Below are 57,671 nucleotides of genomic sequence, written 5' to 3' on the forward strand. Positions count from 1 at the left end.
GGGGCGTGGGCGCTGGGGGGGGCCGCCCCATCCAACATCTGCGCGTGCGCTTTGGGGGTATCCCCCCCCCCTACCCCCCCCCCCCCGCGCCCGGGGGGGGGGGGGGGCCCCCCCCCGCCCCCCCCGCGGCCCTTCCTGACATGCCGGAGGAGACGTCAGGCCTGCACGCTGAATGGCGGAGGCGGACGGGAATCGAACCCGCCAGGCCGAGGACCTCGGCCTCAACGATTTTGAAGACCGCGGGGGCCACCAGGCGCCCATACACCTCCGGGGGAGAACATACCCGCGAGCGGGTATGTGCACCGGGACGGCGTGCCGGACGGCGGCGTGCCGATCTACCAGGGGAGACGCGGCATGGCGGAGAGCACTGTGGAGCGGGGCGCCTCTCCTCCCGGGCGGGACTCGGTGCGGCTCACCCGGTACGCGCACGGGGGTGGCTGCGCCTGCAAGATCCCGCCCGGTGAGCTGGAGGCCGTCGTCGCGGGACTGCTGCGGGAGGCGGACGGACCGCGCCAGGATCTCAACGGTGAGCTGATCATCGGGTTGGACGACGGCGACGACGCCGCCGTGGTCCGCGTCGAGGGCGGCCGGGCGATCGTGGCCACCGCGGACTTCTTCACCCCCGTGGTGGACGACCCCTACGACTGGGGGCGGATCGCGGCCGCCAACGCCCTGTCGGACGTGTACGCGGTGGGCGGGGAGCCGCTGGTGGCGGTGAACCTGCTCGGCTGGCCCCGGGACACGCTGCCGATGGAACTCGCCGGGGAGGTGCTGCGCGGCGGCCTGGAGGTGGCGCGGGCGGCAGGCTGCCATGTGGCGGGCGGCCACAGTGTCGACGATCCCGAGCCGAAGTACGGGATGGCCGTCACCGGGCTCGCCGATCCTGAGCGGCTGCTGCGCATCGACGGCGGCCGGGCGGGCCTGCCGATCTCCCTGACCAAGCCGCTCGGCGTCGGCGTGCTCAACACCCGGCACAAGGCGACCGGCGAGGTCTTCCCGCAGGCGGTGGCCGCGATGACCACCCTGAACAGGGACGCCTCCCGGGCGGCGCTGACCGCGGGCGCCGGGTGCGCCACGGACGTGACCGGGTTCGGCCTGCTCGGCCACCTCTACAAGCTGGCCAGGGCGAGCGGCGTCACGGCGGTGGTCGACGTGGCGGCCGTGCCGTACCTGAGCGGGGCCCGCGAAGCCGTACGGGACGGCTACGTCAGCGGCGGCACCCGGCGCAACCTGGCGTGGGTGGCGCCGCACCTGGATCCTGGCCGCTTCGACGAGGAGGAGTTGCTGCTGCTCGCCGACGCCCAGACCTCAGGCGGCCTGCTCGTGGCGGGGGAGATCCCCGGTGCACCGGTCATCGGTGAGCTCGTCCCCCGGGAGGGGCCGACCGTGAGACTGCGCTGACCTGCCCCGACCCGGATGACCTCTATGCGACGAACCGGTGGCTCGGCTCGCCGCGCAGCCGCCCCTCCGGCAGCTTCCGGCCGCACAACACCAGGATGAGATCCTGCGCGGCCCCGTACATCGGCGTGCCGTCCCCGATGGACCAGTCGAGGTCGTCGGCGCGTAGTTCGATTCCCCGGATGTCGACACCGAAGAACCTGAGGCTCTTCGACGCCTCGAAGCCCTGCAGGACGATGCGCAGTCGATCCTCGGGGACGAGCCGGTCAAGCCCCAGGGGAACGGTGAAGTCCAGGCCGTGGATCACCTCGTGGGTCAGCGCGCCCTCGAATCCACCGCCCGGCGGCTTCCACGCGTAGTCCGCGTTCTCCCTGAGCAGCGTGGCCAGCTCGCCGGACGACAGGGAGGCCGCCTCACGCCGGGCGCTCCGGTCGGCCATCCTGTTGAAGTTTCCCCGTGCCCTGAGCATCCCGATCATGAAGCGTGCGGTCGAGTAGTAAAACGGCATCGTCATGTGGGCCACGACCTCCCGTACCCGCCAACCGGCGCACAGGGTCGGCTCGTCCCACCTTCGCTCCGGCAGGCCGGTGAGCACGTCGGCCAGGTCGCGGCGTTCGGCGGCGATCGCCTTCCTGACCTCGCTTTCGGTGGCCTTCCTCATCGCCGCTCCCCCGATCGCGTGCCCCAGGTGTCGTCGCGCGACATCGCCACGCCTAGTGATATATCCATCGGTGTCCTCTTTTCCAGGTTCCCGGAAAGGTGTTCGCGCTACCGACGAACGAGCCCGGCTCCGACGGACACTCCCAACGCTACGAACCGGCCACCTCGGCGAGTCGGCGGCCGAGGTAGCGACGTTCGGCGTCGGTCACCGCCAGCTCAAGCGCCTCGCGGTAGGCGGTCTCGGCCTCGGCGGCGCGCCCCAGGCGGCGGAGCAGGTCGGCCCGGGTCGCGGGCAGCAGGTGATATCCGGCCAGCGCCCCCGACTCCCTCAACGCCTCCACCAACTCCAGTCCCGCGGCCGGTCCCGCGGCCATCCCCACCGCCACCGCCCGGTTCAGCTCCACCACCGCGGACGGCGTGAACCGCGCGAGCTGCCCGTACAGCGCGGCGATCTGGGCCCAGTCGGTGCCGGCCGCGTCGGTCGCGGTGGCATGGCAGGCGGCGATGGCGGCCTGCACCTGGTACGGGCCCGGTCTGCCGCGCCGCAGGGCGCGGTCGAGCAGCGCCTCGCCCTCGGCGATCGCGGCGGTGTCCCACAGGCCGCGGTCCTGCTCCTCCAGGGTCACCAGGTCACCGGCCGCGTCGAGCCGGGTGGCGCCGCGGGCGTCGTGCAGCAGCATCAGCGCCAGCAGCCCCGCCGCCTCGGGTTCGTCGGGCATCAACCGCGTCAGGACGCGGGCGAGCCGGATCGCCTCGGCGCTGAGGTCGGGCCGCAGCAGGTCGGCACCCGCCGTGGCCGAGTATCCCTCGCCGAACAGCAGGTACAGCACACCCAGCACGGCGGGCACGCGCTCCGGCAGCAGGTGCGCGGGCGGCACCCGGTACGGGATACCGGCGTTCCGGATCTTCAGCTTGGCCCGGAGCAGACGCTTGGACATCGTCTGCTCGCCGACCAGGAACGCCCTCGCGATCTCCGCGGTGGTCAGCCCCGCCAGGGTACGCAGGGTGAGCGCGACCCTGGCCTCCATGGCCAGCGCCGGGTGGCAGCAGGTGAAGATCAGCCGTAGCCGGTCGTCCGGCACGCCGTCGTCCTCCCACGCGGGTTCCGGCTCGGGTTCGTACGACATGACGGCCACCTCTCGCAGTTTGGCGGCGCCGACCGCCTCGCGGCGCAGCCGGTCGACGGCACGGTTGCGCGCGACCGTGGTGAGCCAGGCGCCCGGCCTGCGCGGGACCCCGTCCCCGGCCCAGCGCCGCAGGGCGAGCGCGAAGGCGTCCTGGGCGCACTCCTCCGCGAGGTCCCAGTCGCCGGTGATCCGGATCAGGGTCGCCAGGACCTGCCCCCACTCGTCGCGGAACGCCTGGGCGACCGCGGCCTCGACCTCCGTCGTCACGCCGGCCCCGGTCACGACGGCAGGAGCGGCCGGATCTCGATCGAGCCGTAGCCGGAGGCCGGGTGCTTCGAGGCGATCTCGATGGCCTCGTCGAGATCGGCGCACTCGATCAGGCAGAATCCGCCCATCTGCTCCCTGGTCTCGGCGAACGGGCCGTCGGAGAGCAGGACCGCGTCGTCGCGCACCCGGACGGTCGTGGCGTCGGCCGGTGGCCGCAGCCCCGCGCCGCCCCGCAGCACCCCGCGGCGTTCCATCTCCTCCGACCATCCGCCGCAGCCGTCCTGGGCGTGGGCCTCCGCGGACTCGTCGCCGCAGATCAACAGCATGTACTTCACATCTCCTCCTTCTCGTGACCTCTCATGGTGCCGCTCCCCCGATAACGACGAACGGGAAGACCGGTAAAAGACGCCATCGGTCAGGAGTTCTCGTCCGCCCGTCTCCTCAGGCGCTCCCGCTGGGGCACCACCGTGTACTTCGGGTCGGCGGCCGAGGCCTTGCCCACGGCCAGGACGCCGAAGCGGGTGCAGAGGGCGCCCGCGGTGAGGGCGAGGCCGGACAGCGCGCCGAGGGCACGGCCGCGCCCGGCGACCGTGGCGAGCAGGGCGCCGCCCACCGTGAGGGCTCGGGCCGTCCGCATCAGGCGGCCCGGCCTGCCCAGCCGGTAGGGCTCGCCGACCAGGCCGAGCCGGTGCTCCATCACCGCGCCCGCGACCGTCTCGACGGCGGCCCCCAGCATCGCGGTGACGCGGGCCGGGCCCGCCTCGCGGCGCGAGGTGGCCAGCATGCCCACGGCGCCCGCACCGGCCAGCGCGCTCCCCGCGAACAGGAACGGCAGCTCGCGGTGGGCCTCGTGCCAGGCGGGCACGGCGGTGTCGGCGACGAGCACGGCGGTGTACGTCGACATCAGCGGCCCGGTCACCACGGCCGCCCAGGCGGCCGCGTCACCGACCGCGGGCAGGGCACGGGTGATCTTCACCGGGAGCGCCGGGATCCGCAGGACGAACCTGAGGGGAACCCGCCCCGGGACAGGTCTCGCAGGAACCCGCAGGGCCGGCCAGGCGGGAAACCACGGGATGGACCGGGCGGGGATCTCCCTGACGGAGCGGGCGGTGACGAGCGCGGAGGCGGCCGAGACGGCCGTCAGGGCGCTGTGCGCGGCCAGGAGCCAGGAGCCGACGCTCATCGGCGAGGTGGGCTTGAACACGCGCAGCATGTTGAGGAACCGTTCCGGCCTGCCGAGCTCGGCGACGAGGAAACCGGCACCGGCCACGGCACCGGCGGCCGCGGTGACCCTGGCGGTGAGCGCGAGCCGGTCACGCCCGGTGAGCGTCGCCACGGCGGAGATCACCGACGCGGCACCGGAGGTCCCGCCCAGATAGAGGTAGAGCGGCATGTGGGGCTCGTGCCAGATCGGGGCCTTGATGATCGGCTGCCCGTAGTAGGAGCGGAACTCCGCCCCCGGCACCATCGTCTCCTCGCCGCGCCTCACCGCGACCACCTCCGCCCGGAAAAGGACACCGCCACCACTGCGACCATGGAGAGCGCCGCCCCGGCCGCCCAGCGCCACATGGCGGGCAGGTCCCTGGTCGTGACCACCGGGTCGGGTGGCAGGCCGTACACCTCGGGCTCGTCGAGCAGCAGGAAGAAGGCCCCGTCCCCGCCCACGCCGTCGTCGGGATCAGCCCCGTACAGGCGGGCCCGCGACCTGCCCTCGCCGTGCAGCGACTCCACCCGCTCCTCGGCGCGGGCCCGCAGCTCCTCCAGCGGCCCGAACTGGATGGAGTCGGTGGGACAGGCCTTGGCGCAGGCCGGTTCCAGCCCGCCGAGCTGGCGGTCGTGGCACATGGTGCACTTGAACGCCCGGCCGTCGCGCTCCCTGCGGTCGATCACTCCGTACGGGCAGGCCGGCACGCAGTAGCCGCAGCCGTTGCAGACGTCGGCCTGCACCACCACCGTGCCGAACTCGGTGCGGAACAGCGCCCCTGTCGGGCAGACGTCCAGGCAGGCGGCGCGCGTGCAGTGCTTGCACACGTCCGACGACATCAGCCATCCCTCGATGCCCTCCCTGCCGTTCCCGCCCGGCTGCTCGATGAAGGCCACGTGGCGCCAGGTGTCGGCACCGAGGCCGCCCGTGTTGTCGTACGAGGTGGCACGGAAGACGAACCCGTCGTCGGGCACGTCGTTCCACTCCTTGCAGGCGACCTCGCACGCCTTGCACCCGATGCAGATGCTCGTGTCGGTGAAGAACCCCATCCGCTCAGCCATCGCGGTACTCCTCGATCAGGTCGAGCAGTGCCCTGCCCGTGGGGCGCCTGCCCGGCCGCAGGTCGCAGGTCATGGCCTTGCCCTCCTGGATGTAGACGTTCGGGTCGAGCACGAGCGGCATCAGGTCGTTCACCACGTCGCCGGTGACCAGGCCGCCGCCGCCCCAGCCCCAGTGGTAGGGCAGGCCGATCTGGTGGATCGTCGCGTCCCGCAGGCGCAGCGGGCGCACGCGCGAGGTCACCAGGACACGGGCCTCGATCGCGGTGCGGGACGTCACGATCGTCGCCCAGCCCCCGTTGACGAGCCCGAGTTCCGCGGCGAGCTCCGTCGACACCTCGCAGAACAGTTCCGGCTGCAGTTCGGCGAGGTAGGCCAGCGGCCTGCTCATCCCTCCGGCGGTGTGGTGCTCGGTGAGCCGGTAGGTCGTGAGCACGTACGGGAAGCGCGGCGACCCCGGCGGGTTGTAGGGGCTCTCCGGGCGCGGATAGGTCCGGCGCGCCGGGTTCGCCCGCTGCCCGTACAGCGTGTTGCGCACCGGCGACTCGTGCGGCTCGTAGTGAGCCGGCAGCGGCCCGTCCGCCAGTCCCGCCGGGGCGAACAGCCAGCCCTTGCCGTCGGGCTGCATGATGAACGGGTCGGTCCCGGCCAGCGCGTCCTCGGCCAGAGCCCCCTCGGGCGGCACGTACCCGGGCGGCTTGTGCCTCTCGAAGTCCGGCACGTCGAGCCCGGTCCACTCCCCCTTCTCCTCGTCCCACCACACGTACGCCTTGCGCTCGCTCCACGGGCGGCCCTCGGGGTCGGCGGAGGCCCGGTTGTAGAGGATGCGCCGGTTGGCGGGCCAGGCCCAGCCCCATTCCGGCGCGACCCTGTTCTGCTCGCCGGCCGGCCTGCGACGGGCCGCCTGGTTCACCTCGTCGGCGTGCACCCCGCAGTAGATCCAGCACCCGCACCGGGTGGAACCGTCGGACTTGAGCTCGGTGTAGGCCGACAGTGCCCGCCCGTCGGGGCCGGTGCCGTTGATCTCACGCAGCACCGCCCGCGCCGACGGTTCCGCGTGCTCACCCTCCTCCGGGTAGTCCCAGGTCAGCTCGCGTACCGGCCGGTCGATCTCGTCGTCGGTCATCCGCTGTCTGATCCGCTTGCCGAGGTGGTAGTAGAACGACAGGTCGCTGCGGCAGTCGCCCCGCGGTTCGACCGCCTTCTCCCGCCACTGCAGCAGCCGCTGGGTGTTGGTGAAGGTGCCGTCCTTCTCCACGTGGCTCGCGGCGGGCAGGAAGAACACCTCGGTGGCGATGTCCTCGGTGCGCGTCTCCCCGGTCTCCAGCTCGGGGCCGTCCTTCCAGAAGGTGGCCGTCTCCACCAGCGTCAGGTCGCGCACCACCAGCCAGTCGAGGTTGGCCAGGCCCAGGCGCTGTGCCCGGCCGCCCGAGGAGCCGACCGCCGGGTTCTCCCCCACCACGAAGTAGCCCTTGACGGTGCCGTCGATCTGTCCCATCACGGTGGTGAAATGGTCGTGGTCGCCGGTGACGCGGGGCAGGTTGTCGAAGCGGAAGTCGTTCTCCTCGGTGGCGGCGTCGCCCCACCACGCCTTGAGCAGGCTCACCATGTAACAGCGTTTCCTGCCCCAGAAGCCGGTCTCGGCCCCGGCCTTGGCGAGGTAGTCGTCGAGCCCCTCGTGCCGGTGGGCGTGGGGCATCGGCAGGTAGCCCGGCAACAGGTTGAACAGGGTGGGGATGTCGGTGGAGCCCTGGATGCCCGCGTGGCCGCGCAGCGCCAGGATGCCGCCGCCGGGGCGGCCGATGTTGCCCAGCAGCAGTTGCAGGATCGAGGCCGTGCGGATGTACTGCGCGCCCACGGTGTGCTGGGTCCAACCGACCGCGTACGCCCAGGCGGTGGTGCGTTCCCTGCCGGAGTTCGCGGTGATCGCCTCGGCCAGTTCGGCGAAGTCCTCCGGGGAGATGCCGCACAGTTGCGACACCGCCTCCGGGGTGTAGCGGGCGAAGTGCCGCCGCAGGATCTGGTAGACGCAGCGGGGGTGGCGCAGCGTCGGATCCGTGAGCGGCCTCGACGGCGCGGCGGCGCCACCGGAGCCGTACTGCTCGGGACCCGCCGCCTCGGCGTGCCGGGGGCCGCCCTCCATCCGCTCACCGTCGACGTCGGACGTCTCCTCCTCCTCGCCGCGCTCGTAGGCCCAGCTCGACGGGTCGTACGCGTGTCTTTCCCGGTCGAATCCGGAGAACAGCCCGTCCAGGTCCTCGGTGTCCTCGAAGTCCTCGGAGATGATCGCCGAGGCGTTGGTGTAGGCCACCACGTACTCGCGGAAGTCCAGCTCGTTGGAGAGCACATGGTTGATCAGCGCGCCGAGCAGCACGATGTCGCTGCCCGCGCGGATCGGCAGGTGGCGGTCGGCGATCGCGCTGGTGCGGGTGAAGCGCGGGTCGATGTGGAACACCTTCGCCCCGCGCGCCTTCGCCTCCACCACCCACTGGAATCCCACCGGATGGCATTCGGCCATGTTGGAGCCCTGGATGACGATGCAGTCGGACTCGGCCAGATCCTGCTGGAAGTCCGTGGCACCGCCACGCCCGAAGCTGGCCCCCAGACCGGGGACGGTGGAGGAGTGTCAAATACGGGCCTGGTTCTCCACCTGTATCGCGCCGAGGGCGGTGTAGAGCTTCTTCATCAGGTAGTTCTCTTCGTTGTCCAGCGTCGCCCCGCCCAGGCTCGCGATGCCCATGGTGCGCCGGACCGTCTTGCCCTCGTACTCCTGCTGCCAGGTCTGGCGGCGGGTCCGCACCACCCGATCGGCGATCATGTCCATCGCCGTCTCCAGGTCGAGTGGCTCCCAGTCCGTGCCGTGCGGCCGCCGGTAGAGGACGCGCGTCTGCCGGCCGGGGTGGGTGACGAGCTGCTTGCTCGCCGCCCCCTTGGGGCAGAGGCGCCCGCGTGAGATGGGCGAGTCGGGGTCGCCCTCGATCTGGGTGACCCGGCCGTCCTTGACGTAGACCAGCTGGCCGCAGCCGACCGCGCAGAACGGGCAGACCGAGCGCGCGACGCCGTCGGCCTCCTCGGTGCGGGGCCGCAGGGCGTCGGTGCGCGCGGAACGCGCGGCGTCGCCCCTGCCGTCCTCTCCCATGAGCTGCCGGATCACCGGCCAGCGGGAGATCCACCTCCCCCATGTCATCTTCGGGGCTTACCCCGGCTGACCTGCCCTGAATCACCGTCCGGATTCGCAGAGCGCCATCTCGCGGTCCGGCGCGGAGAGCGCCCGGTAGCTCCCCGAGTGGAAGACCAGCGGGTCGCCCTCCCCTCTCCGGAAGTGCTCGACCTCCCCGACGAAGATCAAATGGTCGCCCCCGTCGTACGTGGTCACCGCGCGACAGGCGAAGTGGGCGACGGTCCCGGCGAGGACCGGCACCCCGCCCGGCGCGAGGTGGGTCTCCACCCCGGTGAACTTGTCGGGCAGCGGCGTGGCGAACCGCCGTGACAGGTGCTCCTGGCCGACGGCCAGGACGTTGACCGCGAACCGCTCCGCCTCGGCGAAGGCCGGCGCGCTGGGGGCCCGCCGGGACAGGCACCACAGGACGAGCGGCGGGTCGAGCGAGACCGAGGTGAAGGAGTTGACGGTCACGCCCAGCCGGTCACCCCGTGGGGTGGCGGCGGTGACCACCGCCACCCCGGTGGCGAACTGCCCGAGGGCGTCGCGCAGGGATCTCATGACGCCGCCTCACTCCCCGGCCCGCGCCAGGTACTCGGCCGCGCCGGCCGGGTCCAGGAACCAGTCCGCGTAGTCGGACGGGTCGTCGAAGCCGTTGACGAAACGGGAGGCCACCTCGGGCAGCCCGCCGGCGGCTCCCAGGATCTCCAGTACGTGCGGCGGCGGGGGCGCGAGCAGCGCGTTCGTCCAGGTGGTGGCGTGCCGGGCGTCTTGCCAGTAGCGCTCGAAGACCCGCTCCATCCAGGCCGTGTCGTACGGCCGCTCGCCGCGCTCCAGGATGTCGGACAGGTAGGAGGCCGCGCACTTGGCGGCGTTGTTGGACCCCTGCCCGGTGATCGGGTCGTTGAGCACGACCACGTCCGCCACGCCCAGGACCGGGGCGCCCGACGGGAGCGTCGCCACCGGCCTGCGCACGACCGGCGTGAAGCGGCCGGACAGGACACCGCCGGTGTCGGTGAGTTCGACGTCCGCGGCGCGCTCGGCCTCCCACGGCAGGAAGGTCTCCAGGATCCGCCTGCTCATGGCCAGGTGCTCGGCCGGGGTGGCGACCTCCGCCCAGCGGTCCATCGGCCCGCCGGGAACGCCCTCGAACACCATGATCTCGCAGGGGCCGGTGACGGTGAGGGCGGGGAACACGAAGTACTCGCCGACCCCGGGGATCATGTTGAAGCACACCGCGGAGTGGTCGGGCCGCGGCGTGAGGCCGTTGACGTAGGTGAGGGCGAGGGCCCGCTGCGGGGCGTGGTACGGCGAGCGCGACGCGTCCCGCTCGAAGAGCGAGGCGATCGCCCCCTTGCCCGCGGCGACCATGACCAGGTCGTACTGGGCGGCGTAGCCCTCCAGGTCCTCCACGGTGGCGTCATGGATGACGATCTTCCCGCCGAGCCGCTCCACCTCGGCCATCCAGGCGGGCATCTTCAGCCGCTGGTCGACCGAGCGGGCGGGGGCGTCGAGCCGGGCGGCCCAGCGGATCGCCGGGTCCCCGTCGGGGCCGGCCACCGCGAACTGGATCCCGTCGATCGGCGGGCAGCCGTCCGCCCACAGGTCCAGGCCGAGGTCACGCTCGTGGCCGAGGGCGGTGCCGAACATGGCCTGGCTGGACATCACCCGGCCGTCGCGGATGTCCTCAGGGGTCCGGTTGGAGACGACGGTGACGTCGTAGCCGTTCCGCAGCAGGCCGAGGGCGAGGTGGAGGCCCGCCTGACCGGCGCCGACGATGAGGATTCTGCGCATGGCGACGTGTCCTTTCGAGGAGGTTTCGAGAGCTTCGGGGAAACATTGAGTGGGCCTCCCCGAAGCGGGGAACGATCGAGCGGCGCCTGGTGAAAAGGTACGACGGCCGCCACCGCCCGTGCCATCCGCTCAGCGCGGGTTCCATCCATCTGGCGCGGGATCCTCCCCGGGCCCCCCTTCCCGGAGTCGTCACGGAAGTCGCAAGCCTCACCGACGAAGTCATCACGGGGCGCCGCGAGGTCACCCCGGGAATCGGCGCGAGGCCGCCGAGTCTCACGAGACGCGTGACGGGATCGCCACGGAGCCGACGACGGATGCCCGGCGGCGGGAGGCGCGCGGTCGGGCCGAGTGCCGTCAGTCGCCGCGCAGCGTCTGTGACGGTGTCCGGCCGTAGCGCGCGCGGTAGAGGGCGGCGAAGCGCCCCTGGTGCGGGAAGCCCCAGTGGGCCGCCACCTTCGTCACGGTGCACCTGGCAGGATCGCCGGCCGCCAGTTCGTCGTGCACCCTGCCCAGGCGCACATCCCTGAGGTAGGTCATCGGGGTCAGGCCGAGATGACGGCGAAAGCCCTCCTGAAGCGAGCGGCCGCTGACCGCCACGGCGCTCGCGACCTCGTCTGTCGTGAGCGGCAGGTGGGCGTGGTCGTCGATGTACCGCATCGCCCGGCGCACCACCTTGGGCAGTGCGGGGGGCCGGGGGGCGTTCAGCCGCTCCAGGTAGTTGGACGGCTGCCCGGTGAGCAGGGAGGAGAGCATGGCGTTCTCCAGGTGGGCGATCGCGAGCGGCTGCGCGGCGAGCCCGTCGCCGTACTCGGCCTCCCTGACGATCAGGTCGGCCATCGCCTTCCAGGCCCTCGCCCAGCCGGCGGTCATGTCCACGCCCAGGTCGAAGACGATCGGTCGGTCGAGCCGCTCCCCGAGCATCCGCTCCATGGCGTCCTCGACGACCGGCCGGTCGAATTTGACGATCAGCTGGGGGCAGCCGGCCGCCCAGCGCATGTCGAGGTGTTCCGACGGCGACGGCAGGGAGGCCAGACCCGGCGTCGACACGATCTCCTGGCCGCCGCACCGGATCAGGCTGCGCCCGGCCAGCGGGATCTGCACCAGGAAGAAGGATTCGAGCTCCCCGGGCTCGATGCGGACGTCCGCCCCATAGTCCAGGTAGTTCACCCGCACGGTGCCCAGCTGGACCGAGTTGAGCCGCGCGGCCAGCCGGGAGGTGCCACCGGTGAGCTCCAGCCGGTGGGGGCAGAACACTCCGGCCACCAGCTCGCGGGCCTCGTCGAGGTCCGCGGTGTCGAAGACCGGCCGGTTACCGAGCGGGACCGGCCCTCCAACCTCGCCCATCGACACCTCAACCCTCTGCGATCGCCTGTAACCCTCTGTGCTCGTACATCCCCGCACGTGCCGTCGCGTGCGTACGGCGACGCGAGGTCGCGCACGGCCGGCCCTCACATGATCTACGGGCCGGAACCGGCCGACCATGGAGAAATACGCAAAAGATCGAGGGAGCGTGTCCAATAGTGGACATGTCTCGCGGGCGAGGCCGACGGCGTCCTCACGGGCACGTGGAATCCGCGTGAGTCACCACGGAGGGGACCTTCGCCGGAGGTCGCGCGCTACCCGGTTTTCGGGTGGCGGCACGTGGTCCGGCTTTGCCGTGGCTTTCATCCGCCGGTCCTACCGTGTGCTGGTGACGTCTTTTCACCGGTACCTCGCGGAGGAGGTCGCGGTCGACCACGCGGCGGGGCTTGTCCCCCGGCACGAGGCGCTGCACCGCCTCACCCTCCTCGGGCTGGAGGCACCCGCCGCCGTCGCCCTGCTCGCGACCTGGGAAAGCGGCGGAGGGAACGCGGCCGCGCCGGCCGCCACGGAATCCGGTACGGCGACGGCGTCCACCGGGCCACCGAGCGGCGAACCGCCCCCGGGGTCCTCGCCCCTGCCGACCGAGGAGATCATCTTTCCCGGCACCGAGAGCGGCGTCACCCTCCGGGGCACCTGGGCGGCGCCCGCGGACCCGCGAGGCGCGGTACTGGTCGTCCACGAGAACCGCGGGCTCACCGACCACATCCGGTCGGTCGCCGGGCGCCTGGCAGCCGACGGCTACTGCGCGCTCGCCATCGACCTGCTCTCCCGCGAGGGCGGGACCGCCTCCTTCGAGGACCCGGCTCAGGCCACCGCGGCGCTGGGCGCCCTCTCCCCCGAGCGCCTCACCTCGGACATGAAGGCCGCCCTGGGCGAGCTGGAGCGCGGCGCCCCCGGTAAGAGGCTCGGCGTCATCGGTTTCTGCTTCGGCGGCGCCATGACCTGGCTGCTGCTCGCCTCGGACGAGCCGCGCCTTTCGGCGGCCGTCCCGTTCTACGGCCCGCTTCCCGACGACGCCGACCTCTCAGGGGCGAGGGCCGCCGTCCTCGCGATCTACGCCGAGCTGGACGACCGGGTCAACGCCACCCGCGAGGAGGCCAGAACCGCCCTGGAGAGGGCGTGCCTGGAACACGAGATCATGACGTTTCCCGGCGTCGGCCACGCCTTCTTCAACGACACCGGCCCGCGCTACGACGCCGGTGCCGCCGCCGAGGCGTATCGGCGCGTCCTGGACTGGTTCGGCCGCCACCTGGGCTGAGCTTCCCGTCCGGCGGCCCAAGGGCCCGCGCCGCGGCGGTCGGCGGACGCCCTCTCCCGGAGGCCTCCCGCCGCCCGGCCCGCACGTCCCGCCCATCCACGCGTCCCCGCCCGCCCGCCCGCCCGCCCGCCCGCCCGGTACGGTGACGCGCCCGGCTCAGGTCGAGGCCCACCCGGCTCAGATCGGGGCCCGCTCGGTGAGGATCCCCTCGGGCAGGCCCGTCACGACGACCTCGCCCTCCCGGTCGACGGCCGCGCTCACCTCCGCTCCGGCGACCCGCAGGCCTCCGGCGAAGACCGCGCCCAGGGGGGCACCGGCGAGCGGGCGCAACAGCATCCGGCCCTCGGGCACGTCGGGGTAGAGGCCGAGTGCCGAGTGCACGACGGTCACCGCGGCGGCGGCGGACCACGCCTGCGGGCGGCAGGCCGCGGGGTAGGGAACCGGACGCCCCAATGCCGACCGGTCGTCGCCGCCGAACAGCTCGGGCAACCGGTAGCCGAACGTCTCGCCCGCGGTGAGCAGCCCTTCGGCGAGGGTCGCCGCGTGCGTGGCGAACCCGGCGCGGGCCAGTCCGGCGACCACGATCGCCGTGTCGTGCGCCCAGATCGACCCGCAGTGGTAGGACAGCGGGCTGAAGCCGCCCGCGTCCGCCGACATCGTCCTCAGGCCGAAGCCGCCGGCCATCTCCGGGGAGACGAGGAGGTCGGCGATCTCCGCCTCCTCCGCCCCGGTGAGCAGGCCGGTGCCGAGCAGGTGCCCGATGTTGCTGGTGAGCGCGTCGACGGGGCGCTTGTCCCGGTCCAGGGCGAGGGCGGGGAACCTGCCCTGCGGTCCCTCCACCCAGAACCTGGCCCGAAAGCGCTCGGCCAGCGCCGCGGCGTGCTCGCGCCAGCGGGCCGCGCCGGGGCGGCCGAACGCCTCCAGCAGGTCGGCTCCCTGCCTGGCCGCCTGGTGGGCGTAGCCCTGCACCTCGACCAGAGCGATCGGCGGCTGCGCCTGGCGGCCGTCGTGGAAGCGCAGCGCGTCGCCGGAGTCCTTCCAGCCCTGGTTCGCCAGGCCCCGGCCGCTGGTGTCGACGTACTCGATGAAACCGTCCCCGTCGGGGTCGGCGTGGTGGCCGAGCCAGCCGAGGGCGGCCTCCAGGTGGGGCAGCAGCGCGGCGATCTCCGTGGCGGGAGCGCCCCAGCGCCAGGCGTCGTGCAGCAGGGCGATCCACAGCGGGGTGGCGTCGATCGTGCCGTAGTAGGCGGCGGGCAGGTGCAGGTCGTTGCCCTCGACCGTGAAGTCGTGCCGGCGCAGCTCGTGCATGATCTTCCCGGGGGCCTCGCCGGATCCCGGGTCCACCCTGGTTCCCTGCCTGCGGGCCAGCACCCGCAGGGTGCCCATCGCCAGTTCCGTGCCGAGCGGCAGCAGCATGCGGGCGGCCCAGATGCTGTCGCGGCCGAAGAGGGTGAGGAACCAGGGCACCCCGGCGCCGAGGAAGACATCGCCGGGGGCCGCGGTCTCGGCCAGTCGCAGCGAGCGCAGGTCGTCCATGGACCGCTCGAAGAGCCTGCTCAGCCGGTGGTCGGCGGCGACGACCCGGGGAGCTCCCTCGCCCGCCCACTCGGCGGGGCGATCGGGCGCGGTCACCACGGCCTGGGGGTCGCGCACCTCGACCCTCCACGACAGGGTGACCCTGGCGCGGGGCGCCAACTCGACCGGCCAGCGCAGGAAAGCCGTGCACGCGGACCCGGCGGACCCGGCGGACTCGGCCCGCGCGCCGGTACCGGTCGCCACGACGCGGACGCCGCCGGAGTTCCAGGAGATCTCATCGGGCGCGGTGCGCTCGGCCGCGGCCTCCGCGGTGTCGCCGCCGGACTTGACCACCTCGATGGGGGCGAAGTCGCAGCCCAGCTCCAGGCTCACGACGGCGGTGACGGGAACGGTCGCGCTGGAGACGATCTCGACGCGTTCTGCCATGCCGCCCGGTGTGACCTGCCGGAACCGCTCGATCCGGACAGTGGGATCGGGGACGGGGTCGCCCAGCCATCGGGCCAGCGTGACGAACCCGGTGGCGCCGGGCCCTCTCGGGGCGTGGCCCACGGCCTCGGGCTCCCGGCCGTCGATCGTCAGGACGGCCCGCGACAGGGCGCGGGAGTCCGCATGGAACACGCCCTGGACACCGGCCGGGCGGATCTGCCCGTCGCCGCCGCTCAGCGCGACGGTCGGCGCCAGCACGGTGCTGACGAGATCGTGCAGCAGGGGCTGGAGGCGGTAGACGTCGGCGGAGCCGCCCACCGCGACCGCCTGTGGGGTGGGGGACGAGGCGTCGTCGAGCACGACTGACTCCCTGAGATCGTGTCGAGCCGGTGACGTCTTGACAGAAGACGGCCGGGGGGTGCACATTGCGAAACACTCTCTTTATTTGAACGATCCAACCATTACGCTCCGTTTGCTTGAACGATCCAATCATGCCTCATACCCCTTTGAACGTTCAAATCTCCAGAAGGGTGCAAATGGTCACAAAGGTGACGATCACCGACGTCGCGCGCCGTGCGGGGGTGTCGCGTCAGACGGTGTCGAACGTGCTCAACAGCCCCGAACTCGTCCGCGAGGAGACCCGCGACCGGGTGCGCGAGGCGATCGAGGCGCTCGGCTACCGGGCCAGCCAGGCCGCCCGGCAGATGCGAACCGGTCGATCACGGCTGATCGCGACACGTATCGAGCCCGATCGGGACGGGATCAACGGCTCGGTCCTGGACCGCTTCCTGCACGGGCTGACCGCCTCGGCGGCCCGTGCCGGATACCGGATCCTGCTGTACGCGGCGGGCGACGAGCGTGCGGAGATCGACACCTTCGACGAGCTGGTCGGAAGCCACGAGCCGGACGCCTTCGTCCTCACCAGCACCTACCACGGCGACGGCCGCCCCGCGTGGCTGCGCGAGCGGCGGCTGCCGTTCGTCACGTTCGGACGGCCCTGGGGAAACGCGGGAAACGCGGGAAACGGCGACGCCGCTTCCCGGGGGACGACGACCGCGGATCCAGGCCACTCCTGGGTCGACGTGGACGGCGCGGCCGGCACCGCGGCGGCCACCCGCCACCTGCTCGACGCCGGTCACCGGCGGATCGGCTTCCTTGGCTGGCCGCGAGGCTCCGGCGTGGGCGACGACCGCAGGTCCGGCTGGGCGAGGACCCTCGCCGCCGCCGGGATCGACCCGGACGGCCTGGACCAGGCCACGGACGACGGGGTGTCCGACGGCGAGAAGGCGGCCCGCGAACTGCTGCGCGCCGAGCGGCCGATCACCGCGCTGGTCTGCGCCAGCGACTCGCTCGCCCTGGGCGCGCTGCACGCCGTCCGCTCCCTGACCGCCTCGGGACAGCTCACCGCCTCGGGACGCCTGACGGCCGAGGGGCGTCTCACGGTCACGGGGCGGGCCGGCGACGAGGAGGGCCTCCCGGTCAGCGTGATCGGTTTCGACGACACGCCGGTGGCGAAGGCGGTGGGGCTGAGCAGCGTGGGCCAGCCGCTCGCCGAGGCCGCGGCCGGCTGCGTGGGTCTGCTCACCCGGCTGTTCGACCCGCCCTCCCCCGGCGACCCCAGTACCTCCGCGACCTCCGTGATCTCCCCGGCCTCCCACGCCCCCGAGGCCGGCCCGCACCTCCTGCTCCAGCCGTCCCTCGTTCTGCGGCAGTCGTCGTAACCGCATGGCCACCCGGTCAGATGAACACCTGACTCCTTTTCGAATCACCCCCAGACCGCCGGATGTCGAGGGGAAAGACCTTTTTCCGTACCGCCTTCTTCCGAGGCATAGCACGCTCGTACCGGGTATGTCTGGATGATGCTCATCTTCGGTTTGCGTACGGTGGCCCATCGGCTCGGAGTGGTAACCCTGACCTGCCGCAACTGCGGCAACACGGCGGCGCAGGTGCTGTCGCGTCGGGTCACCAAGTTCAGTTTGTTCTTCGTCCCGCTGTTCCCGGTACGGACGAGATACGGGATGCAGTGCACCTTCTGCGCAGCCTCGTACGCCATCACCAAGGACGAGGCGAACCGGCTGGCGGTCCACTGACCCCCTCCTTCACCTGCAGATATATCGGCCTATCAGACAAAAGAAGGGATTTGTCTGAAACAAACAAAGAAGTGTTAATTATTTACACTTGTCGCGTTTCTGCTTTACGGTGCCGAATCAGCCGGTGTCCGGATGGGACCCGGGCCCCCGATTCCTGAGGAGACTCCGTGCAGAACGCCCGGCCGCGCTCGCACCGCCGGTCAGCCGCGATCCTGTCCGCCGTTCTCGCCTTCCTGCTCCTCGCGCCCGCCCAGGCGGCGAGCGCCCGGTCCGCGGGCCCCCTGGCGGACGCCTTCGCCCGAGCCTCCGCCACCTACGACGTGCCGCGCGACCTGCTCGTCGCCCTCGCGTACGCGGAGACGCACCTCGACGGGCACGGTGGCGAGCCGAGCGCGAGCGGCGGGTACGGGGTGATGCACCTTCTCAGCACCCCCGCCGTACGCGCCCTGGAACGCGCGGCCGAGCTGACCGGCACACCGGCGGCGACCCTGAAGAGGGACGATGCGGCCAACATCGTCGGCGGCGCCGCGGTGCTGCGCTCCTACGCCGACGCGCTCGGCCTCGACGCCACCGCCAGGAAGGACGCCGGACTGTGGTACCCGGCCGTGGCCAGGTACGGCAACGCCTCCAGTTCGGAGACGGCCAGGCTGTACGCCGACACCGTCTACGACCTCCTCGGCAAGGGCCTTGTGGCCACCGGCGCGGGCGGCGAGGTCGTCACGGTCACGGCCACGGAACTGCAGGTGGATCGCGGCGCCTACGAGGGCGTGCGGGAACTCGCGGCCAAGGCCCCGAGCCCCGACTACCCCGCCGCGAGCTGGGTGGCCGCCCACGCCGGCAACCGGGCAGTCGCGAACAGGCCGAAAAGCTCCAAGATCGATCGAGTCGTCATCCACGTCACCCAGGGGGCGTACGCCGGCACGATCTCCTGGTTCCAGAACCCCGGCGCGAAGGTCTCCGCGCACTACGTCGTCCGCTCCTCCGACGGTGACATCACCCAGATGGTCCGCGACAAGGACGTCGCCTGGCACGCGGGGAACAGCTCGTACAACGCCAGGTCGATCGGGATCGAGCACGAGGGGTTCGTCAACAACGCCTCCTGGTTCACCGACGCGATGTACCGCGCCTCGGCGGCCCTGACCCGCGCCCTCTGCGACAAGTACGGCATTCCCAAGAACCGCTCGCACATCATCGGACACAAGCAGGTTCCCGGCGCCACGCACACCGACCCCGGCTCCCACTGGGACTGGGCCAAGTACATGCGCTACGTCACCGGGGACACCGCGCCCTGGTCGGCGACCGTCGACAACTCCACCTCCGGCGCGTTCACCGCGAGCGCGAACTGGACCGCCTCCACCCAGGCGGCCGGGCGCCACGGCCCCGACCACCGCCAGGCCACGCCGGTGACCTCCAGTGACGTCGCCTGGTACCGGTTCACCGTCCCCGCCGCGGCCACCTACCAGGTCGAGGTCTGGTATCCGGCCGCCCCCGGCCACAACGGATCCGCCCCGTACATCGTCGCCACCTCCTCCGGGAGCAAGACGGTCTACCTCGACCAGCGCGCCGGGGGCGGCACCTGGCGGAGCATCGGGACGTTCGCCCTGAAAGCCGGGACGTACAACACCGTCGGCGTCAGCCGGTGGACCTCCGGCACAGGACTCGTCGTCGCCGACGCCGTACGCCTCACCCGGCTCTGAACTCCCCCGGGCAGGGCGGCCCGCTCTGCCCGGGGGTACCCCGCCGGTCCCGGCACGCACCGGCCCGTCCCCCGCACGTCACGTAGAGCCCACCCTGGAACACCTTGAGCGGCCCCGGCGAAGGCCGCCCTCGCGACCTTCACCCACCCGGGAGTCCTGGTCAGCAGGCCCCATCTCGACTTCGTCAGGTCGAAGGTGAACGCCGGCACCCAGCCGTGGAAGGGCGCCTTCGACCAGATGATGGGACATTCCCTGGCGTCGCTGTCACGGACCCCCAAGCCACGCGCGATCGTGGAGTGCGGCTCGTTCTCCAAGCCCAACAACGGCTGCACCGACGAGCGGCAGGACGCGCTCGGCATCTCCGTCTTCCTTGAGGACCGGGCGAGCTACGACAAGGCGGTGACGGAGTTCCGCGGGCGGGTACCGGCCTTCATCTACATCGCGTCCGACGGCACGCTCCCCGAGGCGCCTCCGGGCAGCGGCATCGACACCCGCGCCGAGATCATCAAATACTGGCAGGGCCAGTCCACCTTCATGGACGGCCTGACCCAGGAGACCTGCCGCGACTTCACCCACGCCGGGTACGGGCTGTCGGCCATCTCGCACTTCGCCAAGACCACCAGGATCCAGGGGCAGGACCTCTACCCGAAGATCAGCGAGCGGCTGCGCCACGCGCTGGGCATGCATGCGAAGTACCAGCTCGGCGCCGCCGTACCGTCCTCGCTGTGCGGCGGTACCCCTCACCTCGGCCTGTGCCCGATCACCGAGGTCGGATTCAACGCCCTGAACAACCGGATGGGCATCGCGATGACGAACACGCAGCGCCTCACCGAGCAGCAACGCCCGGCGGGGACGAACGTCCTCTTCGTCGCCTGGAAGACCTTGACCCACGCCGCCAACTCCAACTGACGCCGACCGCCCGGGGACGGCGGAGCTCCGTGACCTCCGCCGTCCCCGGGCGGTCCACGCGGACACCGCGCTCGCCGTACTCGCTGCAACGAATCCCTCCGACACCACGGTCACCGCAACGGATCTCGCCACCGCCGGCCGCCCCTCGAACACCGCGCTCGCTATATTGGCGCGCATGAACGCACTGGTCCGACGCCCGCTGGGCCAGACCTCCCTGTCCGTGACGCCGCTCGGCCTGGGCCTGGCGGCCCTCGGCCGCCCCGCCTACATCACGCTCGGCCGTGCCGAGGACCTCGGCGACGGCCGGGACGTCGCCGCGATGCGGTCACGCACGTGGGCCGTGCTCGACGCCGCGTGGGCGGCGGGTGTGCGCTACCTCGACACGGCGCGCTCGTACGGGCGGGCCGAGGAGTTCCTCGCCGGGTGGCTGCGCGAGCGCGGAATCGCCCCTGGAGACGTCGTGGTCGGCTCGAAGTGGGGATACGCCTACGTCGGCGGCTGGCGGCTGGACGCCGAGCGGCACGAGGTGAAGGAGCTCACCGCCGACCGGCTCCGCGTCCAGCTGGAACAGACGCGCGCGCTGCTCGGCGAGCACCTGTCGCTCTACCAGATCCACTCGGCGACACTCGAGAGCGGCGTGCTCGACGACGAGGGCGTGCTCGACGGGTTGCGCGCGCTGCGGGCGGAAGGGGTCGCGGTCGGGCTGTCGACGAGCGGGCCGAGCCAGGCGGGCACGATCGAGCGGGCGATCGGGGCCGGGCTGTTCGACACGGTGCAGTCGACGTGGAACCTGCTGGAACGCTCGGCCGGCGAGGCGCTCCAGCGGGCACACGAGGCGGGAATGGGTGTGATCGTCAAGGAGGGCGTGGCGAACGGCCGGCTGACCGCTCGCGCGGCACCCGCCGCGCTCGCGGCCGTCGCGCGCGAGCGGGACACCACGCCGGACGCGCTCGCGCTGGCGGCCGTACTCGCCAGGCCGTGGGCGGGCGTGGTGCTGAGCGGCGCGGTCTCGGCCGGGCAACTGCGCGACAACCTCGGCGCGGCCGAGATCGAGTGGGACGCGGAGCTGGACGAGCGGCTCGCCGGTCTGGAGGAAGACCCCGAAGGCTACTGGACGCGGCGCGGCGCACTGCCCTGGAGTTGACGGCGACGGAGCGCGGATGGAGCCCCTATCGGGTCCTGAGCTGGTTGAGGGTGTAGCCGGTGGCCCGCTTGAACAGGTATTCGGCCCGTTCGTAGGAGAGCCTGCGGCGACCGGTCTCCGGGCACAGGTCGGTGGGTGCGGGAGGCCGGCCGGGGCCGGGTCTGCGGTCGGACAGAAACAGCGGGCCCCGGCGCCGACCCGCGACGAGGGCGGGGATGAGTTCGGCGGTGCCGGAACGCCAGTGGATCCAGCCGGACCCGGTGGCCACCTTGCCGCGCATGCCCGCCAGGTCGAGGTCCTCGACGTTGAGCGAGAGCGCCGGGCCCGCCCCGGCCCCGCTCTCGTACAGCAGCGACCACAGGGCGCGTTCGCGCGGGGCGATGTCCGGGCGTTCCCAGAGTGCCTCGACGTGCGGCCTGTCGATGGGGCGGGTGCGCCCCCTGGGTTCGGGCCTGCGCCCGAGCTCGGCGGCCAGGTCGCGGGGCACACCGCCGGTCAGGTCGCCGGACTGCCCACTGTCCGCCTCACCGGCCGGCCTGCGATCCGGCCCGTCGAGCGGGCCACCGTCCGATCCACCGTCCGGGCCGCACTCCGGACCACCGACCGGCGTGCCCTGGGCGGCGCTCCAGGTGCTGAAGGAGCGGACGGCCCCGCGGTGGCGGTTCCACGTGGCGGGGGCCGCGTTTCCCCACGCGTCGGCGAAGACCTCCGCGACCCGCGCGGAGGTCACGTCCGACAGCGGGATGTCGTCTCCGAGATCTCGGCGCAGCCGGTTCATGGTCTGGCGGTAGGAGCGGACGGTCGCGGCGTCCAGGTCGTCACGGGCGAGGAAGGCGATGGCGGCCTCGGCCAGGGTGACGCCTGCTCCCTGCCCGGCTCTTCCCGATGCCCCGGCCGTGGTGCCCGAGCCCACCGTTCCGGGTGTTCTCCGTGCGGCGATGTCGGCGCAGGCCGCGGCGCGTCGCGTGAGAATCGTGCGTTCCGGCATGTTGAGGGTGAGGGCCGCGGCGCGTTCGAACTCCCGCCGCGCCTCCTCGTGGCGGCCGAGTCTGGCCAGCAGGTCGCCGCGTACGCTGGGCAGGCGGTGGTAGCCCTTGAGCGCGGATTCTCCGACCAGTGTGTCGGCGAGCGCCAGACCCGCTTCAGGACCGTGGGCCATCGCCAGCGCGACCGCGCGGTTGAGCTGCACGACCGGAGTGGGCAGCACCCGGGCGAGCGCCGCGTACAGGGCGGCGATCTGCCGCCAGTCGGTCTCCTCGGCCGTGCGGGCCTGCGCGTGGCACACGGCGATGGCGGCCTGCAGCACGTACGGGCCGATAGGCGCCTCACACCGCCTGGCGCGCAGCAGGGCCGCGATCCCCCGGTCGATGAGGAGCCGGTCCCAGCGGCCGCGGTTCTGCTCGTGCAGCGCGACGGGCTCTCCCGACGGCCCCGTCCTGGCCGCCGACCGCGATGCCTGGAGCTCCATCAGCGCGACCAGGCCGTGCGCCTCCGCCTCGCCCGGCGCGAGTGCGGCCAGCAGGCGGCCAAGGCGCAGCGCCTCCTGGCAGAGGTCCTGGCGCATCCAGTCGTCACCGGCGCTCGCCGCGTACCCCTCGTTGAACACCAGGTAGACGACCTCGAGGACCGACGACAGGCGCGCCGCCCGATCCGGACCCTCCGGGACCTCGAACGGGATCCGGAGGGCGGCGAGGGTGCGCTTGGCCCGGACGACGCGCTGCGCGACGGTCGACTCCGAGACGAGGAAGGCACGCGCGATCTCCTCGGTGCGCAGGCCCCCCAGCAGCCGCAGCGTCAGAGCCACCCGGGACTCGGCGGGCAGTGCCGGGTGGCAGGAGACGAACATCAGACGCAGGACGTCGTCACGCACCTCGTCGTCGAGGGCCGCGTCCACGTCGGCCTCGGCGGTGTCCTGCCGGGTGGCGAGGTCGTGGGCGAGCTCCTCGTGTCTGAGGTCGAGCCGCTTCCCGCGGCGCAGGTGGTCGATGGCGCGGCGCTTGGCGACGGCCATGAGCCAGGCGCCCGGATTGTCCGGGACGCCGCCCCCTGGCCACTGTTCGAGGGCGGCCAGGAGCGCGTCCTGCGCGAGCTCCTCGGCCACCCCCACGTCGCCCACCATCCGGACGAGCCCGGCGACGATCCTCGCCGACTCCATTTTCCAGACCGCGTCGACCGCGCGGTGGGCGTCCCCGGACATCACGCGCTCGATCAGAGCATTCGCCCGGCCGGGTACGCAAGCATCCGATCAGTCCTCGGGGCCGAAAACCTGCTGGATGTCTCCCTCGCCGTCGCCGACGATCTTCCAGAAGCGCCGGGACAGCTCGATCGCCTCCTCCTTGGAGCGCACCTCGACGAGCGCGAAGCTGACGATCGCCTCCTTCGCCTCGGTGAACGGCCCGTCGGTGACGGTGATCTCCCCTGCGGAGGACGAGATGTGGGTGCCGGCCGGGTCCAGGCCACCGGTCGCGAGCACCACTCCCGCCTGGGTCATCTCCTCGACGAAGGCGGCCATCTCGGCGTGCATCGCCTCGGTCGGAGGGGCCATGTCGTCGCTGGCCCTGGTCGTCATCAGAAATCGCATCGCCATATCTCCTTCGGGTGGTCAGATGACCGATCCTCGCCGGTCCTCGGCTACGCGTCGAACGGATCGGACGGAAATCGACACGCACCCTCTGACCAGGACAGTAGCCCGGATGTGACAGGGAATGCGACGTGGCGGGGGCGCGAGCCGATTCCGTGCGTTCGCGGCGTGTTCGCGGTCCGGGCGGCGGCGCGCTCACCGGTCGGCCGCCGGCGAATCAGCGCCTTCCCTGCTCCGCGCATTCGTCCCAGGGAAAGCTTAATAAAGTCATAAGCTTTTTAGTGATCGCGATATCGGCGTATTCCCCCGGATATCCTGCACCTCCGTCGTGAGAGAACGGGACCTCGCGACGACGGCCGACAGAAGCGTGCACACGTTTCGCGACGGGCGAATTCCCGTCCATGATCGCCGCGTTTCCACCTCCGCGAGGGCACTGTGAGAGCGCCGTGAGAGCGCCGCCCACCTCCCGGTCACCCGCGTGGATCACCCCAACGACCGCTGCGAGTGCTGGGGGGTTTGCCGTGAACATCACCGTTGTGATCAACTACCTCCTATCTCAATCGATGCGAATTCCTCATGAACGGACCTGACCCCCATGAGTACCTCTCGCGAATCCGGCTGGCAGCCCGTGGAACTCGATGCCGGTCGGCCGCATTCGGCCCGTATCTGGAATTACTGGCTGGGCGGAAAGGACAACTACCCTGCCGACCGCGAGGCCGGGGACATGGTCGAACAGCTCATCCCCGGCATCGTCGACTCGGCGCGTGCCGACCGGGCGTTCCTCGGCCGCTGCGTCCAGCACCTCGTCGCCGAGGCCGGGATTCGCCAGTTCCTTGACATCGGCACGGGTCTTCCCACCGCCGACAACACGCACGAGGTGGCTCAGCGGATCGCCCCGGAGTCCAGAATCGTCTACGTCGACAACGACCCGCTGGTCCTGGTGCACGCACGCGCCCTGCTCGTCGGCAACTCAGAAGGCGCCACCGACTACATCGACGCCGACCTGCGCGACCCCCAGCACATCCTGCGGGCGGCGGCGGAGACCCTCGACCTCACCAGGCCCGTCGCGCTGATGCTGCTGGGAATCCTGCACCACATCACCGATGACGAGGAGGCGGAAAAGGTCGTGAGGGAACTGGTCGACGCCGTCCCCTCGGGCAGCCACCTGGTGATCGCGCACGCCACCGCCGAGGTTCACGGCGAGGCGATGCACGAGGCGATGCGACAGTTCATGGAGCGGGGCGGCACCCCGATCGTGGCCCGCGACCGCGACCACCTCGCCTCGTTCTTCGACGGCCTGGAACTCCTGGAGCCCGGCGTGGTCTCCTGCTCACGCTGGCGTTCGGAACGCACCTCATGGGGCGATTCTCCTGAGGTGTCCCAGTTCTGCGGTGTCGCCCGCAAGCCCTGACAAGCCCCTCTCCGGCCTTTTTCTCGTTTTGTGTTCTTTCGGCCGCTCGGTGCGCACCGGCTGCTGTGCTCCGATTGCCGCCACATCGCCCCGTACGTCCCCCGCCGCGGCCGGACCGCGGCCCCTCGATGGCGCGGCGCGTCACGGAGAGCCCTCGCGCGCCCTACCGGGGGCAGAGTGCTCGAGTTTGGGCGCCCGACCGGCGAGAAGATTCAGCGGAGATCGCCCGGCACGGCCACCGAACCGGGTTTATTCAGGACGCTCCGGTGCAGTCCCATAGTCGTCCGCTCGTTGCCTCCCGCAGCAACCAACTGCGATAAACGGTGACATATCTTCACAAAAGAATGTTTTTGTAACGCCGACCCCGGATTGCGCACCACTCATCCGGCCAGGCCGTCGCGAAGATCAACGAAGATCGACATGGGAGGTCGTCTCCATGAACCCCGCTCAGGCCCCCGCCTCACCGCCCCCCGGCGCCGCGCTGATCGTCGTCATGGGGGTGACCGGTTCCGGCAAGAGCACCGTGGGCGCCGCCCTCGGCCAGCGGCTACGGGTGCCGTTCGCCGACGCCGACGACTTCCACAGCGAGGCCAACATCGCCAAGATGTCGGACGGGATCCCCCTCGACGACGAGGACCGGCTGCCCTGGCTGCGCGCGATCGGCACCTGGCTCAGCGAGCACGCCGCCACCGGCGGTGTGGCGAGCTGCTCAGCGCTCAAACGGAGCTATCGCGACATCCTGCGCGAGGCCGCGCCGACGGTGAGCTTCGTCCACCTCCACGGCGAGATGGACGCCGTACGCCGCAGGGTCGCCGGCCGCCCGGGGCACTTCATGCCCACCTCTCTGGTCGAGTCGCAGTTCAAGACGCTGGAACCTCTGGAGCCCGACGAGCAGGGGATCGTCCTCGACTTCTCCGCCTCCGTGGACGAACTCGTGGACGCCTACCTCGCCGCGACCGCCCAGACGACGTCCGCCCCCGGGACGGGATCGAACCCGTCCCCCGCCGATTCCGCCACCCCGGCCGCGTCCCGGAACCCAGAGCGGGACGACGAGGCCGGGAGCCCGAGGTGAGCCCCCTCCTCACCGCCCTCGCCGCGCCCGCCGACACCTCTCCCGGCAGGCTCATCCCGGCGGCGCTCGTCGGTATCGCGCTGATCGTCGTACTGATCACGTACTTCAGGCTCCATCCCTTCCTGAGCCTCACCCTCGGTTCGCTCGCGGTCGGAGCCGTCGCGGGCCTCGCGATGACCGACACCATCGCCGCCTTCAGCGACGGGTTCGGCAGCACCGCGGCCGGTGTCGGCACGCTCATCGCGCTCGGCGCGATGTTCGGCAAGCTGCTCGCCGACTCCGGCGGGGCCGACGAGATCGTGGACACGATCGTCGGCCGGTCCAACCCCCGATCCCTGCCCTGGGCGATGGCCGCGGTGGGCGCGCTGATCGGCCTGCCGATGTTCTTCGAGATCGGCCTCGTCCTGCTGATGCCGGTCATCTTCCTGGTCTCGCGCCGCTCCGGCGTCTCCCTGATCCGGGTGGGCATACCCGCGCTCGCGGGCCTTTCCGTGATGCACGGGCTCGTCCCCCCGCACCCGGGCCCGCTGGTCGCCATCGACGCGCTCAACGCCGATCTCGGCATCACGCTGGGCCTGGGCGTGCTCGTCGCCGTCCCGACGGTCGCCATCGCGGGGCCGCTGTTCGCCAAGTACGCGGCCCGCTGGGTGGACGTACCGGCGCCGGAGCTCTACGAGACCCGGCCCTCGGCGGAGGACACCCGGCGCCCGTCGTTCGGCGTCACGCTCGCCACCGTGCTGCTGCCGGTCGTGCTGATGATGGGCAAGGCCCTCGCCGACATCCTCCTCGCCGAGGGCAACATCCTGCGCACCGTGCTCGACTTCCTCGGTACGCCGCTGGTGGCGCTGCTCATCGCCGTCCTCGTCGCGATGTTCACCCTGGGCCTCGGCGCCGGAATGGACAGGAAGGCGCTCGCGAAGTCCCTGGAGCAGTCGCTGCCGCCGATCGCGGGCATCCTGCTGATCGTCGCCGCCGGCGGTGGTTTCAAGCAGACGCTGATCGACACCGGGATCGGCGACCTCATCGCCACGTGGGTGGAGAACAGCGGCCTGTCGGTACTGCTGCTCGCCTGGCTGGTCGCCGTGCTCATCCGGCTGGCCACGGGCTCGGCGACCGTCGCGACCGTCACGGCCTCGGGGATCCTCGCCCCGCTGGTCGCCAACCTCAGCGTCGGGGAGACCTCGCTGCTCGTGCTCGCCATCGGCGCGGGCTCGCTGTTCTTCTCCCACGTCAACGACGCGGGCTTCTGGCTGGTCAAGGAGTACTTCGGGCTCACCGTCGGCCAGAACATCAAGACCTGGTCGGTGATGGAGACGGTCATCTCGGTGACCGGTCTGGTCTTCGTCCTGATCCTGAGTCTCTTCCTTTAGCCTCCGCGATCCTTTGGTCTTCGCGATCCTTACGGCCTTCGCGCGGCCCCGGGACCGGTCAGTGGTGTCCGGAGACCGTGTCGCGCAGGCAGCGGACGGCGGAGGCGACCCGCTCCAGGCTCTCCTCGTCATCGGGGCCGGGATCGGCCGGTTCGCGCCCCTCGCGGACATCCTGGGCGATCTTCTCCAGGGAGTCCGCGAGGGCGCGGACGGCCTCATTCGGAGGTGGCGGCGCGCCGCGCCCGGTGCGCGCGACGGTGGTGGCGGTCGCGTCGGCCACCTGTTCCAGCGCGGCCATCGCGGGCATCCAGGTGGTGACGCGCCTGCTGATCACCGGTGGTTCGGACAGCGCCCGCTGGAAGACCGTCCGCAGGTCGGCCAGGGCGTCGTACGCCCCGCGGTGCAGTCGCGTCCCGCCGGCGTGCTCGCCGTCGAACGCGTGCCGCAGGTAGTTCGCGGTGGCCGTCACCGCGTCGGCGAACCGCGGCCCGACCGGCGCCTCCCAGCTCGACGACCACGGCAGGTAGCCCAGCACCAGGACGATCACGCATCCGACCAGCGTGTCCACCAGCCTGATCCTCCCCAGCTCGGGTCCCCCGCGGGTGAGCAGGTCCACCAGAAGCAGGACCAGCGGCGCCTGGAAGGCCGACATCAGGCCCCAGTTGCGCTGCAGGCCGTACGGCAGGAGCGCCGCGCACACCGCGATGGGAGCCAGGAGCAGCGGGCCGTACGGCACCAGGACGAGTACGAGGGTGCCGATCAGTGTGCCCACGAGGGTGCCGAGCACGCGCTGCACGGCACGGGCGAACACCGACCCGAAGTCGGGCTTGAGCACCAACGCGACGGTGAGCATCATCCAGTAGGACCGCTCGAACCAGCCGAACTCGCTGAGCGTGGTGGCCACGCCCATGCACAGCGCGAGCCTGACCGTGTAGACGCGGGCGAGGTGGCCCCGCCACATCTGCTCCAGCACGTCATGGAGCCGGGAACGGTAGCCGACCCGTTCGTACGGCAGCTGGTCCGCCGCGACCTCGCCGCCGGACACCAGCTCGACGGCCCCCCGCACGGCGAGACACAGGGCGCGCGTGACGGGCGGGTCGCCTCGTTCGCAGGAACACGACGGCACCCGGGGCGCGGGTCCACCGGCGAGCGAGGCGGCGACGACCCGCGGGGCGGAAGCGGGCCGCACGAGCGGCTCGCGCAGCCCGCGCTCCTCGTAGCGCAGCGAGAGCAGGGCGTTGCGGATCAGCGAGGCCTGGTTCAGCAGGGCGACCAGGCGGGTGCGCTCCGGGTCCAGCCCTCCGGCCAGGGAGCGGGCGCCGAGCACGACGTCGTAGCCGTTCTTGAGAGTGGTGTCGAACGTTCTCAGCGCGAGGGTGTCGTGGTCGGTGAACAGCCGGTCGAGAGCCTCGTAGACCGCGATCGCGGCGGCCCTCTCCGGCGCCCGGGGGTGGAACGGCCAGTCGGCGACCCCCAGCACGATCACCCAGAGCGCGCCCAGCAGGAACGCCAGCGCGTTCGCGCCCGGCGCCCCCGGCAGTTTCACCCCGATGGCGATCACGGTCATCACCAGCAGCTGCAGCCCGGCCGTCGAGCCCGTCGCCCCGCTCGTGCTGACGAGCGCGGACAGCACGGCGACCGCCACCACGACCGGCACCGCCCACCAGCCGTGGCCGTGGGCCGCGGCCCCGATGAGATACCCCAGCGCCCCCGCGGCACCGGCCGCGCCCATCCTGGCGATCCTGACCAGGTAGGAGCCACCCCGGTCGGCCAGACCGGCGTTCATCGCGCCCATCGCGGGCAGCAGACCGGCCACGACGTTCCCGGAGACGAGTGCCACGAGAAGCGGGCCGGTCACCGCCACGGCCATGCGCAGCATCGGCCACCACCGCAGCGGCGCGGGTACGGGTCTGACCGTCTCGACCAGCCAGCCGGGAGCGGCGTCGGTCAGCCGGTCGGCGGTCCGCCGGAAGAGCGAGGGCATCGCTCGCCGTCGCTCAGGGGATGATGGCGTCGACGTATCCACCGTCGACGCGCAGGGAACCACCCGTGGTGGCGGAGGCCTGTGGTGAGCTGAGGTAGACGACCATGTTGGCGATCTCCTCCGGCTCGATCAGCCGTTGCAGGAGCGACTGCGGGCGGTGCTCTCGCATGAAGGCGCGCTGGGCCTCCTCCCAGGGCAGGTCACGGTCGACGAGCTCGTAGACGAACTCCTCCACGCCACCGGTGTGGGTGGGGCCGGCGATGACGGAGTTCACGGTGACGCCACTGCCCGCGGCCTTCTTCGCGAAGCCGCGTGAGACGGCCAGGAGCGCGGTCTTGGACATGCCGTACTGGATCATCTCGATGGGGGTGACGATCGCGGAGTCGCTGGCGATGTACTGGACGCGGCCCCAGGAGCGTGCCACCATCCCCGGCAGGTAGGCGCGGGTGAGGCGGACCGCCGCCAGGACGTTCACCTCGAAGTAGTGGCGCCACTCGTCGTCGGTGATCTCCAGGGCGTCCTTCGCCCCGAAGATCCCGAGGTTGTTGACCAGGATGTCGACCTCCGGCAGGAGGTCCACGGCGTGCTCCGCGCCCTCTTCGGTGGCGAGGTCCGCGGCGAGCGGGACGACCTCCGCGCCGGGGACCTGCGCGCGCAGCGTGTCGCCGGCGGCCTGAACCTTGTCGGGTGTGCGGCCGTTGACGGCCACCGTCGCGCCCGCCCGCGCGAGGCCGACGGCGATGGCGGCCCCGATCCCCTGGGTGGACCCGGTGACCAGCGCCGTCTTGCCGGTGAGATCGATATGCATACGTCACGTCCTTGGAACCGGGCCCGAAGCCGCCCACCGGTAAGGGTGAACCCCTCACGAGCTGGTGATATGCCGGTCGGCTGATCCGGTGTTCGTTCCCGCGCCCACCGAGGTGGAACGCGCGGACAGCGATCATTTTCCCTATCTGTCGTCGCCGTCCCAGGCGAAGGCGTGGAACGGCGGGTCGAGGGGGGCGTCGATCAGGCGGTTGGCGAAGGTCGAGATCGTGTACGCGCCGACGCCGAGGACGACCTCAAGGGCGTTCCGCGCGCTGTAGCCCGCGTCGAGGAACGCCCTCGTCTCCTCGTCGCCGACCGCGCCGCGATGGTCCATGACGGCGAGGGTGAACGACCGGAGCGCCTCGGCGCGCCCGTCCGGGAGCGGCTTCCCGGCTCGGAGCGCCTCGACGACCTCGGACGGGGCCTCCAGCCTGACCAGCGTGGCGGTGTGCATCGCCACGCAGACGTGGCAGCCGTTGCGGGTGGCGACCGTCATGACGACGATCTCGCGGTCGACCGGATCGAGGGTGGTCTGCTCGAAGGTGGCGCTCGCCGCCAGGAATCCCTTGAGCAGTTGCGGGGAGGTGGCCATCCGGCCGACCGGCGCGGGGACGTAGCCGAATTTCCGCTTCACGTTCTCGACGGTGGAGCGGGCGTCGGCCGGGGCGCTCTCGGCGGTGTGGGTGGGGAAGAGGGGGTGGACGTCAGTGGTCACGGGGGCCTTCTCTCTGGGTCTTCCGAACCTCCGGAACGCGGGTTCGGCGATCGCACGTCACGGCGATATCGTCAACGTGGTTGTCTATACAGTAAACGACGTTGACTACTTTGGCAATGACCGCCCCCAGACGCGGGCCCGCGAGGCTCAGCCGCCGCGGGCGGCGGTGATGAAGTCCCTGATGAGGCCGGGGTCCTTCACCCCGGGCGCGACCTCCACACCGCTCGACACGTCGACTCCCCAGGGCCGGGCGGCGGCGATCGCCTCGGCCACGTTCGACGGGGCCAGTCCCCCGGCCAGCATCCAGCGGCCCGCAGGGCGCCCGCGCACGGCCGCCCAGTCCCACGGCTCCCCCGAACCTGGCCTGGGCGCGTCGACGATGAGCAGGTCCTCGTCGAGGGCGCCGCAGCGCAGGTCGGTGCTCGCGGTCCCGGCGCGCACCAGCGTGACGCCGAGGTCCTTCAGCGCGGTGAAGTCCTCGTGCGGGTGGTCACCGTGCAACTGGACGGCGCGCAGTCCCGCCTCCAGCGTGGCCGCCCTCACCTCCTCGGAGGGCTCTCCGGCGAAGACCCCGACGGTCAGCACGTGCGGGGGCACCGCCGAGGCCAGCTCCCTCGCCAGCGCGGGGGTGACCCGACGCGAGCTCCTGGTGAGGACGAACCCGATGGCGTCGGCCCCCGCCTCGACGGCGGCCGTCACATGTCCGGGCTCGCGCAGCCCGCAGATCTTCACGTACACCCTGTGTACGGTAGCCCGTCTCCCCCACCCGGAACGCCTCAGAGGGCGTTCAGGAACCTCGCGGCGATCGGCGCCGCGACCTTGCCTCCCGCGCCGCCGTGCCGGACGAACACCGCGAAGGCGAGGGAACCCCGGTAGCCGACGAACCAGGCGTGGTCACCGCCGCCGTCGACCTCGGCGGTGCCGGTCTTGCCCGCGGTGTCCGGCGGGAGCCCGGCCTGGGCGGCCGTTCCCCGGGCGACCACGGCGCTCATCATCGTCCGCAGCCCCGCGGCCACCCCCTCGTCCAGCGGCACCGGGGCGGGCGAGTCCGCGGGAGGCTCGTCGGTCGTGATCGCGGGCTTCCAGACGCCGCTCGCCACCGCGGCGGCGACCTCGGCCATGCAGAGCGGACTCGCCTGCACCGAGTTCTGGCCGATGGCGTCGGAGCCCAGCTCGTCCGGGTTTCCGTGCGGCCGGATCCGGCAGGAGCTCAGCCCCGGCTTCTCCCGGAAACCGAACCGGTCGGCCGCCTCGGCGCGCAGCTGGCCGTCACGCAGCCGCTCGTACGCCTGCTGGGCGAACGTGGTGTTGCACGAGAGCGCGAAGGCAGTGATGAAGGCCACGCCGCCGTGGTCGACACCGTCGGAGTCGCTGAAGCTCCTGCCGTTGGGGATCGTGTAGCCGGCAGGACAGGCGACCTGGGAGTCGGGGGTGAGGCCACCGCGAAGCAGCGCGGCGGCGGTCACGACCTTGAACGTCGAGCCCGGCGGGTAGAGCCCGTTGAACGCCTCCCGCCCGCCCAGCGTGTCCGCCACCGCTCGCACCTGGGCCGTCCCGACGTCCACGGCCACGATCGCGGCGGGCTGGGAGACACCGTCCAGGGCACGGGCCGCGGCCGCCTGCACGGACTGGGAGATCGTGGTCTTCTCCCCTGAGGTCGGCGGGAGCGGTGACTCCCGCAGCACCTGACCGGAAGGCTCCTCCCGGACTTTCAGGATGACCGCCGTGTCGCCCAGCCCGGTGAAGTAGTCCTCCGCCCTGCTGTCCTGGGGGAACGGCACCCCCTCACGGGTCACCGTGGCCGGTCGCCGGACCTCGGTCTCCTCCAGCCGCACGCTCCCGCCGTTCTTGAGCGAGGGGTGCATCGTCTCGGGGGTCCAGCGCACCTTCCACACCCCGAACCGCGACTCCAGGTGCAGGACGGAGGCGAACGGCCATTCGCCCAGCCCCGTGACCTGCCGCACTCCTTTGAAGGACATCTCGGCCGAGTCCTCGTTTCGGTGACGCAGGTCGCCGGAGGTGAGGGAGAGCGAGGAGATCCGCAGGTCGCCGTCGAAGCCGCGGTGCCGCAGGCCGAAGTCGGCCGGGGGGTCGACGACCATGCCCTCCATCGCGGCGAGGTCGCCCCCCTGCCAGGCGGTGAGGTAGTTCGTCGCGATCGTCTCGGGACCGCTGTTCGGGTTCGGCGTGGCCGGGGTCAGCGTGATCAGGTTCGCCGGCGGTGAGGCGGGCACCGGGGCGGGCGACTCCCCCGCCCGTACCGCGTTCGTCCTGACGTCAGGGTCACCGGCCGGCGAGGGCCTCGGCGAGGGTGCGGCCACGACGGCGCCCGGCGCGGCCACCACCGCGTACACGCCGAAGAGAAGGATCGTGGCCGCCGAGATGACCAGTACGAGGAGCCGTCGATCACGCATACCGTCTACTCCCCCGGGTGTGCAGAGTTGCATACCAGAGAAAAGATCGTAAAGGCGACAAGAAGCGGCGAACCAGATTTTTCCCAACTTCGGTATGACACCGTATCCCACGGCGCACCCGTGGGAGCTTTACCGCAGCTCGTCTTTCCCGGGCGCCTCTCCCCGACCGAGGCCCTCTCCCTAACGGAGGCCGTCGAAAAGGTCGTCCTCGCGATCGCCCGCGGCGGGAACGTGGTTGATGTGACGGATGAAGGCCTCCTGCGCGAACACCTGGTGCTGCGCCTCGGCGGGCATGCGCAGCAGGAAGATGCTGTCGCCCTGACTCGCGTGCGCCTCCAGCGCCTTGCGCTTGCGCTCCACCTGGGTGGACACGTCGACCACGGCGGTGATCTGCTCCTCGGGAACGCCGAAGTCGTCGGGAAGCTCGACGTTCTCGGGGCCGGAGCCGATCGAGCGGAGATACGCGAACAGTTCGGCCGTCCGCTCCCGGGGCACGGCGGTGTAGTAGAGCTTGCGGGGAATGCCGCTCGCCTCGGTGGCGGCCACCGCGATCCGGTGGGCCTGAATGTGGTCGGGGTGGCCGTAACCGCCGTTCTCGTCGTAGGTGACGACGACCTGCGGGCGATAGCGCTCCATCAGCTCGACGAGCCTGCCGACGGCCTGCTCGAAAGGCACGTTGACAAAGGAGTCCGGCGCCTCGTTGGCGGTCCACCCGACCATGCCCGAGTCCTGGTAGCCGAGCAGCTCGACGTGGGAGATCCCCAGATGGGTCGCCGACTCGCGGAGCTCCTCCAGCCGCAGCGCTCTCACCGCCTCCGCGTCATGGCCGGCCTCCCCCGGCTTCACCCCGCCGGGACCGTCGCCCTGCTCGCCGTTCGTGCAGGTCACCAATACGGTACGGACGCCCTCGTCCGCGTATCTGGCGAGGATCCCGCCGGTGCTGATCACCTCGTCGTCGGGATGGGCATGAACGGCCATCAGCGTCAACTTCTCATCCATGATTTTCCACCCATTCGCAAAAGCCATGCGGACCGGCCCACTCTACGACCGCCCTCGAGAGGCCGAGCGCGACAGGCGGATCACCTGGAACGACGCCTCCGGACGGGGACGGGAGGCGTCCAGCCCATGGACACCACGGGCGAGCCGGAGCGGCCCTCCCCGGCCCCGGACCGCGGGCCCGACCTCGTCGTGTGCGTCGCGCCGGCCGCTATCCGGGCGGGGGGTAGAGGTCGAACCCGTACAGGCCCTGATCGCCACCGGCGGCTATGGCGAACCCCGTGGGAAACCAGGCGAGGCAGTTGAGGCCGGCCTCGACCCGCGCTCCGGCCGCGAACGAGTCGCCGTACCTGTCCCACACCCGGATGGTGCCGTCGTCGGAGCAGGTGGCGAGCAGGTTGCTGTCGGGTGAGACGGCCACCGCGCGGATCCTTCCCTCACCGCCGGACAGCCTCGCCCGCTCCGTGCCACCCGCCGACCAGACACGGGCGCCGCCGTCGTCGAAGCAGGCGGCGAGCCAGGTGCCGTCGGGGGCGATCGCCACCCCCCGGGCGGGGCCGGGGCATCCCTTGAGCGAGGCCCGCGCCTTCCCGTCGGCTCCCCACAGGCCGGCCGTGCCGTTGGCGGAGAAGATGGCGAACCACCTGCCGTTCGGCGCCACGGTGATCTCCTCGATCGCCTCCACCCTGCTTCTCAGCGTGGCGTACCTGGCACCGTCCGGCTTCCAGAGCTGGATCTTCCCGTAGATGGACAGCGTGGCGAGCCAGGCGCCGTCCGGGGAGACGAGGAGGTGTGCCGTCGCCCTGATGTTCGCGACCAGGACGGCGCGCTCGGTGCCGTCGGCCCACCACACGCGGGCGGTGCCGTCCTCCGAGCAGGTGGCGAGCCAGGTGCTGTCGGGAGAGATCACCACCTCGCGCACCGGCCCGGTGTGACCGTTCAGCACCGCTCTCCTGCTGCCGCCCGCACCCCACAGTCGTACGGCCCGATCGGCCGACCAGGTGGCGAGCCAGGTGCTGTCGGGGGCGATCGCCACCCCCCGCAGGCGTCCGGCGTGCCCCGTCGGGATGGCTCGCCTGCGGCCACCGGCCCCGCGTATCCGCACGACGTGATCGGTGGACCAGGCGGCGAGCCACGTCTTGTCCGGTGAGACCACGCCGTGGTGACCGTCCTCCAGGGGAACGGTGAGGGTCGCCTCTTCTATCCTGTCCTCGTTCCAGAGTTTCACCGATCCGTCACCGGAGTGGGTGGCGACCCAGCTCCCCTCGGGAGAGATCGTCACCTGGCGGACCGTCCCCGTCCTCCCCCTGCGGCTCTGCCTCGCGGCGCGCTCCGACTGCCAGATCCGGATCGTCCCCTCGTCGGAGCAGGCGGCGAGCCAGGTGCTGTCGGGAGAGATCACCACCTGACGAACCACCCCCCCATGCCCCGTCAGAGCGGCCCGCTCACCACCGTCGGCCTCCCACAACCGCACACTCCGATCACCCGAAAGCGTCGCCAGCCAACCGCCGTCCGGAGAGATCACCACCTGACGAACCACCCCCCCATGCCCCGTCAGGACGGCCCGCTGCCTGCCGTCGGCCTCCCACAGCCGTACGGGACCGGTGGACGACCAGGTCGCGAGCCACGAACCGTCGGGAGAGATCCGCACGCCCGCCCCCGCCCCGGTGTGCCCCGTCAGGACGGCCCGCTCGACGCCGTCGACCCCCCACAGACGCACGCTCCCGTCTCCGGCGAGGGTCGCCAGCCACGAACCGTCGGGGGAGACGGCCAGCGTGGAGACCTTGCCGATCGGCCTGTTCCTGCCGGGGACCTTCTCGTCCTCCTGGTTCCAGCCGCGCATCCTCAGGACGTCCTTCAGCCTTCGCGGCCTGGTTCTCACCCGCACCCGGCTTTTGAGGATCAGATGTCTCTTCCCGCCGGGGCTCCAGAGAGCGACCCCTCCCGTCGCGGAGCGGGTCGCCAGCCACGAACCGTCGGGCGCGGCCACCATCCCGGTGAACTTGCCCGTCCCTCTCCTGAGGACGGCACGCCTGCTTCCGTCGAAATTCCAGAGGCGGACTCTTCCGCTCGCGGAGTGGGTCGCCAGCCACGAACCGTCGGGCGCGGCCACCATCGCGGCGAGCCTGCCGATCCCGTTGCGCAGGACGGCCCTCTGGGCACCGTCGATCCCCCAGATCTGCACCCTCCTTTTCCCCGAGCGGGTCACCAGCCACGCACCGTCAGGGGAGACGGCGACCTCGTGAACAGGCCTGCCGTGCGTGGCCAGCGTCGTCCGGGTGGTGCCGTCGGCCTTCCAGATCTGCGCGCCGCCGCCGCGGGCGTGCACGACGAACCGCGATCCGTCCGGTGTGATCGACACCTCCTCGAGGTGTCTCGCCGCCGAGGTCAGGGTGCGCAGGAGGCGGGTGGAGCCGTCCTCGGGCAGTGGCCAGCGGGCTCTCAGGAAGGTGGTCTCGCTCTCCCGGCTGTAGCGCTCGACCGACGCCCGCATCGGCGGGAACGCGTAAAGGCGGGCGAGCAGGTTCGCCGTGGAGACGGCGTCCGACTCGAAGGGGGTGAGCAGATGGGCGCTACGGGCGATCAGCCGGCGGACCCCCGCGACGGAACGGGAGGTCGACAGCGCCAGATCCGACTCCGCCGCGGCCACCCCGAACGCGCGTACACGGGTGACGAACCAGCGCACGTCATGCAGCAGGGCTTCCAGCTCCCGGTATCTCCTCGCCTCGGAAAGATGGAACAGCAGGTGGTTCCGGAGGTAGGGCACGGTCGGGGGCAGCCTCCACCATTCGGCGTCCGCCGTGAGATCGTCGTCGGGGATGAGGTTTCTCGCCTCGTCGAGAAAGTCGCGGTTGGCGGCCTCGGCGCGCTCCTTGCCCAGGCCGTCCTCCGAGCGGAGGGCGGAACGGACGACGTCGTGGATCGTGATCGACGGCGCCGCCCCCTCCGCGGGGTGCCTGCAGATCAGTGCGAGGTCCTGAAGCCTTCCGCAGAGCCGCTCGGCCTGCTTGGCGGTGAGTCCCGCGGTGCCGCGCCAGAGCAGCTCGACGACGGCGGCCGGTATCTCGACGTCCTCGGGGAAGACGCCCAGCTCCAGGAAGCGGGCGCGGTCGAACGCGCCGAGGGCTTCGAGGCTGTGCTCCACGGTGGCGAGCACCGCGCTCTCCCGCTGGGAGGCGACGGTGACGTCCAGGGGGGTGGGGACGGTCCGGCCGAGCCGCCCGGCGGCCCGGCGAGCGGCGACGTCGGCGTTCGTCCCCGCGCCGTACTCGTCGCGCAGCCGGGCGTTGAGCAGGGACAGCGGTAGCGGCCACCTGCCCGTCAGGGCCACCAGGTCGCCGACGACGCCGGGGTTCATCGGCGGCAACCCCCGGCTCAGCAACTGGACGGCCGCCCTCGGCGCCATCTCGTCGACGATCATCGCGATCGCCTTCGGGGGCAGTGCCCTGGGCAGCCGGGTCGTCACCAGCACCCGGGACCTGGTGGCCGCGGACAAAAAGGGTCTCAGCTGCTCGAGGCTCCACACGTCGTCGACCACCAGCAGCATGTGGCCCCGCTCCGCCAGGGCCTCGGCCATCCGGTGGCCGGCCTGCTCGGGGCTGGAGAACTCCGGCCGGACGCCCAGCACGGCCTCCGTGACGTCGTTGGCGAGCGCCGCGATGTCGGCCCCGGTGCGGTCACGGCCCACGGTGACCCATATGACGCCGCCGTCGAACCGCCTCCTCACCTCGTCGCTGTGACACGCCTCCACGGCCAGGGAGGTCTTGCCGAACCCGCCCGCCCCGGCGAGACCCGTGGTGAGCCCGACCGTGCCCGAGCGTCGCATCGTCAGGGTGGAGACCACGTCGTCCAGCTCGCTTCTCCTGACCCACCCCGCCTGCCTGTCCGGCACCAGGAAGAGCCCGCCACGCGTGCGTGATCCCATCAGTTTCGACGTCAGCCATGTCAGCAGAACGACAAGGAAGGCGGTTAATCCGAAAACAACGACCCATTCGATCCTGCGCGCGACGACCGTTTCCGGCAGGTATTCTTCGACCGTTCGCACCGGAAGTCCGACCAGAATTCCGAAAACCACCAGAATCGCCGCAGCGACATCGGCGATTCTTTTTGTGCGGCGAGCCACCGACCACCTCTACAGTGCCGACCCCTGCCCCGACGGGCGCCGGGAACCCTGGAGGCACGATATCTGTTCCCCATTGACCCTGAGTTGAATCACCGATATCCCGGCGATTAAAGCGCACACGAAAAGCCACGTTGCACAGTTTGAGCTGCTATGTCCACGACGTCACATCTGCCATTCCAGCCCGCATTCAAGGTAGATCCTTTTCCGTGACGACACGATCACCCTTGGTGACCTCTTTCGAACTCGTCCGGGAAGCGCGGACCGGGAAAGGCGGGGGACGGCGAAACCGCCCGGCGTCCGCCGGGCCGGAGACGGCGCGGGACGCCGACGGGCACCCCTGCCGCTCAGGCGCGCATCCGCCGCTCCCGCTCAGGCGCGCATCCGTCGCTCCCGCTCAGGCGCGCATCCGTCGCGCGATGTCCCGTACCGCCGTCGCCAGCAGGTCGACGTCGTCGCGGGTGGTGAAGAGCGCCGGCGTCACCCGCACGCAGTCCCCCCTCGCCGGCCCACCGCGGTGCACCGTGAAGATCCGGTACCGCTTCATCAGGTCGGTGGCGATCGCGACGTTCTCGGCCTGCGACGTACGGCCGGTGATCCGGAACGCGGTGATCGTGCCGTACATGGCGGGCTCCTCGGGGGTGAGGATCTCCAGGTTGCCGATGTCGAGCACCTGACCCACCCAGCGGTCGCGCAGGAAGCGCAGCCTCGCCTGCTTGGCGGCGGCGCCGAGGGCGTCGTGGAAGTCCAGGGCGGTGCCGGCCGTCAGGAAGGGCGCGACGTCCAGGGTGCCGGAGTGCACCCGTGAGCGGATGTCCCCCCGTGGGAAGGTCTCGTCGCGGAACGCGACGTCGATGTCGGCCAGGCGGCCGTCGCGGATGTAGAGGAAGCCCGCACCCAGCGGCATGCCCATCCACTTGTGCAGGGAGAACCCGGCGAAGTCGGCGCCCAGGTCGTCCATGGTGAAGTCCAGGTGCCCCCAGGAGTGCGCGGCGTCGACGATCACGTCGATGCCCCGCTCGCGAGCCATCGCCACGATCTCCCGCACGGGGACCACCAGCCCGGTGCGGTTGTTCATGTGGCTGAGCAGCAGCAACCTGAGCTTCGGGTGCTCAAGGAACGCCCTGGCGTAGGCGTCCAGCACCGCCTGCCGGGTCGCCGGCTCGGGGATGACGAGCTTCTCCACCCGGACGCCTCGCCGGTCGCTCAGCCAGTTCATGGCGTACTGCATGCTGTGGTAGTCCAGGTCGGCGTACATCACCGAGTCACCGGGACGCAGCCGCCGGTAGCCGGCGATCAGCAGTTGCAGGGCCTCGGTGCCGCCCCGGGTGAGGGCGATCTCCTTCATGGAGACGCCGAGCATGGTCGCGATACGCCGCCTGACCTGGTCCGCCAGGTCCTTGTAGGTGGTGCGCAGCAGGTAGGAGTTCAGCTCGTTGAGGTGGTCGGTGTTGCGATGGTAGGCGCGGCGCACCGGCTCGGGCATGATCCCGTAGTAGCCGTTCTCCAGGTTGACGAAGTCCGGGGTGACTCGATACTGCCGCGCCACCCGGCTCCAGAAGCCCTCGTCCTCGGCGAGCCGCTCAGGGGCCGTGCCGACGGGAGCGGCGACACCGGCGGACGGCATAGCCGGTGAAGGCCGAACGTCCCGACCGGCGGGCGACGGTGGGGGCGGTGAAGGCGGGAGGGCCAACGCCCCGAGCCCGGCGACCATCTCACGCCTGGACAAGCTCATAGAAACCACTCCACCCCGGTCGGTCAGAGCCCGCGGCGGCCCCGGCCTGTTCCAACGCATCACTCCCAGTGTGCGCGGGGCCGGCTTCGCGACCGGGCATCCGTACAGCTCAGGCGTGGCGTGGCAGCGGCGACAGACCACACCCCCACCCCAAGCAAGCAAGCGCGTGCTTGACGATCAGGGCGATACGCGATCTCTTAGATGAGGCGGCGCGTCTCCTGACAATCTTGACGTCATTCGGGTGGCGTGTTGTGATCCGGATATACGTTATTCCATACTTACTTAGTAGGAAATGAGGCGGTAGTGAGGGTTCTCCGGCGTGCGGCCGCGATGGTGGCGCTCTTGGTGGGCGCGGTCGGCATCCAGGTCGTCCAGGGCGGAGCCGCCCAGGCGGCCCTGCCCACCGCGGCCGTCGCGCTCGGCGACAGCTTCATCAGCGGGGAGGGCGCGGGAGCCTACCAGCCCGTCGTCGACGCCTCGGGGACGCCGCAGTCCTTCCCCGGCTGGTCGGCTCCCAACAGCAACGCCTACTTCTGCCACCGGTCGGCGAACGCCTCGCTGTTCAAGGCCTCACTCCCCGGCATCCAGGACCGCTTCAACCTCGCGTGCTCCGGCGGCCAGCCCGCCGACATCGCCAACCCCTCCGGCGCCCGCGCCAAGGGCCGCTCCGTCGCCTCCCAGCTCGACCAGCTGCGCGCCGTCGCGCAGACCCACGACATCGACGTCGTCCTCATCGGACTCGGCTCCAACAACACCCAGTTCACCTTCGGCGACGTGGCCACGCTGTGCGCCAACCGCTTCATCGCCGACGCCTGGACGGGCTGGTGGGAGTTCTGGGCCTACCTGGGCGGCGACGTGCCGCAGGAGCCCTGCACCGTCTCGGACCTCGCCTCCGACGCCGAGGTCGCCGCGGCCACCACCGAGACCGCCGCCGCCCTGCGCCAGATCCTCGACACCCTCGCCCAGATCGACGCCGACGGCGCCCACAGCGTGATCCTGCAGACCTACACCAACCCGCTGCCGCTCGACGTCGCCCCGCAGTACCGGGACGAGGACAACCGCACCGACACCCGCGACAAGTTCCGCGCCCTCGGCGCCGAACGGTACGCCGCGGGCTGCCCGATCCACCGCGCGAGCCTCGCTCCCGGGCACGTGTTCTCCCAGAACCTCGGCTCCCTGGTCAAGAACGCCTACACCACGCTGGCGGCCGAGCGTCCGACGGCCGACCTGCGCGTGCTGGACGTCCAGAAGGCCTTCGACGGTGCCCGGCTCTGCGAGAACCCCGGCAGCCCGACGGGTGCGCTCGCCACCCCGATCCGGGTGCAGGACGGGCCGTCCGGCACGTTCGTCACCAGCCTGTCGGGGTGGGACAAGATCGGTGTCCAGCGGGTCGCGAACACCTGCGTCAGCTACTTCCAGACCTGCCAGGAGGGCTGGCACCCCAACGCCGCGGGCCACACCGTCCTCGGACAGTGCCTCAGCGGTGCCCTCACCGCCGCGTCCCGCACGGTCATCACGTGCGCCCGCAACGCGAACGGCACGCTCACCATCTCCTGACCTCCCGGCACCACGCGGCGACGCGGCGACGCGGCGACTGAAAGTTTCACCGCGGGTTGACGGATATGGGGCGACCCCTGACGATCATGTTGCCTCCGGGTCAGGGAGGGGGCGTCGAGTGAACGCCACTATCCGTTGCGAGGTACACCGATGCCGAGAACATCAAGAACGCCGGGGACGCCGGGGACACTGGGGACACTGGGGACACCTAAGAAGCTGTTACGGGCCGCGTCGGCTCTCCTGCTGACGCTGTCCGTCCTGCATGTCCCCACGGCGCGCGCCGATGAGGTCGCCCCGGTCGCGGTGACCGTCAACGCCCGCGCCGCGCTCGCCACCGCCCCCGAGACCGGTATCGGCACCAACCATGCGATCTGGGACGCCAACCTGGGCACCGACACGACCGCCGACCTGCTCAAGGACGCGGGTATGAAGCTGCTGCGCTACCCCGGCGGCTCGTACTCCGACATCTACCACTGGGCCGACCACACCGCCCCCGGCGGCTACGTGGCTCCCAACACCGAGTTCGACACCTTCATGCGCGGTGCGCGTCGCACCGGGGCGCAGCCGATGGTCACCGCCAACTACGGCACCGGTACGGCGGAGGAGGCGGCGGCCTGGGTGCGGTACGCCAACGTCACCAAGGGCTACGGCGTCAAGTACTGGGAGATCGGCAACGAGAACTACGGCAACGGCCACTACGGCGCCACGTGGGAGGCGGACGACCACGCCGACAAGAGCCCCGCCGAGTACGCGCGCCACGTCGTGGCCTACTCCGACGCGATGAAGGCCGTCGACCCGACCATCAAGATCGGCGCGGTGCTGACCACACCGGCGAACTGGCCCGACGGGCTGGTCGCCGAGGGTGACGCAGGGACCTGGAACGACGTCGTCCTCTCGGCCGCGGCATCGAAGATCGACTTCGTGATCCTGCACTGGTACCCCGGCGCCCTCGACAAGGTCGGGCACGTTCCCGACATGATCGATCTCACCCGCCGGCAGATCGCGCGGTACGCCGGGGCCGGCGCCGAGCGGATCGGCATCGCGATGACCGAGTTCAACACCGGGTCGAACGAACGCGGCACGACGACCCAGCCCGGTGCGCTGGCCGCCGCCGACGCCTACGCGACACTGCTCGCCAACGGGGTGTTCACGGTCGACTGGTGGAACGTCCACAACGGCATCGGCAGCGTCACACAGGTCGAGGGGCACACCGACTACGGCGACTTCGGTCTGCTGTCGAACGCGACGTGCACCTCCGACGGCAGCGTCTGCGAACCCTCGCTCAACACACCTTTCGCGCCGTACTACGCGCTCCAGATGGTGAGCAGGTTCGCCCGCCCCGGAGACCGGTTCATCAGGGCCGCGACCGACCAGGCGAAGGTCACCGCACACGCCGCGCGCCGCCCCAACGGTGATCTGGCCGTCCTGCTGATCAACACTTCGTCCGACACGTCCTATCCCGTCGCGATCGACTACTCCGGTTTCAGCCCGGCGTCCGGGGCCCCCACCGTACTGACCCACACCAACGGCGCCACGAGCATCACCTCCTCGACCACAGGCAGCGCGACCGGTCAGACGCTGCCCCCCCTCTCGCTGACCACGATCGTCCTGCGGCCCGCCGACGCCCAGACCGGCCTGCCGGGCACGCCGGGGCAGCCGACGGTCTCGGAGGTGACCGACAGGGCCGCCACGATCTCCTGGCCCACCGCCTCCGCCGGCGCGCGTCCGATCGTGAAGTACGAGGTTCACCGCCAGAACGGAGCCGTCGGCGAGCAGTTCGGCGAGACCGGCGGCACCTCGTTCACCGTGAACAACCTCAAACCGGGGACGCGCTACACGGTCAACGTGATCGCACGGGACAGCGGCGGTGGCGTCTCCGCGCCCTCCGCGCCGCTGACGTTCACGACCGGCACACCCGCCTCCAGTTCGTGCTCGGTGCGTCTGACCAAGCAGACCGACTGGGCCAGCGGCTACGTCGGCGCCATCGACATCACCAACCACGGCGCGCCGGTCAGCAGCTGGACCCTGAGCTTCAGCTGGCCCAGGACCTGGCAGAGCCTGGGCAGCGGCTGGGGCGCCGTCTGGACGCAGGACGGGCAGGACGTGCAGGTCGTCAACGAGTCCGGCAACGGCTCACTGCCCACCGGCGCGTCGGCCACGATCGGCTTCGTCGGCAACTACAGCGGCCCGAACACACTGCCCGCCGTCTTCACCCTCAACGGAACCGTCTGCACGACCCGGTAGCGGCGAAACCGTCCGCGCCCCCGCGGCACGCGGTCCACATGTCAGATCCCCGGCCCACGGTGGGCCGGGGATCCGGCACGCGTCAGGCGCCGGATCTGAGGCAGGTCTGGCGGGCGATGTCCCACCGGTGGATCGTGTGGTCGTAGACGTGGGCGGCCATCCCCGCGTGTTCGCCACCTTCACCGCTCCGTCCTTCGGCGCGGTTCACGCTCACCGCACGGGCAAGGACGGCGAGTCCCTGCCCTGCCGTCCCCGGCGCGACTCCCCCACCTGCCCCCATGGTCGATACGAGGGCTGCGGCAGGCGTCACGACCGCGATGACCCGTAAGTGGGGCAACCGCTCTGCGTGGACTGTTACGAGTACCAGGGCGCGGTCTTGTGGAACTCTCATGCGGGAGAGCTGTGGCGCCGCTTCACCCAGGCACTCCCCGCTGTCCTGGCTCGACTGCTCGGCGTGCCTCGTGCTCACCCCCGTAAGACGTTGCGGCTGTCGTATGCCAAGGTCGCCGAGTACCAAGCGCGCGGCCTGATCCATGTCAACGCGGTGATCCACCTCGACGGCCCGGACGTCCCGGCTCCCCTCCCCCGGACTGGGCGACCGTTCCGCTGCTGGATGCCGCGATCCGGCAGGCCACCGCACAGGTCGTGGTGCCTGCCTCCAAGCAGTCGCCGGACGTTCCTCCCCCGGTCCTGCTGCCCTGGGGTGAGCAACTCGACGTACGACCGGTCTACCTCTCCACCGACCTGGACGGCGTGAGTGATCAGCGGGTGGCCTCCTACGTGGCCAAGTACGCGACCAAGGGAGCGGAATCCGCGGGGACGGTGAACCGACGTATCCGTGACGCCGGGGAGATCGCCCGGCTGGACGTGACCGAACACGCCCGGCGCATGATCTTGACCTGCTGCGCCCTGAACCGCCTGCCTCAATACCGGCTGCTCCCGCTGCGGCATTGGTGGCACATGCTGGGGTGCCGGGGCCGCTTCTCCACCAAGAGCCGCTACTACTCCACCACTTCGGCCTTCGTCGCGGTATGCCCGCGTCAGGAGCCTGAGTCGTCCTTGAGGTCGGGCCGGTCGCGCCAGCGCAGCCAGGCCGCGTAAGCGAGTCCCAGGCCGAGGAATGCCGCCAGCAATACTCCTTCACCGAGAACGTGCAAGAAGTAGACCGGCGGATTCACATCGATGACCCACCAGGCGTCGATCGCGGAGTAGAGGAGCTGGGCTACTCCGATGACGGCCACCCATCGCACGCGGGAGGTGGCCGCAGCGGTGACGTAGGCGGCCGCGATCGGCCAGATCCAGCCCGGGGGGGACCAGGAGACCAGGTGATAGACGAAGATCGCGACGACCGACAGCAGCAGCACGGTCATCGGCCACCGACGCCGTAGGAGCAGGAGCGCACCGAGGGCCAGGGCGGCGGGGATCACGGCCGGCCAGGGCGAACGCACCCCCGTGGCCAGGGCGATGGCGACGAAGACCACCACGGTGAGCGCGGCGACCCCGAGATCGACGATCCTGGCGAAGTGACGGACGACAGCCGGTGCACGCACCGGCGATGATTCGACCACGTGAGCCCCTTTCTAAGCGATGCGATATTGTGGAGCGGTTTGATGAGTCCTCGACGTTCACCCGACGGGTGATCGCCTCATCACACCGGGTCGCGATCGAGGCACGATCGAACCGAGTCTTTCACGCGCCACGCGCGTTTTGGCAGGGAGCGCCAAAAGCGCTACGCGGATACCCCGATGCGAAATGAGACGCGGGCAACGGGCAACGCCAGGGGTTGGGTGACGGAAAAGGTCGGCCACCCCGTGATGTAAAGACGGAAGAGGGTCAACGAGTTCGGCCCGTGAGCCACGGCGGTGTGGTCACCGGCGATATCCATGGCGGGACGCGGCCTTGAAATCGAGCGCGACTGCCGCCTCAGCGCCCGCATGAATATCGTGGCATGCCTCGCCGATCTCGGCTAATAACAAATCAGTCCCTGGCTTGTCTGCATGCAACACATGCCGTTGCAGATGTACCACCACAGAGCTCCGCAACCATTCTCCTGATAGCAGCCGAGAGCTCCTTGATAGCACCTGTTGCCCCCAAGACACAGAGGGCTGCTGATCGAACACTCACACGCACTCGCCGCGGCAGTGTGAGCATGGGCCGGTCGATCCGATGACGTGGAGGCCGACCGAGGACCGAGATTGGCGAACAGGGCGGCGGCGTCACTCTCACCGAAGGCGGCGACCGCCCTCTCTAGCAGCGAGGCGAGGCTGTGATGCGTTTCCTCGGTATTCGGGGCCGCGAAGGTCTTGCTGTCGCCGGCCAGTTCCATGAAAGCGTCGAACACCGCGTTCTGCTCCGCACTCATCTTCGGCAGAGAGCCGCGGTGTTCCTGCAGGTGATCGCCCCAGAGACGGCTGCGCGCCTGAGGGGGAAGCGCGTTGAAGATGGCTCGGCGATGCTCCAGATCGTGGACGCCGAAAGCCTGGTAGGTCTGCGGAAGGTTCGCCCTGTTGGCCTGCACCCACTTTTCCGCGGGCGACGGGTCGGCCGCGGCGGCCTGGGCGAGCGACGTTCTCCCTGCGATCGCGGACACAGCGACACCGAGGCCGGCCAACCGCAGGAAGTGGCGACGGCCCGCGCCCGCATCGGCGGACGAGGCGGCGTGCCGCTCCTCCGCCCTCCGGTTCTCGCCAAGGGTGGCCAGCAGGCCGTACGTCCCGCAGACTCCCAGGCGCGCGGCGAGCCGAATCGCCATGGCCGCGCCCGTCCACGCGCGCACGCCGTCATGCCCGACCCTGATGATGGTCGGCATGTACGGTGCGTCATCACCGAGTGCCTGCTTCCGCCACGCGACGACCTCTGGATGCATGAGCGGAACGATCTCAAGACGATGCTCGGCGAATTTCTTCACCTTGTCGGCCAACCCTCGACATTGGCCACAGGAAGCATCGAAAGCGAGAATCCATTTAGGGCTGGAATCTGGCTGCATGATGTGTTCTCCCTTTATTCGCATCTGTGTGACGAGAGGGAACCTATGGGCCGTTCCGATGCCCGTCAATCGGCCATCCTGTTTAGGACAATCTCGTAGATCGGTGGCGGTAGCCGCGACCCTTCGTCAAAGATGACATGGGAAAATTCATTTCGCACACGGAGCGTTGTGGACCGATCAGCGTATCGTCACGAGAGGAGGGGCCGGAAAGTTCGCGGGGAGAATAGGCCCCGCGAGAGCTTGCCAGCCCCCTAACAATCACCTTGTCAAATCGACGACGTTACCGTCGGCGACGGAATGTCGATCGAATCAACGGGCGCACCGTCATCGCCAACAACAATCCGATAATGTCGACGAACACGCACCGTCCGCGACCATGACTTTCTTATTCGCGTCACGGCCATGGCGGTCGCGACCGGCGATGTCGATTCCCTGACGTTTCGAAAGTCCAGTGTCCGATTCGGTCGCCACTTTCATACCGCCCAGAAACGCCTCGGTATGACTTTTCTGCATCCTCGGCACCGGGCCATCGATCCGACAGGCTGCCGTGCATTCATGATGGCGCTATCAATACTTTCCTATCGACGCGGCGGATTCGGCGGCCGTCCAAGCATGCAAGCGCTTTTGCAAGATCCATCACGTGGACGATCAATGATTCGCGGTTCCCTTCTGATGGTTGGAGAGTTTTTGCGCATTACCAGAAGCCGCTCCCGGGTATGGGTCATGACCTTGGCGATCACCGGTCTCCTCGCGGGTCCTTTGCAGCTGTCCGCACTATCCGAAACAGCTGCGGAGTCGTCGCCGACCCCCATTCCATCGGCCGCGTCCCCACAGCCGAAACCCCCCGAAGACCAGCCCAAGCCATATCAGCCGGTCGAGCGACCGGAAAGCGAGCTACACAAGAAACTCGCGGCGCAGAAACCCGACTTCGGCGACGAGGATCCGCTGTCACGGGCGTGGAATCGCGGCGAGATCGGCATCGACGAGTACGTGCGCCATTCGGTCGAGCGTCTGGCCGGCCCGGACAACGTGCCGGCGAAGTATCGTTCCAAGGAGGGCGTGCCGCACGAGGCGGGTCTGGCACTTCACTACGCACTGTCCCTGGCCGATCGGCAGGCCTCGCCGGAGACCAAGTCCTGGCTGGCCGAGGTGTTCAAACAACCCGATCCGGCCCCGGCCCGATCCGCGCCCACCCTTCCTTCCACTTCGGCGGCCGCGCCATGGACGGAATGCGGCGCGGGCCATACCTTCCTGGACAACACTTTCTACTGTCGACACACCGTGACCACCACGACCCGTTTCGACGTCTACTACAACATCGACGGCATCGGCGGCCCCGACGGCGTTCAGGCCATGGATACCAACACCAACGGCGTCCCCGACGCGGTGGAAACCATGACCACCAACCTCACCAAGGCCTGGGAACAGTACCGCGCCTGGGGGTACGAGTTGACCGGACAGAGCGTGGTCACCTACGTCGGATTCGATTTCTTCGGCTTCAACCCCAACCATCCGGGCGTCACCATCCCGACCGGAGGCCCGTCATCCAACGGTCCAGTCATCTTGTTGCCCCCTGACCCCGGTGATCCCAGCTCCGGCTCCTCGACGCGGCGAGATTGGAAATACACCTATCTCCCGTACCACGAGATGTTCCACGCAGTGCAATACCATCATCTGTCCAACCTGGAACTGGGCGCCAATCTGACCTCGATCAACTGGTGGATGGAGGCAACCGCCGAGTGGGCCACTCACGAGCTGTACAAGAAGCTCAACCCCTCCGGGCCGGGCAATGGCGCCTACGCCTCGTCGCTACCACTGTTCCTGGGCGAGCCGACCGAGGCTCTGAACACGGCGCAGGAGGTATGGAGCACCTCACCCAAGCGGCAGTACGGAGCGTTCATCCTGGCGAACTACCTGACCGAACGGACCACTTTCGACTTCGTCCGACAAACGTGGCAGGCGATGAGCGGCAAACTTCCGCTTGAGGCCATCGAACAGGTGCTGAACGGCTACGGCCGCAACCTGAAAACGGAACTGCAGGGCTTCGCCGTGGCCAATTATCGCCTAACCAACAAGACCACGAACTTGAGCGGATTTCTGGGCGCGGCCGACGGCTACGCCGACCCGGACACTTCCACCACCTGGCGCAATTTTCTCCCAGGAAGCTTAGCCGAGAGGCCCAAACGGTCAGCCGAGAGGTCCTTGAGCTGGGGCGGGTCGACCAACGGCCTGGTGCTCATCTATCCGGGTGGTACGTCATATGTGGAACTGACGCCGCCCACGAGCGGATCGGGTCGGGTCACGGTTCGGGTCAACGTCCAGGACAACATTCCGTACGGGGATGTTCGGCCGTTGCTGGTCGTCTGGCCGAAAAGTTCGGGAGTGCCGACGATGTCACCGTCGCGCTGGGTCCGGACCGATGCCGGTGGATCGGCGTCGCTGTCCATCTCCTCCACGGAGATCGCCACTCTGATCATGCCACGGGTTGACACCTATGCCGCCAGCGGCGCCGCGCAGAGCGGAACCGCCGCGCAGCAGGTTACGTGGTCGGCCTCAATGGCCACCGAGACAGGCGTGCAGGTCAATTCCACCCTGACCAACATGTTCAAGAACTACGGGGACAGCGCCGGATGCGCGGACTGGAGCGGAGGCGATGCCACCCAGTCCGTGCGGTTGCCGTCGGGCAAGCGGGCCTGGTTCTTCTCCGACACCTTCCTCAACCACCCCAGCAAGCGGCCGGGGGGATTCGAGACCAGCTTCCTGCGTAACTCGATCGTCATCCAGAACGGCTCCGCTCTGCGCACGATCACCGGGGGGAACACGTGTAAGGAAACCGATCAGTCAGTCGACTTCTGGTCCCGCTACGCTCACACCCCGGTCGGAAACGGCTCGCAGTACTGGACCGGCGACGCCAAGGTCAACGGCGACAGAGTCGTGAAGTTCTATTACAGAGGCTTGGGTGGCGTGGACACCCGTGGCGCGTACGTGATCTTCCCGAACAGCGAGCTGGACAACAACACCGTCATAAAGAAAACCCCGACCGCGCTGGCCGACTGCTTCGTCTCCGCCCCCGATCCGATCATCTGGGGGACGGCCTTGGTGGAGCAGGGCGGTTACACCTATATCTATGGCCACGAATCCAAAACGGCACTGGGCAAGCGAATCTTCCTCGCACGTGTCCCGACCACGTTGGACCTGACCGATCAATCCCTCTGGCGTTATTTCACCGGAACCGACAGCTCGGGAAATCCCCAGTGGGGTACCTCGTGTTCCGCCTCTCGGCCTCTGGGGGTGCTGGCAGAGGCGGGATTCAGCGTCATCGACCTCAACAACCGGTTCTGGTTGGTTCACCATGCCGATCCGCATGTCACTCCGGGGCAGATCGTCGCCAATCCATCCACGACCCCGTGGGGATTCACCAACAACCGGATCAAGCTGTACGACCCCCCGGAGCGCCATGTCAGCCCCAACTTCTCTATGGTGTACGAGGCACGCGTCCATGAGGGTCTGTCGTCGGATCCGAGCAAGATCGTCATCTCGTACAACGTCAACACCAACGCGGTGAACATCGGCTGCCGGCCGTTGACGGACTATAACGCCGACACCTACCGGCCCAAGTTCATCGACGTTCCTGTCACCGCCTTCTTCTCCCCGACCTCCTTCAAAGCCGCAGCATCGGCGACCGCCGAACCCGGACCGGCGCCTGCCGACTCCACCGGGGGCCGCGGTATCCACCCGCCCGCCTTCACCGACACCGGGCGTCCGCCCAACGCCCCCGCTCCGCCCCCGGATGGCAAGATTCCACGAACCAGCACGCAGGAGGCCGCCAAGACCCTGGCCGCCGCGGCGGCGGGCCCGGACAATTCCTGGTACGACAACACCGTCGAGCCGCAGAAGAGCAACGCCGGCTGTCCGCGGATCCAGGACCTGCAGGGCAGCGGCTTGACCGCTGCCGTCCAGCCATTGGCCAACGCCAAACTGAACTGGGACGATGTCGGCATGGGCGTCTGGTACTGGATCTATCAGCGCGACGCCACCGCAGGCCAGAGCTGGAAAAAGTTCGATATCTGGACGACGAAACCCAACGCCGATCTGGCACCGCTCGATGGCGCCACCAACCATGGACACCAATTTGAATGGTACGTCGTTCCATACGCCAGCGGCAGTCATCCCGAACTGGCCGCCGCCAAGTCGAACACCACCAGCGGTGTGATCAAACTGGCCAAGCCGGCTGCTCCGACCGGCGTCACCGCCACCCCAGCGGGCCCCTACAAGCTCAACGTGGCTTGGAACGGGGTCACCTTCCCCAGCAGTGCCGTGTACTACTACATCTATTACTGGACCGGGTCCCAAACTCCCGTAAGGCTCGGTCCGTGGGGAGCCGACCAGCGCAGCGCTCCCATGTACCCCCTGCCGGGAGGACAGTACTACTGCTTCCAGGTCGCCGCGGAAAACCTCAGCGGTGAGGGAAACAAATCCAACCCGACCTGTGCCACCGTCCAATAGAAATCGTGGTCATACACTCTGACCAGAAAAAACCGTGACACCGGGAGGCCGTCGTGAACGCGCGAGATGCGCCGGCGAGCATGGCGGCCTCCCGTTCTCGTTTCCCTCTCGATGTGCCCGTCACGCCCTTCACCCACATCAAGGGCGGCAGTCCGGCGTTGGGAGCAGGGCCTTCCGGGCGGCGAACCTGCCCCGCCCACCGGGACGACGACCGTCTGATTCCCGGCACCGGCTGCTCGCTGACTCCTCGACCCCATGACCAGCAGACGAAGCCGACCCGCTATCGTGCCTGATGGCGAAGTCCCTCAAGGAGGCCGCCATGGGCATCCGGAATTCAACGTCGTTCACGACGGCTACTCTGACCGGTTTTCGTCTCATAGGACTGACGACGGTCACCGCGCTCCTCCTCAGCGCCTGCAGTACGCCTCGTGATGAAGAACAATTCATCATCATTAACGCCACACAAGAAACCGTCACGGTGAAGGGAAAGCTCAACAAGGGGTCCTTCGCCGTCCTCGCTCCGGGAGAGGACGTCGGCATCAGTCTGCCGGACTCCATGTGCCATCAGCCTGAGGCGACCGACGTTCTCGTGGCGACCAGCACGAAGACAGGAAAGTCTTATACATACGGTCCGCCGATCTGTTACGGCACAAGATGGAAAATCGGAGGCTGACCAGAGATCTTCAGATGGGGTCAGCCGGCGTTCGGGCGAGCCAGATGGTGATCCCCGCAAACGTCGAGGTGAGAACCCTCGACGTGACGCCGGTCGCCGGCACTCTTTTGAGAGTGCCGGCGAGCAGGACTTTCCGCCGGGCCTGTCAGGCCGGCTCGTGAAAGGCACGGAGCCGGGCCCCTGTCTTTGGTGAAGTAGTGGACCTCGGCCGGGAGGGTGTCGATGAGGGTCACGCCGGTGGCGGCGGCGCTGCCGGAGTTGGCCACCGCCAGGTCGATCGTCATGGCCTCACGGCGGGTCCGCGACGCGCTCCTGGTCAGGGTGAGCCTGGGGGCGTGCACGGTGGTCGTGGCCCTCGCGGTGTTGTTCGCCGTGCTCACCTCGGGGTCGCCGCCGGCGTCCTTCGCGGTCACCGCCACCGTGTTGGTCAGGACGATCTCGTCGGCGACGTCGTACGGAACGCGGTGATCGAAGGTCTCGGTCGCCGACCTGGCCGCGTCGAGGTACGGGGGCGTCCTGGTCACCGTGGTGCCGTCGGGCAGGGGGTCGGTCAGCGCGATCGAGATGGCGGCGCCCGTGCCGACGTTGTCCGCCCTCACCGGTAGGCGAGCGTGTCGCCGGGCAGGGCGGCGGCCCGGTCGACGGTTTTTGAAACGGCCAGTTCGGAGAGCTGCTCGTCGGAGGCAGAACAAACCACCTCATGCGGAGCAATCCGCCGCCCCGTGGCATCGGCGGGTAGGATCATCCGCGTGGATCTGGACGCCATCGCCGCCCCGCTCGGGGTGCCCGTCGAGGACGTCGACCGCGTGCACCGGCTCGCCGGCGACGGGCCATCGGCTCCTCTGCCCGCCAAGGCCGACGCGCCCGCGATCCTCGATCGGCTCGCGGTGCGGCCGGACGACGCCGCCGAGATCATGGAGGGCTGGCCCGACCCCGGCTCCCCACTGTGGACTCCGGAGCTGCGCTGGCTGCTCGACCGCTCGATCGCCCTGGTCCGCGCCGATCTCGGCGGCCACGGCTGGTTGTCGCCCGGCCCGGAGCTGCCGCGCGAACGCGGCCCCGCCTGGCGGCATCTCTACGCGTACGCGTACCTCGCCCTGGTCGACGTCACCACGGGATACCACCGCGACCACGGCGTCGCCGACGCCGTGTCATGGGCGAGCCTCGCCGACCTGGGCCGCAACCTCGCGGTCGACCGGCGGATGCGCGGCGAGGGCTGGCCCGTCATGCAGAGCTGGCTCACCCTGCACGCGCGCGGCAGCATCTACGAGCTGGGCCGGTTGCAGTATCACCGCGGCGGCGCCACCCTCGACCTGCACATCCCCGAGTCGGGGCCGATGACCCCCGAGGCGGTCGCGGCGTCGCTCGACGAGGCCCGCGCGTTCTTCCCACGCCACTTTCCCGACGAGCCCTACACGGAGTTCGCCTGCGGTTCGTGGCTGCTCGACCCGCAACTGCTGGAATACCTGCCGGAGGACTCCAACATCGTCCGGTTCCAGCGGAGGTTCGAGCTGGAGCCGTACGAGGAGCCGGAAGGGCTGGACGCCGACGTGGAGGTGCGGCGGTTCGTGTTCCGCGACCTGTCCACACCGCTCGATCGGCTGCCGCGCCGCACCGCGCTCCAGTGCGCGGTCGTCGACCACCTGAAGGCCGGCCGCCACTGGTACTGGCGCCGCGGCCGCTTCCCGATCCAGCCACACCCCTGACACCTGTTTCACCAGGTGCCTCCAGGCGCTACCGGCGAATCCAGCCGCCCTCCCACTCGACCAGTGGCGACGGCTCGCCCACCTCACGCGGCGATCGGCCGGTTCCGCCGCCGTCCCGATCATCCGAGGGGCACATTCCCAGCAACCCATTGTCTGGGGTCACCGAACTTGAGAGTGAGGTACCGCTCCCACCTGCGCACTATCAATTGGCAGCGATCACGACGGGTGCGTTCAGCATACTGCCGTCGGCGAGGTGCACGGCGAAGCCACCTCCGCGCCGGGCGCCGCGGTGAGCATCGGCGTGGGCGTCGGCTTCGACGGCTATGACGCGGGCGCCGGTGCGGATCTCGGCGCCCCCGCGGCTTCCTCGAAGCGATGGCCAGCGACACCCGTCAGCAGATCCTCATGCTGTTCGCAGGCGGGATCGAGCTGACGGTGGGCGAGGTCACCGAGCGGATGGCGCCGGCACGGTCAGCCGCCTCCACCCATCTGGCGACGCTGCGCGACGGTGGGGTGCTGAGCGCCCGGCGGCCTGGCTGCCCGCTCAGCCAGGCCGCCGGGCGGCTCAGCCTTTGATGAAGCGGCGGGTGATGTAGCGGCGCACCGGCGGGAGCGTGGTCAGGCGTAGTGGCAGCTGGGTCAGCCACAGCAGCAGCGGGCTGGTGGGGGCGTAGACGCCTTTGACGCGGCGGCCGAGTTTCTGCTTGCGTTCGGCTTCGGGTCGGATGGCGGCCTCCCATGCGGCCAGCGCGGCGGGCACGTCGCCGGGGTGGGCGGCCAGTTCGGTGCCGAGGCGGTCGGCGCCGCCGACGGCCAGCGCGGAGCCGTATCCGGCGAACAGGGTGACGCACCAGGCGGCGTCGCCCAACAGGACCACCCGGCCTTTACTCCAGGACGGTGCGACGACCTGGCTGATGGTGTCGAAGTAGACCGAATCGGCCCGTTTGAGTCCGGCCAGGGCTTCGGGGATGACCCAGCCGAGGTCGCCGTAGACGCGTTGCAGTTCGGTGGCAGCGTCTTCGCCGGGGCGGGCGTGGCTGGTGCGGTAGCCGAAGAAGGCGACGTTGCGGCCGTCGGGGACGCTGATGAAGGCGGCGGTGCGGCCGCGCGAGGACAGGGTGCCGGTGGCTCCGGTGGCGATGGTGGCGGGGCGTTTGTCGAGCATGTAGACGGCGACCTTGTGTTCCAGGTCGAGCAGGAAGTCCTCTTCCGGGCCGAACAGCAGGGCGCGGGTGGCCGAGTGCAGGCCGTCGGCGCCGATCAGCAGATCACCCTTCTCGATACTGCCGTCGGTCAAGGTGACGCGGACGGCGCGGCTGTCCTGGTCGACGGCGGTCAGGGCGGTGCCGAAGCGGATTTCGGCGTGGCCCTCGACCTTCTCGTACAAGACGGCTTCCAGGTCGCCGCGCAGGATGGTGATCGAGCGGGGGCCAGTGGTGGCGACGATGGTGGCACGGTCGAGGGCGAAGCGGCGTTCGCCGTTCGGCTTGTGGTAGACGAGTTCGCCGGTGATGAAGCCCTTGTTGAGCAGGTCGGGCAGGATGCCCATGCGTTCGGCGGCGTCGTAGCCGATGCCGCCGAAGGTGACCGCGTAGCCGCCGCCGCGCCGCGTCGGGACGCGTTCGACGATGAGGGTGTCCCAGCCGATCTGGTGCAGGCGCAGGGCGGTGGCCAGGCCGGCGATGCCGGCTCCGATGATGATGGCGCGCATGAAGGTCGTGTCTTCCTTAACGTGAGAGGTGGTTGAGCAGCCGCTGCTCGGCGGCGGCGTTGAGCCAGGTGTCGGGGGAGGGCGCGTCGGCGCGGGGGGCCGGGTCGCCTTCGGCCTGCAGCCAGGCCCAGGTGTCGGCGAGGGTGTCGCGCAGCGGGCGGGTGGTGAGGCCTTCGGCCAGGGCGGCGCTGACGTCGGCGTCGTGCATGCCGCTCGGCGCGCTGCCGTCGGGCATGCGGAGCCCGAGTTCCATGCCGAGCGGCAGCCCATACCGGCCGAGCAGTTCCGGCGGCGCCCACACCAGTTCGGTGTCGAAGCCGGTGACCTGCAGCGCCGTGGTGAGCAGGTCGCCGACGGTGATCGCGCCGGGCGGGCCGGTCGTGGTGAAGGCGCCCGCCAGGCCGCGTTCGGCGGCCTGAAGCATCCAGGCGGCCAGATCCCGGACGTCGAGGTACTGCAGCGGCGTCTGAGCGGGAGCGGGAGCCAGGACGCGCCCGCCTTTCTCCAGGCGGCGCAGCCACCACGGGATGCGGCCGACGTCCTCGTACGGGCCGAGGATCATCCCGGCTCTGGCCAGCAGCGCCGCCTCGGGGAAGGATTCCAGGACGGCGAGTTCGCCGCCGCGCTTGGCGGCGGCGTAGTCGGCATCGTCGGTGCCGGCGGGGTCGCCGTCGACCAGGAGTGCGTGCTCGTCGGCGTGCGCGGGCCAGGGCCAGCGGTGCACGCCGCGGCTGGAGACGTAGCCGTAATGCCCTGTCCGGCCGGCCAGCAGGCGGGCGGTGTCGCGCGCCACCCGCGGCGCCCAGGCCCAGGTGTCGATGACCGCGTCCCACTCCTCGTGGCCCAGCGCCAGCCGTACGGCCTCGGGGTCGGTACGGTCGGCCAGCAGCGCCCGCACACCGGGTGCTGGGTCGCGGCTGAGGCCGCGATTGAGGGTGCTCACCTCGTCGCCGCGCTGCAGTGCGGTCTCCACGACGGCGCGGCCGACGTGATGGGTACCGCCGAGAACAAGCAGTTTCATGATGCTCCTGGAATGAGGGGCAGCCAGAGGGCTGAGGGGTGCCGGCGGTCGTGGAAGATCTCGTGGTCGGACACGCGCAGGTCCCGCCCGATCGCGAGGGGTTGCCCGGTGCCGAGATTGCGGCCGAAGCGTGGGTGGGCGCGCAGCCAGCTCAGCGTGCCGTCGTCGTCGGCCGGGTCGATGACGAAGCCGTCGAAGCGGCCACCGGATCCGGCCGTGCCGCGCAGGCTCTGGTACAGCACCTGGTAGCCGCGCTCGGCCAGCAGGGCCGGGAGCCGGTCCAGGGCGCTGCCACGGCCGTACGGGCTGCGCAGCAGCACCAGCGGCGGTCGGCGCCGGCCCGTCGGGTAGTAGTGCGTGGCCAGCAGCCGCACGCCATCGGCGGCCGGAATCTCCACGTTGCGCCGCACGCGCACCCGGTGCCGGAGAGCGGGGCGCACCCCGTACAGGCGGCCGAGCAGGGTCATGGCCGGTCACTTTCCTGGTGACGTAGATGAGCTGTCGCATCGCCGACCAGGCTTCCCGGCACACCATCGAACCTCTCGCGAGAGGCCGATACGAGAACTATAGCCACTTTTCAGAAATTTCCGAACAGTCAGTGTGTTCGGTATCCTATTTCTCCCAAGGAGGAGAGCGTGTGAACGACCGGCATGAGCAATGGCAAGCGGCGGAACGGCTGGCCCTGACCCTGACCGAGGGCGGGCTCCAGCGCATGGCCGCGCGCACCCTTGCGTTCTTCCTGTTCACCGACCAGGACAGCGTCACCGCCGGCGAGATCGCCGAGCGGCTGGAGGCCAGCGCGGGCTCGGTCTCCGGTGCGATCAAATCCCTGCTGACGGTCGGCCTGATCGAACGCCTGCCCTCACCCGGTAGCCGCCGCGAGCACTACCGGCTCCGCGATGATGCTTGGGCCATCCTGTTCACCAGTCAGAACACCGTCATCCAGGCCATGCTGCAGGCTGCGGCCGCCGC

At 70.3% G+C, this 57,671-nt stretch carries 43 protein-coding genes, 1 tRNA gene and 1 pseudogene (1 of these 45 running past the window's edge); 18 read left to right on the forward strand and 27 right to left on the reverse strand.

The features are described 5' to 3' along the window. Positions 1-173 precede the first annotated feature (173 nt). Positions 174-269 (reverse strand) — tRNA-Sec (locus tag ACIBH4_RS35405). Between the two features lie 85 nt (positions 270-354). Here ACIBH4_RS35405 and selD point away from each other — a divergent pair. Next, positions 355-1,401 carry a selenide, water dikinase SelD gene (selD, locus tag ACIBH4_RS35410; protein ID WP_362768060.1) on the forward strand — a complete coding sequence of 349 codons (1,047 nt, stop codon included), beginning with the start codon at positions 355-357 and terminating at the stop codon, positions 1,399-1,401. Between the two features lie 22 nt (positions 1,402-1,423). On the opposite strand, the gene ACIBH4_RS35415 is transcribed toward selD, so the two are convergent. The 9 genes from ACIBH4_RS35415 to ACIBH4_RS35455 form a co-directional block, all read right to left on the reverse strand. After that, positions 1,424-2,059, reverse strand: a complete 636-nt coding sequence (locus tag ACIBH4_RS35415) for a maleylpyruvate isomerase family mycothiol-dependent enzyme (protein ID WP_362506237.1) — start codon at positions 2,057-2,059, stop codon at positions 1,424-1,426. 148 nt (positions 2,060-2,207) lie between these two features. Beyond that, positions 2,208-3,452, reverse strand: a complete 1,245-nt coding sequence (locus ACIBH4_RS35420) for an RNA polymerase sigma factor (RefSeq protein ID WP_362506234.1) — start codon at positions 3,450-3,452, stop codon at positions 2,208-2,210. Positions 3,453-3,463: 11 nt separating this feature from the next. Further along, a complete protein-coding gene (locus ACIBH4_RS35425; RefSeq protein ID WP_362506343.1) occupies positions 3,464-3,778 on the reverse strand; it encodes a YciI family protein in 315 nt (104 codons plus the stop codon). Positions 3,779-3,867: 89 nt separating this feature from the next. Then, positions 3,868-4,941, reverse strand: a complete 1,074-nt coding sequence (gene nrfD / locus ACIBH4_RS35430; RefSeq protein ID WP_362506231.1) for an NrfD/PsrC family molybdoenzyme membrane anchor subunit — start codon at positions 4,939-4,941, stop codon at positions 3,868-3,870. Next, positions 4,938-5,717 carry a 4Fe-4S dicluster domain-containing protein gene (locus ACIBH4_RS35435; protein WP_362506228.1) on the reverse strand — a complete coding sequence of 260 codons (780 nt, stop codon included), beginning with the start codon at positions 5,715-5,717 and terminating at the stop codon, positions 4,938-4,940. Before ACIBH4_RS35435 ends, nrfD begins: the two co-directional genes overlap by 4 nt. Further along, on the reverse strand, positions 5,710-8,901 hold the full coding sequence (gene fdh / locus ACIBH4_RS35440) for a formate dehydrogenase (RefSeq protein WP_362506225.1): 3,192 nt from the start codon (positions 8,899-8,901) through the stop codon (positions 5,710-5,712). The genes ACIBH4_RS35435 and fdh overlap by 8 nt, the downstream gene beginning before the upstream one ends. A gap of 33 nt (positions 8,902-8,934) precedes the next feature. Further along, positions 8,935-9,435, reverse strand: coding sequence for a flavin reductase family protein (locus ACIBH4_RS35445; protein WP_362768057.1), 501 nt, complete (start codon positions 9,433-9,435; stop codon positions 8,935-8,937). A gap of 9 nt (positions 9,436-9,444) precedes the next feature. Next, entirely contained in the window at positions 9,445-10,668 is a 1,224-nt protein-coding gene (locus tag ACIBH4_RS35450; protein ID WP_362506219.1) for a styrene monooxygenase/indole monooxygenase family protein, read from the reverse strand. Positions 10,669-11,022: 354 nt separating this feature from the next. Further along, entirely contained in the window at positions 11,023-12,012 is a 990-nt protein-coding gene (locus ACIBH4_RS35455; protein ID WP_362506216.1) for an AraC family transcriptional regulator, read from the reverse strand. A gap of 346 nt (positions 12,013-12,358) precedes the next feature. Between ACIBH4_RS35455 and ACIBH4_RS35460 the strand changes: the two genes are divergently transcribed. Continuing rightward, positions 12,359-13,288, forward strand: coding sequence for a dienelactone hydrolase family protein (locus tag ACIBH4_RS35460; RefSeq protein WP_362506213.1), 930 nt, complete (start codon positions 12,359-12,361; stop codon positions 13,286-13,288). Positions 13,289-13,465: 177 nt separating this feature from the next. Here ACIBH4_RS35460 and ACIBH4_RS35465 read toward each other — a convergent pair whose 3' ends face one another. Then, positions 13,466-15,610: a glycogen debranching N-terminal domain-containing protein gene (locus ACIBH4_RS35465; RefSeq protein ID WP_362768054.1), complete on the reverse strand. Its 2,145-nt coding sequence runs from the start codon at positions 15,608-15,610 to the stop codon at positions 13,466-13,468. A gap of 176 nt (positions 15,611-15,786) precedes the next feature. Between ACIBH4_RS35465 and ACIBH4_RS35470 the strand changes: the two genes are divergently transcribed. The 5 genes from ACIBH4_RS35470 (at position 15,787) to ACIBH4_RS35490 (ending at position 21,090) form a co-directional block, all read left to right on the forward strand. Further along, complete coding sequence (locus ACIBH4_RS35470; RefSeq protein WP_362768051.1) at positions 15,787-16,971, forward strand: LacI family DNA-binding transcriptional regulator; 1,185 nt, start codon at positions 15,787-15,789, stop codon at positions 16,969-16,971. A gap of 135 nt (positions 16,972-17,106) precedes the next feature. Then, entirely contained in the window at positions 17,107-17,340 is a 234-nt protein-coding gene (locus tag ACIBH4_RS35475) for a zinc-ribbon domain-containing protein (RefSeq protein ID WP_362506204.1), read from the forward strand. A gap of 167 nt (positions 17,341-17,507) precedes the next feature. Continuing rightward, positions 17,508-19,037, forward strand: a complete 1,530-nt coding sequence (locus tag ACIBH4_RS35480) for an N-acetylmuramoyl-L-alanine amidase (RefSeq protein ID WP_362506201.1) — start codon at positions 17,508-17,510, stop codon at positions 19,035-19,037. 195 nt (positions 19,038-19,232) lie between these two features. Continuing rightward, positions 19,233-19,946: a hypothetical protein gene (locus ACIBH4_RS35485; RefSeq protein ID WP_362768048.1), complete on the forward strand. Its 714-nt coding sequence runs from the start codon at positions 19,233-19,235 to the stop codon at positions 19,944-19,946. A 175-nt stretch (positions 19,947-20,121) separates the two neighbouring features. Further along, entirely contained in the window at positions 20,122-21,090 is a 969-nt protein-coding gene (locus tag ACIBH4_RS35490) for an aldo/keto reductase (protein ID WP_362506195.1), read from the forward strand. 25 nt (positions 21,091-21,115) lie between these two features. Here the strand turns inward: ACIBH4_RS35490 and ACIBH4_RS35495 are convergent, their stop codons facing one another. Together ACIBH4_RS35495 and ACIBH4_RS35500 are read right to left on the reverse strand one after the other, a co-directional pair. Further along, positions 21,116-23,287, reverse strand: a complete 2,172-nt coding sequence (locus ACIBH4_RS35495; protein WP_362768044.1) for a sigma-70 family RNA polymerase sigma factor — start codon at positions 23,285-23,287, stop codon at positions 21,116-21,118. A 48-nt stretch (positions 23,288-23,335) separates the two neighbouring features. Then, on the reverse strand, positions 23,336-23,671 hold the full coding sequence (locus ACIBH4_RS35500) for a YciI family protein (RefSeq protein ID WP_362506192.1): 336 nt from the start codon (positions 23,669-23,671) through the stop codon (positions 23,336-23,338). Between the two features lie 595 nt (positions 23,672-24,266). Between ACIBH4_RS35500 and ACIBH4_RS35505 the strand changes: the two genes are divergently transcribed. The 3 genes from ACIBH4_RS35505 to ACIBH4_RS35515 all read left to right on the forward strand — a co-directional run bounded on the left by ACIBH4_RS35505 (position 24,267) and on the right by ACIBH4_RS35515 (position 27,524). Then, positions 24,267-25,082, forward strand: coding sequence for an SAM-dependent methyltransferase (locus tag ACIBH4_RS35505; protein WP_362506189.1), 816 nt, complete (start codon positions 24,267-24,269; stop codon positions 25,080-25,082). Positions 25,083-25,518: 436 nt separating this feature from the next. Next, positions 25,519-26,154: a gluconokinase gene (locus ACIBH4_RS35510; protein WP_362768041.1), complete on the forward strand. Its 636-nt coding sequence runs from the start codon at positions 25,519-25,521 to the stop codon at positions 26,152-26,154. Next, on the forward strand, positions 26,151-27,524 hold the full coding sequence (locus ACIBH4_RS35515; RefSeq protein WP_362506182.1) for a gluconate:H+ symporter: 1,374 nt from the start codon (positions 26,151-26,153) through the stop codon (positions 27,522-27,524). Before ACIBH4_RS35510 ends, ACIBH4_RS35515 begins: the two co-directional genes overlap by 4 nt. Before the next feature lie 58 nt (positions 27,525-27,582). Here the strand turns inward: ACIBH4_RS35515 and ACIBH4_RS35520 are convergent, their stop codons facing one another. The 8 genes from ACIBH4_RS35520 to ACIBH4_RS35555 all read right to left on the reverse strand — a co-directional run bounded on the left by ACIBH4_RS35520 (position 27,583) and on the right by ACIBH4_RS35555 (position 40,187). After that, positions 27,583-29,508 (reverse strand): FUSC family protein, encoded by a 1,926-nt coding sequence (locus ACIBH4_RS35520; protein ID WP_362506180.1) that lies wholly within the window; start codon positions 29,506-29,508, stop codon positions 27,583-27,585. A 13-nt stretch (positions 29,509-29,521) separates the two neighbouring features. Beyond that, entirely contained in the window at positions 29,522-30,316 is a 795-nt protein-coding gene (locus ACIBH4_RS35525) for an SDR family oxidoreductase (protein WP_362506178.1), read from the reverse strand. Positions 30,317-30,457: 141 nt separating this feature from the next. Then, entirely contained in the window at positions 30,458-31,030 is a 573-nt protein-coding gene (locus ACIBH4_RS35530; protein WP_362768038.1) for a carboxymuconolactone decarboxylase family protein, read from the reverse strand. Between the two features lie 147 nt (positions 31,031-31,177). Further along, positions 31,178-31,768 (reverse strand): phosphoribosylanthranilate isomerase, encoded by a 591-nt coding sequence (locus ACIBH4_RS35535; RefSeq protein WP_362506172.1) that lies wholly within the window; start codon positions 31,766-31,768, stop codon positions 31,178-31,180. A gap of 38 nt (positions 31,769-31,806) precedes the next feature. Next, positions 31,807-33,444 (reverse strand): penicillin-binding transpeptidase domain-containing protein, encoded by a 1,638-nt coding sequence (locus ACIBH4_RS35540; protein WP_362768035.1) that lies wholly within the window; start codon positions 33,442-33,444, stop codon positions 31,807-31,809. Positions 33,445-33,624: 180 nt separating this feature from the next. Beyond that, positions 33,625-34,443 carry a PIG-L family deacetylase gene (locus tag ACIBH4_RS35545; RefSeq protein ID WP_362506166.1) on the reverse strand — a complete coding sequence of 273 codons (819 nt, stop codon included), beginning with the start codon at positions 34,441-34,443 and terminating at the stop codon, positions 33,625-33,627. Between the two features lie 208 nt (positions 34,444-34,651). Next, entirely contained in the window at positions 34,652-38,365 is a 3,714-nt protein-coding gene (locus tag ACIBH4_RS35550) for an NB-ARC domain-containing protein (RefSeq protein ID WP_399173606.1), read from the reverse strand. A gap of 592 nt (positions 38,366-38,957) precedes the next feature. Beyond that, the gene (locus ACIBH4_RS35555; RefSeq protein ID WP_362768029.1) at positions 38,958-40,187 is read right to left on the reverse strand and encodes an aminotransferase class V-fold PLP-dependent enzyme; all 1,230 of its coding nucleotides are present in this window, start codon (positions 40,185-40,187) and stop codon (positions 38,958-38,960) included. A gap of 411 nt (positions 40,188-40,598) precedes the next feature. On the opposite strand from ACIBH4_RS35555, the gene ACIBH4_RS35560 reads away from it, so the two are divergent. The 3 genes and pseudogenes from ACIBH4_RS35560 (at position 40,599) to ACIBH4_RS35570 (ending at position 45,197) form a co-directional block, all read left to right on the forward strand. Beyond that, positions 40,599-41,852, forward strand: a complete 1,254-nt coding sequence (locus ACIBH4_RS35560) for a hypothetical protein (protein ID WP_362768026.1) — start codon at positions 40,599-40,601, stop codon at positions 41,850-41,852. Positions 41,853-42,002: 150 nt separating this feature from the next. Continuing rightward, a complete protein-coding gene (locus ACIBH4_RS35565) occupies positions 42,003-44,096 on the forward strand; it encodes a cellulose binding domain-containing protein (RefSeq protein WP_362768023.1) in 2,094 nt (697 codons plus the stop codon). A 148-nt stretch (positions 44,097-44,244) separates the two neighbouring features. Continuing rightward, positions 44,245-45,197, forward strand: a pseudogene (locus ACIBH4_RS35570) (replication initiator). Here ACIBH4_RS35570 and ACIBH4_RS35575 read toward each other — a convergent pair. Together ACIBH4_RS35575 and ACIBH4_RS35580 are read right to left on the reverse strand one after the other, a co-directional pair. Beyond that, positions 45,137-45,646 (reverse strand): hypothetical protein, encoded by a 510-nt coding sequence (locus ACIBH4_RS35575; RefSeq protein WP_362768020.1) that lies wholly within the window; start codon positions 45,644-45,646, stop codon positions 45,137-45,139. The pseudogene ACIBH4_RS35570 and the gene ACIBH4_RS35575 overlap by 61 nt on opposite strands. Before the next feature lie 416 nt (positions 45,647-46,062). Continuing rightward, a complete protein-coding gene (locus ACIBH4_RS35580; protein ID WP_362768017.1) occupies positions 46,063-47,016 on the reverse strand; it encodes a bacteriocin fulvocin C-related protein in 954 nt (317 codons plus the stop codon). A gap of 789 nt (positions 47,017-47,805) precedes the next feature. On the opposite strand from ACIBH4_RS35580, the gene ACIBH4_RS35585 reads away from it, so the two are divergent. Both ACIBH4_RS35585 and ACIBH4_RS35590 read left to right on the forward strand, forming a co-directional pair. Further along, a complete protein-coding gene (locus ACIBH4_RS35585; protein WP_362506145.1) occupies positions 47,806-51,588 on the forward strand; it encodes a hypothetical protein in 3,783 nt (1,260 codons plus the stop codon). Between the two features lie 292 nt (positions 51,589-51,880). Next, positions 51,881-52,261, forward strand: a complete 381-nt coding sequence (locus ACIBH4_RS35590) for a hypothetical protein (RefSeq protein WP_362768015.1) — start codon at positions 51,881-51,883, stop codon at positions 52,259-52,261. 20 nt (positions 52,262-52,281) lie between these two features. Here the strand turns inward: ACIBH4_RS35590 and ACIBH4_RS35595 are convergent, their stop codons facing one another. Further along, entirely contained in the window at positions 52,282-52,860 is a 579-nt protein-coding gene (locus ACIBH4_RS35595) for a hypothetical protein (protein ID WP_362506139.1), read from the reverse strand. Positions 52,861-53,010: 150 nt separating this feature from the next. Between ACIBH4_RS35595 and ACIBH4_RS35600 the strand changes: the two genes are divergently transcribed. Both ACIBH4_RS35600 and ACIBH4_RS35605 read left to right on the forward strand, forming a co-directional pair. Continuing rightward, complete coding sequence (locus ACIBH4_RS35600) at positions 53,011-53,967, forward strand: acyltransferase domain-containing protein (RefSeq protein WP_362506136.1); 957 nt, start codon at positions 53,011-53,013, stop codon at positions 53,965-53,967. A 375-nt stretch (positions 53,968-54,342) separates the two neighbouring features. Further along, positions 54,343-54,543 (forward strand): ArsR family transcriptional regulator, encoded by a 201-nt coding sequence (locus tag ACIBH4_RS35605; protein ID WP_362506135.1) that lies wholly within the window; start codon positions 54,343-54,345, stop codon positions 54,541-54,543. Here the strand turns inward: ACIBH4_RS35605 and ACIBH4_RS35610 are convergent. Genes ACIBH4_RS35610 through ACIBH4_RS35620 form a run of 3 tightly spaced genes read right to left on the reverse strand, consistent with a single transcriptional unit; the run spans position 54,533 to position 57,166 of the window. Further along, the gene (locus ACIBH4_RS35610) at positions 54,533-55,678 is read right to left on the reverse strand and encodes an FAD-dependent monooxygenase (RefSeq protein WP_362506132.1); all 1,146 of its coding nucleotides are present in this window, start codon (positions 55,676-55,678) and stop codon (positions 54,533-54,535) included. The two genes, ACIBH4_RS35605 and ACIBH4_RS35610, sit on opposite strands and share 11 nt — an antisense overlap. 16 nt (positions 55,679-55,694) lie before the next feature. Further along, the gene (locus ACIBH4_RS35615) at positions 55,695-56,699 is read right to left on the reverse strand and encodes a reductase (protein ID WP_362506129.1); all 1,005 of its coding nucleotides are present in this window, start codon (positions 56,697-56,699) and stop codon (positions 55,695-55,697) included. Continuing rightward, a complete protein-coding gene (locus tag ACIBH4_RS35620) occupies positions 56,696-57,166 on the reverse strand; it encodes a CocE/NonD family hydrolase (protein ID WP_362506126.1) in 471 nt (156 codons plus the stop codon). The genes ACIBH4_RS35615 and ACIBH4_RS35620 overlap by 4 nt, the downstream gene beginning before the upstream one ends. 170 nt (positions 57,167-57,336) lie before the next feature. On the opposite strand from ACIBH4_RS35620, the gene ACIBH4_RS35625 reads away from it, so the two are divergent. Then, positions 57,337-57,671 carry the 5' portion of a helix-turn-helix domain-containing protein gene (locus ACIBH4_RS35625; protein WP_362506123.1) on the forward strand. 124 nt of this gene lie beyond the right edge of the window, so 335 of the gene's 459 nt are visible here — the first part of the coding sequence; its start codon is at positions 57,337-57,339; its stop codon lies off the right edge, out of view.

Origin of the sequence: Streptosporangium sp. NPDC050284, assembly GCF_044459525.1 — a bacterium.
Taxonomy (GTDB): Bacteria; Actinomycetota; Actinomycetes; order Streptosporangiales; family Streptosporangiaceae; genus Streptosporangium.

What these genes read in the sequence shown, in the direction of transcription:
- selD (WP_362768060.1), top strand. Translation starts at nt 355, where the DNA reads ATGGCGGAGAGCACTGTGGAGCGGGGCGCCTCTCCTCCCGGGCGGGAC.
- ACIBH4_RS35415 (WP_362506237.1), bottom strand. Translation starts at nt 2,059, where the DNA reads ATGAGGAAGGCCACCGAAAGCGAGGTCAGGAAGGCGATCGCCGCCGAA.
- ACIBH4_RS35425 (WP_362506343.1), bottom strand. Translation starts at nt 3,778, where the DNA reads ATGCTGTTGATCTGCGGCGACGAGTCCGCGGAGGCCCACGCCCAGGAC.
- ACIBH4_RS35435 (WP_362506228.1), bottom strand. Translation starts at nt 5,717, where the DNA reads ATGGCTGAGCGGATGGGGTTCTTCACCGACACGAGCATCTGCATCGGG.
- ACIBH4_RS35445 (WP_362768057.1), bottom strand. Translation starts at nt 9,435, where the DNA reads ATGAGATCCCTGCGCGACGCCCTCGGGCAGTTCGCCACCGGGGTGGCG.
- ACIBH4_RS35450 (WP_362506219.1), bottom strand. Translation starts at nt 10,668, where the DNA reads ATGCGCAGAATCCTCATCGTCGGCGCCGGTCAGGCGGGCCTCCACCTC.
- ACIBH4_RS35455 (WP_362506216.1), bottom strand. Translation starts at nt 12,012, where the DNA reads ATGGGCGAGGTTGGAGGGCCGGTCCCGCTCGGTAACCGGCCGGTCTTC.
- ACIBH4_RS35470 (WP_362768051.1), top strand. Translation starts at nt 15,787, where the DNA reads ATGGTCACAAAGGTGACGATCACCGACGTCGCGCGCCGTGCGGGGGTG.
- ACIBH4_RS35475 (WP_362506204.1), top strand. Translation starts at nt 17,107, where the DNA reads ATGATGCTCATCTTCGGTTTGCGTACGGTGGCCCATCGGCTCGGAGTG.
- ACIBH4_RS35490 (WP_362506195.1), top strand. Translation starts at nt 20,122, where the DNA reads ATGAACGCACTGGTCCGACGCCCGCTGGGCCAGACCTCCCTGTCCGTG.
- ACIBH4_RS35495 (WP_362768044.1), bottom strand. Translation starts at nt 23,287, where the DNA reads ATGTCCGGGGACGCCCACCGCGCGGTCGACGCGGTCTGGAAAATGGAG.
- ACIBH4_RS35500 (WP_362506192.1), bottom strand. Translation starts at nt 23,671, where the DNA reads ATGCGATTTCTGATGACGACCAGGGCCAGCGACGACATGGCCCCTCCG.
- ACIBH4_RS35505 (WP_362506189.1), top strand. Translation starts at nt 24,267, where the DNA reads ATGAGTACCTCTCGCGAATCCGGCTGGCAGCCCGTGGAACTCGATGCC.
- ACIBH4_RS35510 (WP_362768041.1), top strand. Translation starts at nt 25,519, where the DNA reads ATGAACCCCGCTCAGGCCCCCGCCTCACCGCCCCCCGGCGCCGCGCTG.
- ACIBH4_RS35520 (WP_362506180.1), bottom strand. Translation starts at nt 29,508, where the DNA reads ATGCCCTCGCTCTTCCGGCGGACCGCCGACCGGCTGACCGACGCCGCT.
- ACIBH4_RS35525 (WP_362506178.1), bottom strand. Translation starts at nt 30,316, where the DNA reads ATGCATATCGATCTCACCGGCAAGACGGCGCTGGTCACCGGGTCCACC.
- ACIBH4_RS35540 (WP_362768035.1), bottom strand. Translation starts at nt 33,444, where the DNA reads ATGCGTGATCGACGGCTCCTCGTACTGGTCATCTCGGCGGCCACGATC.
- ACIBH4_RS35545 (WP_362506166.1), bottom strand. Translation starts at nt 34,443, where the DNA reads ATGGATGAGAAGTTGACGCTGATGGCCGTTCATGCCCATCCCGACGAC.
- ACIBH4_RS35550 (WP_399173606.1), bottom strand. Translation starts at nt 38,365, where the DNA reads ATGGGATCACGCACGCGTGGCGGGCTCTTCCTGGTGCCGGACAGGCAG.
- ACIBH4_RS35555 (WP_362768029.1), bottom strand. Translation starts at nt 40,187, where the DNA reads ATGCCGTCCGCCGGTGTCGCCGCTCCCGTCGGCACGGCCCCTGAGCGG.
- ACIBH4_RS35565 (WP_362768023.1), top strand. Translation starts at nt 42,003, where the DNA reads ATGCCGAGAACATCAAGAACGCCGGGGACGCCGGGGACACTGGGGACA.
- ACIBH4_RS35585 (WP_362506145.1), top strand. Translation starts at nt 47,806, where the DNA reads ATGACCTTGGCGATCACCGGTCTCCTCGCGGGTCCTTTGCAGCTGTCC.
- ACIBH4_RS35590 (WP_362768015.1), top strand. Translation starts at nt 51,881, where the DNA reads ATGGCGAAGTCCCTCAAGGAGGCCGCCATGGGCATCCGGAATTCAACG.
- ACIBH4_RS35605 (WP_362506135.1), top strand. Translation starts at nt 54,343, where the DNA reads ATGGCCAGCGACACCCGTCAGCAGATCCTCATGCTGTTCGCAGGCGGG.
- ACIBH4_RS35610 (WP_362506132.1), bottom strand. Translation starts at nt 55,678, where the DNA reads ATGCGCGCCATCATCATCGGAGCCGGCATCGCCGGCCTGGCCACCGCC.
- ACIBH4_RS35615 (WP_362506129.1), bottom strand. Translation starts at nt 56,699, where the DNA reads ATGAAACTGCTTGTTCTCGGCGGTACCCATCACGTCGGCCGCGCCGTC.
- ACIBH4_RS35620 (WP_362506126.1), bottom strand. Translation starts at nt 57,166, where the DNA reads ATGACCCTGCTCGGCCGCCTGTACGGGGTGCGCCCCGCTCTCCGGCAC.